This is a genomic window from Paenibacillus sp. 1-18, from assembly GCF_000520755.1.
GTDB classification, from domain to species: Bacteria; Bacillota; Bacilli; order Paenibacillales; family Paenibacillaceae; genus Paenibacillus; species Paenibacillus brasilensis.
This window is the reverse complement of the sequence record NZ_ASSB01000029.1, coordinates 1-54,374: the sequence shown is the minus strand read 5'-3', so window position 1 is coordinate 54,374 and position 54,374 is coordinate 1. Positions and strand designations below refer to the sequence as shown.

Sequence of the window (54,374 nt, the reverse complement as noted above, 5' to 3'; positions counted from 1 at the left end):
GGGGCTGGCTGCCGTGACAGGATACCGGGCGGTAAAGCTCGGAGGGAGCGATGCAGGCTATAAGGACTGGTTTATACAGCGGTTTGGTAAACCGGGTTTTACGGTTGAGGTCGGATTGGGCGTAAACCCGCTACCCATGCGTGATTACGACGACATTTCTGCAGAAGTGGGTATGTTAATGGCAGCAGTGCTGTCATGGTAAAAGACTAAGCCATCTGGAACGTAATGATTCATTCGTACGTATGTAGGGGGAACACGTTTTTTACAAGTGTTCCTCTTTATGTATCCCTTTAACGGGTAAATATACTTAGGAGCATTGGAAATGGAGTGAACAACCTATGAAGTGGAAAAGATTACTATCTCTCCGTCAATGGTCACATGTATTTCGGCGTATGCCCCGCTTAATTACCTCTTCAAGGATTCCTTGGAGTGAAAAATTACTTTTTGCCGTTCCTGTGTTGCTTTATTGGGTGCTGCCTGATGTTATGCCCTTTATGCCCGTCGATGACATTGGGGTGACGCTGCTGCTCATGAATTGGTTTGTAACCCGTGCCGAACGAAAGTATCCCGACGTGCTTGAAAAGCAGCATGCACGTGTTCGGTAGACGTAAACTTATGAATTTCGTGATTGCGATTTTACACGATTTTCTTTACAATAGGAATATTGACTTTTGTTATGCTGCCATTTATCTATTTTTTCTTTGAGATAGAGGCTAATCATCTGTAGTTGCTGATTTTACCTGCTAGGTTGTGTGGTGTGATTGGTATCCCAAAGACCACATTTCATTTGATGAATATGAAGGAGATGAAGTTACATGAATTGCAAAATTACTCGTAACGCAGCTAAAGTATTAAAGCTTGAACTGGATAAGACAGAAAACCAAGGAAAGAGCCTGCGCGTGGTCATTACGCATGCTCACGGAGATCATGCTCATTACGGGCTTGATTTGGACACGCCTAAAGAAACAGATACTGTAGTATCTACAGATAAAGGTATCGATGTTATTTTGGAAACAGGTCAGCCACTGCTGGATGGTGTGAAAATTGATTACTTGTACTTCCCCCAAGAAGGATTTGTCATTACTAACCCTTCCCAAGGCAATCACGGCGACCACTAAGCCGGAGCAAGGAGGGATGAAAGATGGCCAATGATATTCGCGTATGTGATGAATGTAATCATATTCGCTTGAAAACGATCTTGCCCAAATTGCAAAAGATGGCACCGGATGCCGAGATCAAAATCGGCTGCAAATCGTATTGCGGTCCTTGTGGAAAACGGGCGTTTGTGTATGTGAACGGACGTTACGTGAGTGCGGCCACAGAGGATGAGGTCTTGGAAAAGGCTGCGCGTTTTATAAAATAGCTCGGCGCACAGCATTCACAACTTTTTGCATAGTTCCCCTTCTTCTGATCCATGCTAATGGGTGTAGACCACTGCCCAGAAGGAGGAGTGACTCATGGCCCAGTATGATTCCAATCTCGACGATCACAGTGTCGAGGCCCAGACGCAAAACTCGGTGGACAAGCTCCACCATGCCGTGTCTCAGGCGTTGTCACATCCGGCTGAGCAATTGATTGAGCAGGCGGAGCAGTCTCGCACTCATGCAGAGCATGCCATACAGCAGGCGAAGGATAGTCTTGGTGACGATGCAGTAGAAGTTGCCGAGGAAATGCTGGATGAAGAGGTAGGGCGGCTTGAGCAGGCCAAAAAAACGTTGCGTCCCTAGACATTCGTCATTGTACATGAGTGCAGTCTAGCGACTGTGAATACAAAAATCCCGATCAACAGCACATCTAGGCTGATTGATCGGGATTTTTTGTTTCCCTCGTTACTTATTCGCTTGTGATTCCCACTGGCGAATGAGGTCGTACGTGATGACCTGATCGGAAATGTTCAATCGATTAAGAGCCTCGGTATACCCCGGTCCGCAGGCATTCACATCCGTAGGCTGGCCTGTAGACAGGTTGTAACAGGTCCCTTTGGAGAATGTACCATCCTCAGATGGAATGTAGTACACTTGACCATCCGTGAAAGCACCGCTGCGCAGCACGACCATACGCGGTTTCCCGCTAAACAGATCATTCCCCATAAAATGATAGGGTTTAGTAGAGATCCCGAGCAGATGCATTACAGAAGGCGTCAAATCCAGCTGTCCTGCCGGTTCCGTATAGGTCCCAGCATGACTTCCATCAGGAAGATGCACAAGCAGCGGCACCTGGTTCATGATCTTCTGCATGTCCAAGTCTGTTAGTGGCTTGCCCAGAAACTTTTCATATAGTGCTTTATCTTTAATAGAGTTGTCATGATCCCCGTAGAACATCAGGATCGTATTGTCCCACAAACCGTCTTTCTTCATCTGCTCTACCAGCTCGCCCAATGCTTCATCTACATAATGGACAGATTTCAGATAGTCTCCGAACATCGTGCCTTCAAACTCGCCAACGTCCAGATCTACTGCGTCAGGGGACAGGTTGTACGGATGATGGCTGGAAATGCCGACCATATAGGCATAGAACGGTTGTTTGACTTCGGTAGTGAGATCATTGAGCGTTTGACGGAAGAAGGATTTGTCTCCCAATGACCAGCCCAGTGGCTCATCTATTTCAAAATCTTTTTTACTGTAGAACTTGTCATAGTTCATCGCCTTGTACATCGTATAGCGGTTCCAGAAGCTGCTGTCGTATACGTGAAACGCATTTGGACTATAGCCAGTACCCTTTAAAATAGAAGGCAATGTATCGAATTTATGGTCTGCATAACGGATAAATACCGAACCCGTAGGTAGCGGATGCAATGAAGCATGTGTAGAAAAGTCCGCGTCCGAAGTGCGACCCTGTGCAGTTTGGTGAAAATAATTGTTGAAATACATACTTTCCTTCATCAGCTTGTCAAAGTTAGGCGTAATCGCTTGGCCGTTGATCTCTTTGCCGATAAAAAAGTTCATAAACGCTTCAGCCTGAATGACCATCACATTTTTGCCCTTATACTTACCGGACAGATCATTTTTCACCTGAAGCAGCTTCTGATGCTGATTAAACCATTGCTTGTCCTTGTCCGATTCGGCTTGAGCCAACGTAGGCTGAGTTCCAAGATGATCCTGACTATAGCGGTAGATATCATATCCGTGAAATCCGATCAATCCGGTTACGTTGTACAAGGCCATCGACCACCAACTACCGACAAATATGCCGGTTGCCCAGGTTGAGGTATAATATTTGATCGGTCCAAAGGTGAAAATATAGCCAATTACGAAGGCCAGTGCGCCTTTGGAGAAGCGGAGCAGGAATCTCTTGGCAAACGAGCTTCGGGACGTTTCCGCGTAAGGATCAGTTGTTGTATACCGACGCCGCAAGAAAGCCACGAATATCACATATGGAATGAACAGAATCCAGTCTGCAAAAAAGAAAATATCCCACCAGTACATCAGGGAAACGATGCTCCCCCCCAGGGAATCAACCTGTCCGGCTTGAAGCAAGACGGGAATCGTAATGAAATCCTGAAAATACCGGTAATAAACCATGTCGGAATAAATGAGCGCGGTGAGCAAAATATCGAGCACCACTAGCGCAACCAGACGTCCGCGACGTGGTAGCCACAAGGTCCAGAAGCTTACAAGCAAGAGTGAACCCATTGCGATGACATAATCCAACAGATTCATATCAATATTTTGGGCATGCAGGTTATAATGAATCAATACGAGCTTGCCAATCATAAGTACAAAAAATAGACCCAACCCGAAATATCGGGACAGTAGTAATCTGCTGAACATGTTTCCAGTGCGACTTGCACTGGCCGTGCGAATAACCAACACTTTACCCCCTCCGGCAGAAATGTTCGGCTAGTATAAACTATAGATTAACATCATGTTAAAACCGAAATGCCTTTAATTATTATAGCGCTCATCTGGCACATTTCAATGATTAAGTAAAGAAAATACAGCATTTCCCTTTCGATAATAGAATGCAGCGGTACAGTTTATTAGGCTGAGCAAGCACAAACCAGGCCAGGAGTCGAACAGAGAGTCCGTTTCCTGGCCTGAGTTTTATCTATTTAGGACTGCGATGGCAAAATATCTTTGCGACGGGGAGGAAGAGGGCCTAGATACTGATAGTATTGGCATTCAATCCGGCCATTAAACAGCTTGCGACGCTTATCTGCCTTGCGGCCCCAATAATGCTCAAATTGCTTGGTGGAGCTGATGGCAAAGAAGGACCAGGTCTTCATTTCGGCTGCTGTGCGTGCGAGTGTACGAATCAGCTTTTCCACTTCGGGTTGCTCGCTCAGTCTTTCGCCATAAGGTGGGTTTGTAATCATTACACCGTATTGGCCCTCGAGTCTGACCTTGCTTGCAGGCATCACCTTCAGTGAAATGTCATTAGCGAAGCCTGCCGCTTTCACAGCCGCCTCAGCAACTTCGATGGCACTTGGATCAATATCGCTGCCTGCGATCTCAAAAGGAATATCATCGCGGGTCAAATCCATTGCCTCGTCACGGGCTTGATTCCATAATTCTTTGCCAAGGACAGGCCAGTTTTCAGAATTAAAGGTGCGTCTCAGACCTGGCGCAATATTCCAGGCTTGCATGGCGGCTTCGACCAATAAAGTCCCGGAACCGCAGCACGGATCGTAGAAGGGGCGATCCGGGCTCCAGCGGCTAAGCTGAATCAGAGCAGAAGCCATCGTCTCTTTTAGAGGGGCCTCTGTAACAAGTTTGCGGTAGCCGCGTTTGTGCAGCCCTGGCCCGGTTGTATCCAGCGTCAGCAATGCACGGTCATTCAGTAGAATGACCTCAATGACATAACGAGGGCCGTCCTCGGCAAACCAATCTGTGTGGTAGGTTTCCTTGAGCTTTTCTACAATGGCTTTCTTGACGATTCCCTGACAGGCCGGTACGCTGCTAAGCTGTGATTTGTGAGAACGTCCCTCTACGGGAAACTCACCATCTACAGGAATCCAATCCTGCCATGGCAATGCCTTGGTACCCTCAAACAGCTCGTCGAAGGTGGTTGCGGCAAATTCACCCATTTTAATAAGAACGCGATCTGATGTGCGAAGCCACAGATTACATCGACATATATCCATATAATCTCCGGAAAAAACGACGCGGCCATTCTCGACGGTCAGATTCTCATACCCGAGTTCTCTGAGCTCCCGGGCCACGACGGCTTCAAGTCCCATCGGCGCAGTTGCAATTAGTTGCAGTTGAGTCATTAAACGTATTCACTCCGTCTCCATAATCATGTAAGCTTGGTTCAATCCCTATAGTATAGGTCATTGTACACAAAGAGACAAATTAATCAGGCAAATCATTCAGACAAATTATTTAACGAAGGACACCGTATTCAACCTGCGTTATGATAAAAGCAAGAAGGAGAGATGGAACATGGAAATTACACCGAATATGACGCCTGAACAATATGTAGACCAACTGGTACAGGAGGATGAAGCGCTGCGCGGCATCAGGGAGGCCATCATTGGAGAGGGAATGCCTGAGGTGTCGGTTGCTCATCCCTATGGCAAGCTACTGACTTTTTTAATTGAGGTGTCCGGCGCCCAGGAGGTATTGGAAATTGGCGCGTTGGGCGGGTACAGCGGGTTATGTCTGGCTCGTGGGCTGGGGAAAAAGGGACGTATTGTATCCTTGGAGCTAAAAGAAGCGTATGCGCGACTTGCGCATAAGCATATGAAAAATAACGGTTACGGTGATTGTGTTGAATATCGTATTGGACCTGCAGCGGACAGTTTGCAGGCACTTCAGGAAGAGGGACGAACCTTTGACTTTTTTTTCATTGACGCGGATAAGGAAAATTACCCGGTATATTTGGAATATGCGATTGCTCTGGCGAAGCCGGGTGCCATTATTGTCGGCGATAACTGCTTCCTTCGTGGACGTACGCTGAATACAGATAAAAATGGTCCTGCCGTACAGGCCGTGAGACGCTTTAATGAAACGATCGCTACAGACCCGCGTCTGGTAAGTACGCTTTTGCCAGCCTATGATGGTTTAGCACTAGCGAGAGTAAAATAACACGCAGCTCCTATCTCCATAGCTCCACAAAAAAGACCTCCGTGTCCACAACAACGTGGAGCGGAGGTTCTTCAATGTTTCCAAAATGCTAATCTCACAGTAGGTTGTCTTACCTGAAATCATGCGCGGTCTTATCACTATAGAGTTTCATACGTACCCAGAATATGTTGACGATCAACAGGACACCCGACATAATGAACAGTCCTTCGATGCCGATAAACCCGGACAGTACCCCACCAATAACTGCACCCAGCATATTCCCTAGCGCAAGCGAGCTAGTATTGAAGCCGAAAGAGCGGCTTTCCATGCCTTCTGGTGTATACGTGCGAATCAGTGCATTTACACTGGGCAACAGGCCGCCCATAAACACACCCATGAAAAAGCGGATAATGACAAGTTGCCAAACTTCATTGACAAAAGCCTGCGGAATGAGCATAACTGCTGTTCCGAGCAGGGAGATGGTCAAAATTTTGTGAGCTCCTATCTGGTCACTCAATCTTCCAAGCAGCGGTGCAGCCACCATATTGGATACGCCGGTAATGGCCGTAACAAACCCGGCAATCAGTGCAATTCCTTCTGTGGAGCCATATAGCTTCTGTACATACAAAGGTAGCAGTGATACCGTGCTAATCATGGCAAACTGGAGCAGGAAGGTCACGGTGAACAAAGCTGGAAGCTGAGGCGTATGGCTTAGCTCCTTTAGCCCGGCAAGTACCGAGATTTGCGGAGTACGTGCAGCTTCCGCTTTGCTGAAGTTTTCTTTAACCAGAAACATTGCAATTAAAGAGGCCAGGAAAATAAGAGATCCTGTAATGTAAAAGATTGGTCTGAATCCGACCAAGTCTGCCAAAAAACCACCTAGGAGAGGGCCAAGAATTGTGCCAGCCATCTGACCAGATTGTATAATGCCCATCGCGAATCCAGTTCGCTCCTTAGGTGTGGTACCCGACACCAGAGAAATGGAGGCCGGATTGAAGCCCGAAATCGTACCGTTCAGCAGACGGAGTGCTAACAGCTGCCAAGGATGGGTGACCAAGCCCATGCATCCGATCACTAGGGCCATACCGAAGCCTGAGCGAAGCAGCATGACCTTGCGCCCATATCGGTCCGCCAGCTTGCCCCACAAAGGCTGAAATATAAATGAGGTCAAAAAGTTTGCGGCAAAAATAACTCCGGCCCATAGACCGATATCGTGCTCTCCCTTTACATGGAGGTCATGAGCCAGATACAGGGCGAGGAACGGAGTTATCATTGTAATACCCGCATTGACCAGAAACTGACCGACCCATAGCACAATGAGGTTGATTTTCCATGTCTCCCACGATTTCAATGTGCGCTCACTTCCTTTCTGCCATTCTCATCCTGTTGTAATAAATGTTCATCCATATATAATTACCCGGAGCTTTAAAAAAGCCATTCCTTTAGTATAGCACACTTCATTGGAACTTTATCCAAATGTCATGGGTTTGTCATGGTTTGTTCGAGAGCGGCGGTTGTTACGACTCTTGAAAAAGGGCATAATAAAATATAGTATTTATGATTCGAACTGGAGGCTGAAGTCATGACCTACAATGATACCTTTATTCGCGCTTGCCGCAAGCAGGCTGTGGATCATATTCCCGTATGGTACATGCGGCAGGCCGGAAGGTATGACCCTGAGTATCGCAAAATTAAAGAAAAATATACGTTGCTAGAAATTTGCCGCCAGCCCGAGTTGGCCGCAGAAGTGACTTTAATGCCCGTGCGCAAGCTTGGGGTGGACGCTGCTATTTTATATTCTGATATTATGAATCCGGTAGCCTCGCTTGGGGTTGATTTTGATATTGTCAAAAATATTGGCCCGGTTATTGATAATCCGATCCGGTCAGCTGCGGATGTAGACAAACTGCGCCCGATTGATGTGGAACGCGATCTGGGTCATATCTTGGAAACGATTCGTATCCTGGACCGTGAATTGAAAGTGCCATTAATTACGTTCGCTGGGGCGCCTTTTACAATCGCCAGCTATTTAATAGAAGGAAGACCATCCAAAGGATATATTCGTACCAAAGCGATGATGTATGGAGAGCCTGAACTATGGCATCGTCTGATGGATAAGCTGGGGGATATGGTGATTACATATGTACGTGCCCATATCGCTAACGGCGGTAAGGCATTTCAATTGTTTGATAGCTGGGTAGGCGCGCTTACGCCTTATGATTTCCAAACTTTTGTCCTACCGACCATCACGCGTATTTTCCATGAGTTGTCCGATCTGAATGTACCTAAAATTTATTATCCAGGTGTAAGCTCCGGTGAGTTGCTCCCACATTTAAGTGAGGTAAAAGCCGACGTGATTGGGCTGGACTGGCGGGTAAGTATACCTGAAGGGCGCCGTCGTCTGGGGAACGGTTTTGGTGTGCAGGGAAACCTGGACCCTTATGTGCTCACGGCCCCAATAGATGTGATCAAGCAGTACGCAAAAAAAATCGTAGATGAAGGAATACTGGAGCCAGGATATATTTTTAATCTGGGTCACGGGTTATTTCCTGAGGCCTCGCTAGATAAGTTAAGAGAGCTTACGGAATATGTACATGAGTATTCACGCTCCGTTATATCAAAGAATTAATACATTTAGAAATATTCAAGGGGTGATCTGTTAATGAAAACCAAAGTGGGTGTTCTGGTTATGTCCTACGGGACGCCGGAGAGTCTGGATCAGGTCGAAGCCTATTATACACATATTCGTCGCGGTAATGCCCCCTCAACGGAGCAGTTAAAGGAATTGAAAGATCGCTATGAAGCTATTGTGGGCGGTGTTTTTCCACTGCGTCAGAATACGGATCGTCAGGTTCAAAATCTGCAAGAAACCTTAAATCGGGAGAATCGCAACCCGGGCATTGAATTTATTTGTTATCAGGGACTCAAACATGCCAAGCCGTTTATTGAGGATGGTGTGGAAGCAATGGTGCAGGATGGTATCCGTACAGCGGTGGGTGTCGTGCTGGCTCCGCATTATTCCGTTATGAGTGTAGGTACTTACATTAAGCGTGCACAGGCCAAGGCACAGGAACTGGATCTGTCTATAACTTTTGTAGAGAGCTATTATCTTCATCCAAAGCTGATTAAGACGCTCACAGAGCGTGTGAATGCCAAGTTGGCGCTTTTTGAAGAAGCAGGGGCCAAACGTGATGAGGTTCGTGTTCTGTTCAGTGCGCATAGCCTGCCTGAGCGGATTGTGGCTATGAGTGATCCTTATGTGGAGCAATTAATGGCTACATCGCAGGCTGTTGCGGACAAGGCGGGAATTACCAACTGGCAGTTTACGTGGCAAAGCGCGGGTCGCACGGCAGAGCCTTGGCTGGGGCCTGATATTTTGGATACCATGCATAGTCTCAAGGAAGAGCAGGTAGAGTATGTGCTCGCTGCGCCGGTCGGCTTCGTATCCGATCACTTAGAGGTGCTATACGATCTGGATATTGAAGCACAGGCTTTGGCGAAGGAGCTGGATATGCGTTTTCAGCGCATAGATTCGCTCAACAGTGATCCGCTATATATGGAGACGCTTAGTGATGTCATCATAGACCAATGGAAAAAGGGATGAGGACATAATGGAGCAAAAATTACGCAAAATTGTGATTGTAGGCGGCGGCTTGACCGGGCTTAGCGCAGCTTTTTACACACGGAAAATGTACAAGGAGGCTGGCTACACACCACGAATTACACTGGTGGAGAAGGCTCCTGTGCTGGGCGGCAAAATTGAAACGTTGCATAAAGACGGGTTTGTGATTGAAAAGGGGCCGGATTCCTTTCTGGCCCGTAAAACAGCCATGATAGACCTGGCAAAAGAGCTGGAACTGGATCATGAACTGGTGAGCACGAATCCCGACGCAAAAAAAACGTACATTTTGCATGAAGGACAGCTTCATCCGATGCCTCCCGGTCTGGTACTGGGCATTCCTACGGAACTGAAGCCATTTCTGCGCAGCGGATTAATCTCCTTGGGTGGGAAATTGCGGGCTATGATGGATTTTGTCATTCCCCCCCGCCGCGAACCTGGAGATGAGGCATTGGGTGATTTCATCGAACGTCGACTGGGTAAGGAAGTGCTGGAAAATGTAACCGAACCGCTGCTGGCCGGGATCTACGCCGCCAACATGAAGACGCTAAGTTTGCAGGCGACTTTTCCGCAATTTGCAGAGGTTGAGCAGCAATACGGAAGCCTCATTCACGGGATGATGACTGGGAGAAAACCAGCCGAGACACATACTGGTACGAAAAAAAGCGTCTTTATGACCTTCCGTCAAGGCCTGCAAAGTTTGGTGCATGCGTTACTGAATGATTTGTATGACTGTGATTTGCGCACGGGAATTGCTGTTACCGAATTCACAAAGACAGCAGAAAGTGAAGAAAGCGCCTATCGTGTTACTCTGGACAATGGAGAGACGCTGGAGGCAGACGATATTTTTGTAACGACTCCAACCTTTGCTGCTGCACCGCTCTTGCGAGAGCATGTGAATGTGGCTGCACTGGAGGCTGTAAATTATGTATCTGTGGCCAACGTGGTTATGGCCTTCGATAAGAAAGATATTGAGAATGTCTTTGACGGTTCCGGTTTTCTCGTTCCCCGTAAAGAGGGGCGCAGTGTGACGGCTTGTACGTGGACGTCTGCCAAGTGGCTGCATACCAGCCCGGATGATAAGGTGCTCCTGCGTTGCTATGTAGGGCGAGCAGGAGCGGAGGAAACCGTAGAATTGCCGGATGATGATCTGATTGCGCTGGTACGGCAGGATTTGAAAGAGATGATGGGAGTTACGGCGACTCCGTTGTTTACCGAAATTACACGTCTTCGCAATTCCATGCCGCAATATCCCGTAGGGCATCCGCAGGCTATAGCCGATCTGCGGGAAGAGCTGGGAACTGCCATGCCGGGAGTGTATGTTCTGGGCGCTGGCTATGATGCGATCGGCTTACCGGATTGCATCCGTCAGGCCAAGGAGTGGGCCGCTAATGCCGTCCAAGCAGCACAGCAGGAAGCGGTTAAGGTACAGTTGTAAAAGTTCGATGATGAACCCTTCGTGTTCTAGGCGAGGGGTTCTATTTATATTGAAATTTGATATATAATGGAGAAGGTGAAAAATTCGCCGAATAAAAGGAATTCATGCATATGCTATGGCATAGAAGGAGTGAAGAATGTACCCTCCCAGATCACAGCGAAATGAAGGTAGGAAGAAAACGAGAAAAACCAAAATAGGCAAGGCTTGGATCTTAACGAATCTTGTCCTGCTGCTAATGATTATAGGTCTTTTCGGTTATTATTACATATTTGAACGTGACAACAGTAGCTCACTTGCGGACAACGGAGAGCTTTCGCAATCAGAGAAGAAAATCCAAACGGGATCTACTGGGGAAGGAGGGGCTTCTGCCCCGGTGAGCAAGAATGTTACAGCCTTGTCCAGTAAACAACTGGACGAAGGTTCTGATGTAGATAAGCAGGCTACTGACGATGGAGCAAAGCAAGCTGCTGATGCTACGGCAAATACGGGCAACCGTTCGGAAAAACCGTTGGATACCAAAGATTCCGAAAATGATTTATTGGTATCGGATTCATCCTCAGAAAAAGCTGGGTATGCATGGGGCGATTCTACAAACAAGAATACCTCAGGTAGCGAGCCATCTGCCCATAGGAGCGAAACGGCTGCTACAAATAAAGCTGAAACGGACGGTAACCCTTCATCCACAGTCACGCTTCACTTTGTAGGGGATGTGCAGTTTTCCGGTAAAGTTGAGCAGCGGCTGGAGAAAAACGGATTTGATTTCCCATATCAATATCTTGGCAACTTGTTTCGTAAAGACGACCTGACGGTCGCCAATCTGGAAACGCCGGTGACAACCGGTGGTGTTGGTGCGTTAAATAAAACGTATGTGTATAAATCTTCTCCCAAGGCGTTAACTGCGTTGGCCACCGCAGGGATAGATGCTGTAAATTTGGCTAACAATCATATTTTGGATCAGGGTACAGATGGCCTATTGGATACACTTAAATATTTGGATGAAAAGGGTATAGCTCATGCTGGAGCCGGACGTAATGCAAAAGAAGCGTATGCTCCGCACTATTTTGAACGTAAAGGCATTAAAATTGCTTTGTTAGGGGCTACACGTGTCATGCCAGAAGCCAATTGGAATGCAGGCGTCAAGCAGCCCGGTGTTGCTGGAGCGTATGATTCGACTGCCATCGTGGAATCCATCCATGAGGCCCGCAGGCAGGCAGATCTGGTGATTGTCATTGCCCATTGGGGGAAAGAGCGCGCCACTGCCCTGGAGCCGCATCAAACTGAGCTTTCACACGCTTTTATTGATGCCGGGGCCGATCTTGTCATCGGGGGTCACCCGCATGTGCTTCAAGGGATGGAGCAATACAAAGGCAAATGGATTGCATACAGCACAGGCAATTTTATTTTTTCCAAATCTATGGTCCCAGCCACTTGGGACACAGCGATATTTCAGGCAACCTGTACCCGAAGCGGGACTTGCGCTATGAAGCTGACTCCCTACCGGGCGGAGCTGGGTCAACCAATCCCATTGAAGGATGCGGAGGCCAACAAAATTTTGCAGAGAGTAGCAGCATTGTCGCCGGGAAATGTCTCAATAGGTGCGGATGGTACAGTAAGTGCTCACTAAAGTTTGGAAAAAAACCTCAATTGAGAATTATGGAACAATTATATGAAGAACTCCTTTGTGGATGGAGGTCATAATTGGGATGAATCATTTGTGCGTGGCTCACCGCGGCTTTTCAGGTATTGCTCCCGAGAACACGTTGGCGGCCTTTAGGCTTGCGCTGGAGCAGCCGTTTGTACACTGGATTGAGCTGGATGTACAGCTATCGAAGGACGATGTTCCGGTGGTCATTCATGATTTTACGCTGGAGCGAACAACAAATGGGACGGGACGGGTAAAGGACCTGAACTGGAAAGAGCTGCAACAACTTGATGCAGGTAGCTGGAAAGATGCAGAATATTGCGGCGAAAAAATCCCTTCTCTCGCGCAGGTCCTGGATATGTGTCGCGGCCGTGTATCACTCAATATTGAACTTAAAACAGCGGGCGATATGTATCCCGGCCTCGAGAAAGCTGTACTTCGTGAAATTGTGATGAGGCAGATGGAGGGTGAAGTGGTATTGACCTCCTTTGAGCGTACCGCTTTACGCCGCACCAAAGAGCTGGCACCTGAGATCCGTACCGGACTGATTATCGACGCGCGTCCAGACGATTTGGCAAAGCAACTGGAGAAGCTGCAATGCTCTTTTCTATCCATGGGCTATCCGCGTCTGGATCGAAACCTGATGAAGGACCTGACGGGACGTGGTATTACGGTTATGGCATGGACGGTGGATGACCGCCGCATCATGCGGAAATTGTCCGCACTGCATCCTGAATTGATGATTTGTACCAATTGGCCGGATCGCTGGGAGCAAGTTTTTTTGCTTTCCAAGCACCGATTGTGGCACTATATACGTAATCTTATTCGTTAAATCAACGTATTACACATGGGGGAAGGGTGGTTGGTCGTAATGAACGCGGAAATTCGTAATGTTTACTGTGTCGGGCGTAATTATAAGCTGCATGCAGAGGAATTGGGGAATGATGTTCCTGCTGAACCGATGATTTTTTTAAAGCCTTCCCATGCGGTTTTACCGCTGGATGGTGCTATGCTGGAGCTTCCCCGGGATAAAGGTGAGGTTCATTTTGAAGCTGAGCTGGTTGTGGCTGTCGGGCGTAATTACGAGCCGGGGATGTCTGCGGATACGTGTTTGAGTGCTTTTGCATTTGGGATTGATTTTACCCTGCGTGATGTACAAAGCGCTCTTAAGAAAAAAGGCCATCCCTGGACTGCCGCCAAGGGCTTTAAGTCGGCTGCTCCCCTAACTCCCTTCCTGCCCTTGGAGCGCTTGGACATGCTGGAACAGCACGAGTTTAGCCTGCTCAAAAACGGACAGGAAGTACAACGCGGCCATATCAGGGACATGATTTTTTCTATTCAGCACATCGTTGACTACATAGCGACTCATTATGGGTTGGGTGAGGGTGATATCATTTTTACAGGCACGCCAGCGGGCGTTGGCCCTGTCACAAGCGGGGATCGCTTCGAGCTTTTCTGGGGAAGTGATCGTCAGGGAAGCTGCACCATCGCCTAACAGTCAGCGAAATACTACTAAGTAAAGCGGGGGTTTCTTGGTAATTGCCCTATGGTTGGGCTAAGTGCTTGAACCTGGTTTGGTTGGTAATGAGTGAACTAAGCAAATAAGAATTGTGAAGGCCGTGTCCTCTGCCAAAGCATGGGGCACGGCTTTTATATCAGCGCAGAGCGAGGTACAATAATAGAAAGAACTGAAAAACGAAATCGGGAATTCCATTTAAAAGCGGGGGGATTGGATGGACTGGATTATCGGAATGCTTTGCGCTGCTGTAGTAGCGGGGGCTGCTTTTTATAAAAAATCTTTAACCTTATCGGGCTTTCTCGCAGCTGTATTGATGGGAACCGTGTATTATGGGGCGGGCAATCTGTTCTGGTTCGGCACCTTGCTCCTGTTCTTCATTACATCAACTCTCCTGTCTAGGTTCAAAAAGGACCGCAAGGCAGAGCTTGAAAAATCGTATGCCAAAACCGGTAATCGGGATGCAGGTCAGGTGTGGGCCAACGGGGGATTAGGCATGCTGCTATGCCTGGGGGATGCAGTATGGCCTCATCTGACCTGGCAGCTAGCATTTGTTGGTGTCATGGCTACGGTCACATCTGATACGTGGGCAACAGAATTCGGCAGTCTAAGTCGTAAGCCGCCACGTTCGGTGCTTAACGGAAAGGTGCTGGCGCCCGGAACCTCGGGAGGCGTATCTGTAATGGGAACGACTGCGGCCTTGGCTGGGGGCGTATTGATCGGAATAGGTGCATGGTTTTTCGGATACGCCATAGGAACGCCGGGCTTGCCGCTAACGCTGTGGGTATTGATTGGAGGCATATCGGGGAGTGCGGGGGCCTTTGCTGATTCCTATCTTGGTGCGACGGTGCAGCGGATGCGTTCCTGCACGGTTTGTGGACGGGAAGTAGAAGTAGACTCACATTGCGGACAAGCAACGGTGTATGAGCGTGGCTGGCATTGGATGAGTAATGATCGGGTGAATAGCATTAGTTCTATTTTCGGAGGCTTGGTTGCTCTTATAGGTATTTTCTTTATACTCTGAACACCGTGATGGAGATCGATACAACAAAATATCTGTTTTATAAATTAACTGTGCTTTAATCATTGTATAAGGAGGTGCGAAGATGAGCGGTATACACGGAGATAAATATGAAGCCATTTTGGATGCCGCTTACACAGTCTTCGGCGCCAAAGGCTTTTATGAGAGTAAAATTTCCGAGATTGCAGAGGATGCAGGTGTTGCCAAAGGCACGGTTTACTTGTACTTTAAAAGCAAGGAGCAGCTATTTACAGCAGTCACACGCAGAGATTGCGAGCAATATCTGGCCGAAATGCAGGGGGCACTGGTCCAACACAATTTGGCAGAGGGACTGCTGCGGATGGCCAACTTGCATTTGCATTACTATTACAAGCGCAAGCAGCATACCCAATTATTTTTTATGACTCCGAACAATAACCCTGATTTAATGGAATTTATGCGGGGGTTTATTCGGGACTATACAGATATGGTCACAAATAAATTGGCGTCAGAGGGTGTGCAGCAGCCCGAGTTCCATGCGAAGGCCTTTATCGGTATGCTGGAACGTATGAAAATGGATATTTTATGGAATCAGGATTTCCACGAATGTGACGTGGATCAGACGGCTGAATGGGCGGCACATTTATTTATGCACGGATGTAAAGCCAGGGTGCAGTAATTCTGACATTTTGTAGCTAAAAACCGTACTGATCTTGTTCAGGTAACGGTTTTTTTTAATCATTAGCTGTGTCTGTGTTAAAATAAAAAGGATGCAGCACAAAACTGGGGAAGAGTAGGGAATCCGTATGAATATTATGACCGTTGAACATATAACGAAAAGCTATGGTGAAAAAGTGTTGTTCCAGGATGCTTCCTTTGGTATGGATGAACGTGACAAAATAGGAGTCGTCGGTGTGAACGGTACTGGTAAATCAACGTTTTTACGAGTGATTTCCGGACTGGAGCCACCAGATGATGGAAATATTGCAGTGAACAATGATGTACGTATTCAGTATTTGGCGCAAAATCCGGAGTTTGATCCTGAGATGAAGGTACTCCAGCATATTTTTCACGGCAACCAGCCAGAAATGAAAGCGGTGCGTGAATACACGGAAACCATGGAGCTTTTGGAGCTGAATCCGGGCAGCGAGGAGCTTCAGAACCGTCTGTTGCGAGCAAGCCAGCAAATGGATACGCTTCAGGCATGGCAGTTGGAGAGCGAGGCCAAAAGTATACTTACTCGGCTGGGAATTACTCAGTTTGAGGCGCGAATGGGCGTTCTTTCCGGCGGCCAGCGCAAGCGGGTAGCTTTAGCGGCGGCTTTGATTCAACCCTGCGAGCTGCTTATTTTGGACGAGCCTACCAACCATATTGATAATGATTCCGTGGAATGGCTGGAGCAATATTTACAAAAAAGGCGCGGTGCGCTATTAATGATCACGCATGATCGTTATTTTCTGGATCGAGTTGCGAATGTCATGCTGGAGCTGGATCATGGCCGGCTTTTCCGCTATGAGGCTAACTACACCCGTTTTCTGGAGTTAAAGGCAGAGCGCGAGGAGCGAGAAGCGTCTTCGGAACAAAAAAGGAAAAACCTGCTGCGTAATGAGCTGGCCTGGATTCGCCGGGGAGCCAAGGCTCGTTCGACCAAGCAGAAAGCGCGCATTGAGCGCTATGAGCAGCTCAGGGATCAACAGCCGGAAGCTCGCTCAGGATCGGTAGAAATGTCCGTAGCCTCTACGCGTCTCGGTAAAAAGATACTGGAGCTGGAGCATCTGTCCAAATCGGTAGATTCTCGCAAGCTGATACAGGATTTGAGCTATATCGCCGTTCCAGGGGATCGTGTTGGTGTCCTGGGCCCCAATGGCAGCGGGAAATCTACCCTGCTCCAAATGATTGCCCAGCGTGTAGAACCGGATTCTGGCAGTGTTGTGCTGGGACCGACTGTGAAACTCGGCTATTTTACGCAGGAACATCAGGAAATGAACGAATCACTGCGTGTCATAGAGTACATTAAGGAAGAAGCTGAGGTGATTCGTACGGCAGACGGATCAACGATTACAGCCGCGCAAATGCTGGAGCGTTTCCTGTTTGCGCCAAACGCCCAATGGACGATGATTTCGCGATTGTCGGGGGGAGAAAAACGGCGCTTGTATCTGCTGCGTGTCCTCATGTCCGCACCGAATGTGCTTCTGCTGGATGAGCCTACAAATGATCTGGACATTCAGACCCTTTCCGTGCTGGAAGACTATTTGGATGACTTCCCAGGTGTGATTTTTATCGTCTCTCATGATCGGTACTTTCTGGATCGGACGGTGGATAAAATACTCGCATTTGAAGGCGAAGGACAGGTACGAGTGCATGTGGGCGACTATAGCGAGTATGCAGAATGGATGAGCAAAAATGCTCAATCATATGCGGCTATGTCTGTTTTGCCGGGCACAGCTTCTTCGGCTCGGTCTTCTGCGCCAAAGTCAGAAGGTGCTTCGAATTCGGTCAAGGAGACAAGCAAAGTCAAGCTTAAATTCACCTTTAAGGAACAGCGAGAATATGAGCAAATTGATGAGCTGATTGAACAAGCCGAAGAGAAGTTGGCCGACATCCAGCGACAGATGGAGGAGGCTTTCAGTGATTCTGCACGGCTACAGGAGCTTATGGCTGAGCAAACGAAGGCCGAAGAGCATCTGGAGTATCAAATGGAGCGCTGGACCTACCTGAACGAGCTGGCCGAGCAAATTGAACAAAGCAAGTCATAAGCTTTCAGATAGCACGTAACCAACATGGTGCAGAAGCGATTTTTTCTTGTTGCTCAGACTAAAAAAGCAAGTCTCCGTAAAGCCGGACGACTTGCTTTTTTATTTACTGATCTGTTTAACCGATCTATTTTACTGACCTATTCTCCAGGGTAACAGGCCGGTTGTCATCATCCAGATTAAGCCGTCACATAAGCTGCAAGCAGGCGAGCCGTGTTCACCACGGCCTGCTTGTGCGTACGCTCCATCGCGTGGGAAGCGTGTACACCTGGGCCGATCAGTGCTGCCCGGATGTTGTTGCCTGCCTTCAGCGCAGCCGAGGCATCTGAACCGTAGTGCGGATAAATATCAACCGCGTACGGAATATGGAGCTCTTTGGCCAAATCAATCAGCCGAGTCGTCATATGATAATCATAGGGCCCGGAGGAATCCTTGGCACAGATAGAAACATCTGTTTCCTTGCAGCTTAGATCTTCACCTATACAGCCCATATCGACAGCTATCATCTCAGTGATTCCTTCGGGTATGTATGCCGCTCCGTGTCCCATTTCCTCATAGTTGGAAATGAGCAGTTTAACAGTATGCCGAGGCTTCCAGCCTTCGTGTATGGCGGATTCCAGTAAACCAAATAGTGCAGCTACACTGGCTTTATCGTCCAAATGCCTCGATTTGATGAAGCCGCTCGGTGTTACGACTGGGCGGGCATCAAATGAAATAAAATCGCCCACCGCAATGCCAAGCTGAAGCACGTCTTCCTTGGATTCAACTAACTCGTCAATTCGTATCTCCATATGACTTTCTGTGCGCTCAAAGCTGCGTGCATCGTCATAGACATGCACGGATGGATGACTGGACAGAATGGTACCTGTATACGTATGTCCGCTTCTGGTATGAATCAGACAGTATTCGTTCTCAATGCTGTTCATCATAAAGCCGCCAACGGATGTCAGACGCAAGGTGCCTTGACTTGTAATCGAGCGTACCATCGCGCCCAATGTATCCACATGCGCGCTCAGTGCCACCGTATAGCCTGTTTCCTGACCTTCCAAAGTCAAGATGGCGCCGCCTTTAGCGTTCCATTCGATATGTACCCCAAGGCTTTCAGCTTCCTTGCGGATCAGTTCCATCACCTGATAGGTATAGCCACTGGGACTGGGCGTATTCAGCAGCCGATTTAGAAAGGTCATGATATAATTCTCATTCAATTGAATCGTCATTTTGTTGCTCCTCCTCATTTGGACAACCGATCAGGGTTAGAGGGCGGTTGCTCTGTATCTTTGTCGGATGTAGATAGCGTACTCGATGAATCAAGCATGTCATAGGTCATGCCATCGTCGTATGCTTCCATCGCGGAGTTGTGCTCTTCTTGAAGTGTATGAAGCTGAGCAGTCAAACGTTTAATCTCTCGCTGAAGCTTATATTGGCGGAAGATACCAAATGAACCGACGATAAGTCCGCCTAAAAGAGTACAGCCAAGAATAAGCAGGATCAAGGGGATACTCACCCTACTAAACAGAAGGTTCACTTGAACCGAGTTCACATTAATGACGGCAAATACAGCCGTTAACAAGGCGATAACAAGAGCGGCGATTAAAGACCATTGTGTTTTCAAAATGCCACCTCCTCCCGTTCCAATCTTACGGTACATTATAAAATCCCTTGCCCGTCATGGACAAGGGATTTATCCGTGCATCATTTTAATGCTGGATTTGATGCGTACACGGTTCTACTTTCCTTCAGTTAGCTTTTCCATTTCCGTAATGACTTCCTCGAATACGCTCATCGCCTCACGAATCGGCTGCGGAGAGGACATATCAACGCCAGCTTTCTTCAAAATATTGATCGAATAATCGCTGCCGCCGCTCTTCAAGAAGCCTAAGTAACGGTCAACGGCTGGCTGGCCTTCTTCGAGAATTTGTTTCGAGAAACTAGTTGCTGCTGAGAAGCCGGTGGCATATTTGTAGACATAAAAACTGTTATAAAAATGAGGGATACGTGCCCATTCCATTTCAATGTCTTTGTCTACCTTCATGCCTGGCCCGTGATATTTCACATTCAGATCATAATAGATCTCTGATAAAAGCTGCGGTGTAAGGGACTCTCCCTGTTCTGCGCGTTCATGTACAATCTTCTCGAATTCTGCAAACATCGTTTGACGGAAAACAGTTGTACGGAATTGGTCCGCATAGTAAGTGAGAAGATACATTTTCTCTTTTGGATCGGTAGATTTCTTCAGCAGATAATCCATCAGTAATGCTTCATTGGTCGTAGAAGCCACTTCAGCTAGGAAAATGGTGTACTGTGCATCCCGATATTTCAAGGCGTTGTCAGAATAATACGAATGCAACGCGTGTCCCATTTCATGAGCAAGTGTAAACATGCTGTTCAGATTATCTTTATGATTCAGGAGTACATAAGGATGGGTGCCATAAGCACCCCAGCTGTAAGCGCCTGTCCGTTTATTTTCATTTTCGTAAACGTCAATCCAGCGCTCATCATAGCCTTTTTGCAGAGAAGCCAGATAGTCCTCGCCCAGTGGCTTAAGCCCTTCCTTCGTTTGCTTTTTGGCATCTTCATACGTTATGTCCATCTTATATTCGTCCACAAGCGGAGCAAACAAATCATACATATGAAGCTCATCCACACCTAACAATTTTTTGCGCAGCTTGATATAACGATGGAGCAGAGGGAGGCTTTCATGAATGGTATTAATGAGATTTGTGTACACTTCCTTCGGGATGTTGTCACCGTATAGTGACATTTCCAATACGGAGGGGTATTTGCGAACACGAGAATAAAAAATATTTTTATTCACATTGGCATTCAGTGTGGAAGCAATCGTATTTTTATTTCTGGCATATGTGTCATAGACCGCTTTAAAAGCACGCTCGCGTACTTCACGGTGCGGACTTTCGAGGAATTGAATATAGCTGCCATGGGTCAGCTCAACCTCTTTGCCGTTTTCATCCTTGATTTTAGGAAACTTCAAATCGGCATTGTTCAGCATACCGAAAATCGTTTGCGGAGCCTGAGCCAGATTGCCAACCTGAGCGAGCAGGGCTTCTTCTGCTTTGCCCAAAACATGCGCCTTTTCCCGCTTCATTTCTTGAAGGGTAAATTTGTAATCCGCCAGCTTCGGATCTTTAATGAAAGCATCAAGCTGTTGATCCGGCAGTGCCAAAATTTCCGGCGTCACGAAAGAAAGAGACTCGCCAACCTCAACGCCTAGTTTCTTGGCTTTTTGCGAAAGCCCTTGATATGTAGGTTCAGCCGTATCCTCATCATGATGCAGATGGGCGTACACATAGACTCGCTCGGTTTTGAGCGACAGTTCATCTTCCAGTTTAAAGCATTTGCCAATCTCTTCGGCTGAATTAAGCTTGCCTTGGAATTGTGCAGCCTTTTTGGCTAATTGTTTGACTTCTTCGTATTCTTGATCCCATGCTTTGCGGTCAGGAAACAGGTCTTCCAGTTTCCATGTATTTTCTACCGGTGCATCGGCGCGTTTTACAATTTTACTCATGGGGAGCCTCCTCTGATCGAACATAATGTGGGGTAGGGCTGCGGCGGTAAGGGACGGATGCCAAAACGAAGAAACCGCCACGCTTACCGTAAGCAGCAAGGCAAGAGGTTTTACGGGATGCATATAACGGCATATCCTCCTTATACCATGGCTTGTCATGCCATTAGTATGACCTCTTACCCCCGAAAGTATAATTTTTCTTACTGTGGGTTGGAACCTATATTTAATAAGCTGTATACAATAAGATAAAAGGCAAGGCAAACCATGATTACGGCAGTGAGGGCCATCCACTTTTTGAGAGGAGTCGGTATCGTATCACGTTTCATGATCAGCACTCCGCCCAGCGTGAAGGCCAAAATAATGAAGATGAGATAGCTGTTGGACACCATGAATCAGCTATACCTGTTTGAAAGCGTTCATGATCCGCTGCCACTCTTCCTCGTTATCTTGAAAGGACTGCTTGGGAAACCGATTTTGAGCCCAGTGCATCAGCGCCGGACGGCTCAAAAAGGTGTGGGCTTCCTCGCCCCAATCATCGGATATTTCCCGTAGAACGATGTAACGGCCCTGCACCTCGACAGTCATCATGTTCCAATTGTCTTTTTTGTATATTTCGTGTTTTTTCATCATATGCATGTCTCCGATAATAGATGTTTTGGTTCATGATACCGCAGTTTCCGCAGCAAAAGCAAATCATTCCAGCCTGAAAATTCATCAAAAACATCAATTGCATTGTGAAAAAGCATGAAGTATAATATGGATATTCGCCATAGATGGCGGTATTTTTAGGAGGTTGTTCACTTGAAAGGTACAGTTAAATGGTTTAACGCAGAAAAAGGTTATGGCTTCATCCAAGTGGATGGTGGCGAGGACGTATTCGTACATTTCTCCGCAATCCAAGGCGACGGCTTCAAAACTTTGGAAGAAGGTCAAGCGGTTGAATTCGAAATTACTGAAGGTAACCGTGGACCACAAGCAGCTAACGTTATCAAACTGTAAGTGTAACTGAATTGTAAGAATTGTTCCGTTACTACGGATGTCTTATATATTACGGTTAAACGATGAATTGAAAGCGCAGTTCCTTAAAATTTAAGGGGCTGCGCTTTTTTGCGCAAAAACGTTTATGATATGAAGAGGTTAAATTGGAATAGGGTATTATACGTATAAAGCCAAGCAAAAGTCACTTTAAATGAAGGAGCTGATTAAATGAGTGCAGCAGAGGCTAGGTCTAAGCCTTCCTTAATTGAAGGTCCCATTGCAAAAACGCTGTTTATGTTCTCTTTGCCGATGCTGTTCGGAAATATTCTGCAATCCCTGAATGGAACCATCAATTCGATCTGGGTCGGGAAGTTTCTCGGAGAGGCTGCATTGACTGCTGCTTCCAACGGAAATATTATTATGTTTTTTCTGATCAGTTCGATCTTTGGCGTCACGATGGCTGCTACCATTATGATCGGACAAAATATCGGAGCAGGAGACATTGCCGAAACCAAGCGTGTAGTAGGCACTAGCGCAGTTTTTTTTCTAGTACTTGCTTTGGCTATAGGTATTATCGGTTTTGTGGGTGTTCCGTGGATTCTTCATGTGCTTAATACACCTGTCGAATCCGTGGATATGGCAATCACGTATACACGCATTATTTTCGCGGGTATGCCCTTTTTGTACGGATATAACTACATTATGACCGTCATGAGAGGGGCTGGAGATTCTAAAACACCGTTTTATTTTCTGATCGTTTCCGTCGTGCTGGATGTACTACTCAACCCGCTATTGATATTCGGATGGGGACCGATACCTGCAATGGGTATTGGAGGTTCCGCAGCTGCTACCCTGATCGCTCAAGGGATCAGCTTCGTACTGATTCTCATTTACCTTTATCGTGTAAAATACTTTTTGCGCATTACATCTTCAGAGCTTCACTTGTTAAGAATCGACTGGAAGATTATTTGGACCCTGATCCGTAAGGGAGTGCCAATGGGTTTGCAAATGATTGCTGTCTCTACCAGTGCAATTGCGTTAATGAACCTGATTAACGGCTACGGGACTGTGGCAGCAGCAGCTTATACGGCAGCGAATAATTTGTCAAGCTATGTGCAAATGCCGGCAATGGCTTTAGGTGCGGCTGTGTCTTCGTTTGCTGCTCAAAATATCGGGGCCGGACGTTGGGATCGAGTGAGCAGGACAACCTGGATTGGAATTGTGTACAATTTTGTGTTGACTGGCGGAGTGGTGGTATTAATTTACGTGTTTGACCGTCAGGCCTTGCTGATGTTTCTTCCTTCTACGGGAGGGGCAATGGAATTGGGGATGCGGATTAATCTGATTACCCTGTGGTCCTTTGTTATATTCGGCATTACCAATGTCATTACAGGCGTTGTTCGCTCTACGGGTTCCGTAATGATACCACTTTTAATTACCATTGTTTCATTATGGGGCATTCGTATACCTTTGGCCTATGCATTTGTCGATAAGTATGGTCTGGATGCTGTATGGTGGAGCTTTCCGGTTGGTTTTTCTATCTCTGCAGTGGCTGTGGTTGTCTATTATGCTTCTGGCAAATGGAAGCAAGCAAGTATGGGAGAGATTCCCCAGGATATGAAGCCAGTAAAAAATGAGGGATAAGTAGGACGTTTATGCTATTTTTGACTAACTAAACATTACAGGAGTAAGCTTTTTTGAAAATAGCCCATTTTCCTTGGATAACAAAGAAAAAAGTGAGGTTGTTCATTTGTGCTAAAAGGACGATCATATTATAATGAATATGGTTTGGATAGGTATAATTACGTAGACAACAATGTGGAGGCACCGTCATTTGAGTTATGTTGAGCAAGGACGTTATCAAGTACCGAGAGGCCCCATAGGTTTAATGAGCCGAATGTACAAGCATATTCTCCCTGAAACAAAACAACAATTGAGCAACTGGAAGAGCAAGGCGGAGCAGATCCCGGACCCCGAGTTGAGAAGTCAGGCACTTGCGAGTATAGCGGAAAAGACGTTTCACTGTGTAGGAGGTGCGGTTTATGCCGCAGCCAATATGTCTGCACGACAGACGCTAATTCCGCTGATCGTGGCGTACCAGACCATTAGCGATTATCTGGACAACCTGTGTGATCGCAGTACGTCTATGGACCCTGATGATTTCAGGCTGCTCCATCAGTCTATGCTGGACGCGATTAATCCGGCGGCTAAACCAGTGAACTATTATGAATTGCGTCGGGAGCAGGAGGATGACGGTTATTTGACCGGGCTGGTGACAACCTGTCAGTCTTGTGTAAGCAGACTTCCGGGCTATGAGGCGGCAATGCCTTACGTTCAGGATTTAGCGGGATTATACACGGATTTGCAAGTATACAAGCATATTAAACCCGAGCTGCGGGAACAAGCGCTTTTGGACTGGTGGTCGTTACATAAAGACCGTACACCGGAGCTTCGCTGGAATGAATTTGCTGCGGCTACGGGTTCAACCCTGGGGGTCTTTATGCTGTTTCTTGCTGCCAGCGACCAGCATCTCACAGATGCGGGGGCTGCCTCAATACATGCATCGTATTTTCCACATGTGTGCAGTCTTCATATTTTGCTGGATTATCTAATCGATCAAGACGAAGACCGGAAGGGCGGAGATCTTAACTTTTGCAATTATTATAAAGATGCCGACATGATGCTGGACCGGATCGCCTACGTTGTGAATCGGGCGCGGGCTGATATTGCAGATGTCCCTGCCAGCTCCTTTCACCGGATGATTATCGAGGGATTGCTGGCTTTATATTTATCCGACCCCAAAGTTAGCGAGCAGCAGGATGTGCGCGCTGTTTCGAGACGTTTAATGAAAAACAGTCCGCTCATGCGTTTGTTTTTCTTATTGAACAGTCGATGGATAAGAAGGCTTATATGATTATTTTGAGGAGGTCATAAATCATGACAGCAGTTAAGAAAATTGCAGTATTAACAAGTGGTGGAGATTCACAGGGGATGAACGCCGCAGTTCGCGCCGTTGTGCGTAGCGGCTTGTATTTTGGACTGGAAGTGTTCGGGATTCAACGCGGCTACCAAGGTCTTTTGAACGATGATATTTTCCCGATGGATCTGAGAAGTGTTGGAGATATTATCCAACGTGGGGGTACGGTACTCCAATCTGCCCGTTGCCTTGAGTTTACGACTGAGGAAGGACAAAAGAAAGGCGCACAAATTTTACGTGACCATGGAATTGACGGCGTAGTCGTGATCGGTGGCGACGGTTCCTACCAAGGGGCCAACAAACTGACCAAGCAAGGCATTAAAACCATGTGTCTTCCAGGTACGATTGACAATGATATTTCCTTCACAGACTACACCATTGGTTTTGATACGGCGGTTAGTATCGTAGTGGATGCGATCAATAAGCTGCGTGATACGATGTCATCGCACGAACGTTCTTCCATTGTGGAAGTTATGGGACGTCATTGCGGCGATATTGCTTTGCATGCTGGGCTGGCTTCCGGCGCGGAAACGATTTTGGTGCCTGAGGTAGAGTTTGACCTGAACGAAGTATCGGATCGGATGAAGCAAAACTTTAAGCATGGCAAACGCCATAGTATCATTATCGTTGCAGAAGGCGTAGGAAAAGGCGAAGATGTAGCCAAGGTTATCCAAGAAAACTGTCCGGATTATGAACCACGTGTTACGGTGCTGGGTCACATCCAACGTGGAGGTACACCAACCGCGTTTGACCGCAATCTGGCCAGCCGTTTGGGTGATTTTGCTGTTCGCCAATTGATCGAGGGCGTATCTGACAAAGCTTGCGGAATGATTGATGGCAAACTGGTAGCTACAGATATTGGCAAGGTAGTAAGCACGAAAAAAGAATTCAATATGGAACTTTACGAGCTGGCATTGCGTTTGTCCCAATAATAAGAGCCTTTATTTGTAGTAGATCGGTTCTAATTTTGAAGAAACGTAAAATCATGCGGATGACCCGAGTCATCCGCTATTTTTTTAGCTTTAAATACTGTGAGGAGGCTATAACGCATGTATTTGTTTAAAATCGAAGTGGACAGCTCAGAAGGAGCTTTAACGGTCATTCTCGCTGCTGAAAATGAAGAACAGGCATTTAAGGAGATGGATCAGCATGTAGAGAGACACTTTCTGTATCCTCCCAAGCTGAATGAGGTAGCTATTGTGGAGAAGAAAAGAATAACTGCAGGCGCAGCATATGTTATCGAGACACGCAAAGGCTAGACAGCCTCTGCGTGTTGTTTTTTATCGGTAAAACGACGTTGTACCAGCATTAGACGCCCGAGAAGTAAAATGGCGCCTATAGCCAAACCTGTAATCAAACCGATCCAGTAGCCGTAGGGGCCCCAGGATGTCCAGCGTGCGAGTATATACCCCACGGGAAGCCCAATGACCCAATAGGACAGGAATGTGAGCAGAAAGGCCGGATTGACATCTTTATACCCGCGTAGTGCCCCTTGAGTAGGCGTAGCGATGGCATCCGAGATTTGAAAGAAAATCGCATAGATAAGAAAATGCTGAGTCAACTGAATCACTTGCGGATCGGTTGAATAAAGTCGAGCCACTTGTTCACCCCAGATGAGCAGAACAATAGCTGTGATCAGCGACAGACCCACTGCGGTGCTGATGCCCAGTACACTATAGGTTTTGGCATCCCGCGAGCGATTAGCTCCTGTTTCATAACCGACGAGAATCGTAAGTGCCATACATATGCTAAGCGGAAGCATATACAGCGTGCTCGCAAAGTTCATGGCGGCCTGGTGAGCGGCGATGGTGGCCGTATTATAACTGCTCATCAAGAGAGTGACAGCAGAGAAAATGGCAGTTTCGAAAAATATAGCAAAGCCAATCGGTACACCAATATGGATAAGCTCTTTCCAGGCACTGGAGGCAATTCCGTATATTTTGCGGAAGATTCGGTATTCGGCAAATTTCTTTCCTCGGTGCGCGGTGATGCCAGCGATCAGCATAATGATCCAGTAGGTGGTGGCGGTTGCAACCCCAGATCCCACACCGCCCAGACGTGGAAAGCCCCAATTTCCGTAAATAAACAAATAGTTTAACAGAATATTGATGGGAAGTGACATCAATGTGATCGCCATTGTAAATCGAGTTTGTCCTAGAGCATCCATAAAGCTTCGGAGCACCGTGTAGGCGAATAATGGAATAACACCAAATGCCATCGCACAAAGATAGTACACTGCAACGCTTTGAACCCTCGGCTCCAATTTCATGCTATTCAAAATAGGATTGACGAGAAAAAGGCCTGCGATCAGAACAATGATGGATAAGGCAATAGATAGCCATAGCGCCTGAATGACATAATAGGAAACTTTATCTTTTCGCTGTGCCCCAACCAATTGGGACACAATCGGCGTAATCGCCATAAGTATGCCGTTGAGGCCTGTTTGCACGGGGATCCATAAACTGACTCCGATTGCTACACCGGCCAGGTCGGCAGGAGAAAAGTGCCCGGACATATTGGTATCAAAAAAAGTCATCGCGGATAATGCGAGCTGGGTAATCAGGATGGGTAGCAAAATATAAAAGAACTGTTTCCATTTCTGACTCATTGTATTTGTTAATTGCATTTTGTTTCCTCATTTACTAAAAAATTGTCACTCTGATATACCATAAGATATATCATAACATGTCAAGGATCATTGTAAGGGATGCAGTAACATTTGAACAGCAACAAAAAGGACTGCCCCCGTTATTTCAAAAGAGAAGGCAGCCTTTTAGTTCGGGATTCAATACATTATTTGTATGTTACTCCGCTCGTATAGCGGTTGGTTGCATTCCAGAGTAAATATTCATCCACCTTCATATCCTTAAGCGCTCGAATTTGATCCTCGACTTGGATTTTCCCATACTTGGCATAATGGCCGCTGCCTAACCAGCTTGCGGTAAAATCCTGAATCCACGGACGAATAATCGGCTTCAGCTTGCCTGTTGGATCAAGCTTTTTATGTGTATCGACCATGGAGCCTTTTATCGTCTGATAAGGATTTTTATCCGGGTCCTTGACACCAAACCAGCCTGTGGTGTAATGGCTTGGATAGACCATTGGCGAAATGACGTCAACGTTTTCAGAAATTTTAGTAAAATCCTGTCCGATTCCCTCCGCAGCAGCAACGGATGCGGCATACCCGAAAATATGTACCGATACCCGCACACCCAATGGAGCAAGCTGTTTGCGGGCATATTGCACGAACTCAGCTACGGCATCCGAGCGTGATTGTTCCGATTTGGTATATTTCAGCTTATCAGCTCTTTTCTCAAACCCTTCAGGAAAACGTACATAGTCAAACTGAATTTCCTTAAAACCGAGCTGTGCTGCTTCCTTGGCGATGGCGATATTATAATCCCATACCTCCTTGTTATAAGGATTGACGAAACCGTCTCCCTTGCCGTTTTTCCAAACCGACCCGTCGGGATTGCGGAACGACATTTGGGGATTTTTGTTAGCTAGCACGGTATCTTTAAATACCACGATCCGGGCGATTGGATAAACCTTATGCTGTTTCAAACGATCCATCAGACCGGCAATATCGCGAATAAATTTTTGGGGCTTGCCCAATTTTAGCAGCTCATGGTTGGTCGTTGGATAAGTTATGTAACCTGCATCATCTTTAATGTCAATGACCATTGCATTGAGCTCCGTTTTGTCGATTAAATCCAGCAGCTGATTCATACGCGAACCGCCTGCACTGTAAGCCGTCACATAGATGCCTTTGATGGCAGGGGTGGTCGGCTGCGGGGCTAATTTGACCGGAGGATTGGATGCATCTACCTTCATGCTATTATGCTGGGCCTGAATCATGGCGCTGCCAAGCGTTGTTGCTACCGTGTCTTTGACACTTGGTGTATTGGCTGTTTGGTCCCCATTACCACTCATCCCCATGGCGATTAACATAATTGCCCAAATCATATTCATTTCCCCGTTCTCTCCCCTATGTCTGTCGCTTACCTGATTATACGTAAAGTCATGTATCTAAAAAATAACACCTTTGTAACCAAATCTGGTGTAGCAATCGTAGTCATCAGGTATAGTCTTACATGATTAACCCAACGATCGTTCGATGAATCCATATCATGGCATAAATAATGCCGCTCTTCACGGCTGTAAGTACAACCGGAAGAAGCGGCACGGGGTAGTTCGGATTTATTGAAGATAATTATCGTTCTGGTGCTCACAAATACTGTACTGAATAATTTCTAGCGCATCCGTTGGCTTGAGTATGGACATCCCGTCCCGAAGAACAATCATCGAGTTCAGCTCATTCTTTTTGAGAGAAGGGAGCATTTCCGGATACCATCTTAGGACGATGTCGGACAGTTTTACCGTTTCCATTTCCACAAAAATCACCCTTTCCTGCTCGGAATCATTCCAATAGAATCATTCATTACGAATCGGAAAAGCAAAGTGCCTGTGAAATAGTAGGTAAAGCGGTCTTTTAAAGACTATGGGAACAGCGCACGTATAGTGTACCACATAAACTGCATTTTGACACTCGGGTACATGCTTATCTTCGGCGGAAGGAACCCATTACTCCGACGGTTTCCACAATATTAACAAAAGCGGACGGGTCCACTTCCTTAATGATACGCTTTAACTCAACCAGCTCATAGCGTGTCGTAACCGTCATTAGCATATCCTTTTCCTTATGTGAGAAAGCACCTTCAATTTTGATTTTGCTGACACCGCGTGGCGTGGCCAACATTCTGTTCAACAGTTTTTCCGTGTGCTCTGTAATGATGTAGACGGTGATTTTTGTATGGCTCACATAAATTTGATCCAATACTTTACCCGTCACGAAAATGGATAACATTGACGCCAGCGCAATATTCCAATCCCCGTTCAAATATCCTGCCGCGAGAATGACCAGCCCATTCAACCCGACAAGTACAGTTCCTACGGGAAAGTCACGATAACGGGTAACAATGGAGCCGATAATGTCAAAACCGCCAGTAGACCCTCCCACCCGGAAGGAAATCCCTGCTCCAACGCCAATCAGTACCCCGCCAAAGACGGAGGCCAGCAGCGTATCCGATACGACAGCATGTACCGGGACCCAGGCCAAAATCCACGTTGTAACAACAACAGATAAAATGCTCAGACTAATAAATCGCTTGCCCAAGATAAACCAGCCTGCAATAAGCATCGGGATATTGATGGCAAAATACATTGTGCTGATATTAAATTTTGTGAAATAGCCAATTAGCATGGAAAGCCCGGCTACTCCCCCGCTCAGCAGATGGTGGGGCACGAGAAACAAATTAAAACCGCATGCTATGGCAGCGGCCCCAAAGATGACAACGAAGCAGTTTAACACTATTTTTAACAACTTTTTTTCACCTCATTTAAATTATGCGGGAAGCAACTTGCTGGTATTCATGAATTGTTCTGTGCTATAATGCGATGTGGATATTCTTGAGTAGGGACCTATGTCCAGAGAAACACTTAAAATTTAAACTGTTTTAAAAAGGGTAAATTCGTTTAAGATGTATCGGATAGGGTTCCCTGATTCATTACAGAAGTTTGCAGTTGTAAGCCCAAATAAACTCACTGTATTGGGGAAAACTTATACAATAATATCGCTACTTAAGAATACAGACAAGATTGTGGATTGTCCACCACATCCACCATTATGAAGGAGTATGAATAAATTTGACGACATTTGCAGAATTTGATCTTGAACCGAAAGTAATTCAGGCCATTACGGAGCTGGGCTTTGAAGAAGCCACACCAATCCAATCCCAATCCATCCCAATTGCACTGCAAGGCAAAGACATGATTGGCCAAGCCCAAACAGGTACTGGTAAAACCGCAGCCTTTGGTATTCCACTGATCAACAAAATTTCTAAAAACGATGAAAAAATTAGAGCTCTGATTATGGCTCCAACACGCGAGCTTGCTATTCAGGTGGCTGAAGAAATCGAAAAACTGTCCCGCTTTAAAGGTCTTCGCACTTTGCCAATCTATGGCGGTCAAGATATTGTGCGCCAGATTCGCGCTTTGAAAAAGAAACCTCAAATTATTATCGGTACACCAGGTCGCCTGCTCGATCATATTAACCGCAAAACCATCAAGCTGGAAGACGTAAATACAGTTGTTTTGGATGAAGCAGATGAAATGTTGGATATGGGTTTCATGGAAGATATCCAATCCATCTTGAAGCAAGTTCCAGACGAGCGTCAAACGATGCTTTTCTCGGCTACAATGCCTCCTAATATTAAAAGATTGGCTGAGCAATTCCTCAAAGACCCTGAGCATGTTTCAGTTATTCCTAAACAAGTCAGTGCTCCACTGATTGAACAGGCCTATATTGAAGTCCCTGAACGTCAAAAATTCGAAGCATTGAGCCGTCTGATTGATATGGAGTCTCCAGAACTTGCCATCGTATTTGGTCGCACCAAGCGTCGGGTAGACGAGCTGGCTGAAGCGCTGCAAAAGCGTGGATACTCTGCAGACGGTTTGCATGGTGACTTATCTCAAAATCAGCGCGATGCTGTTATGCGTAAATTCCGCGATGGAAGCATTGACGTGCTCGTAGCAACTGACGTAGCTGCTCGTGGTTTGGACGTTTCCGGCGTAACTCACGTTGTGAACTTTGACCTTCCGCAAGACCCGGAAAGCTATGTACACCGTATTGGCCGTACTGGACGTGCAGGTAAAGAAGGGGAAGCATGGTCTTTCGTAACGCCTCGTGAAATTGATCATTTACATTTCATCGAACGTGTAACCCGTCACCGTATTCCACGTAAGCCGCTTCCAACACTGGCTGAGGCTCTGGAAGGCAAACAACGCATCATCGCAGAACGCCTCTTGGAAGCTGTAGAAAAAGGCGAGTTGAACGAGTACAAAGGTTTGGCTATCCAAATGCTGGAGCAATATGATTCTGTACAACTTCTCTCCGCAGCTCTGAAGCTGATGACGGGTGAGAAGAGAGAAGCATCAATTGAGCTGACTCCTGAAGATCCAATCCGTGCAAAACGTCGTAAACCAGACATTCGTTCTGGCGGTCGCAAGCCGTCCAACTATAGCGGTCGCAGCAACGGAGGATATAATTCCAACCGTTCTGGCGGCAGTGGCGGTAAAGGTGGATATGGCGGTTACAACCGTGGTAAAGAAGGCGGTGGCTACAACCGTGATTCCGGAAGTCGCTACAGCGGAGATCGCAAGCCACGCACGAGCAACAATGGAGAAACACGTCGTCCTGCAAGACGTGAAGATTCCTCTTCCGAATAAGTAATAATATGTTTGAAAAGCCGAAGTGAATACCTGCTTCGGCTTTTTTATTATGTGTTAGTACATACTTAACAACTTTGTAGAACCCGCTTTGACGAACTACCTGTTGATTTCACTGGCGCATTGGGGATGAAATACGTTATGATATAGTCAACAGCCGGAATTTACAGGCATAGCAACATGGGTCTTGGAACTGTCAAGGCTCGCGGAGGGAGAGACTAGCATTGGAGTTTAAAGGAGCTATGGGTGGTATTTACCGCTTGACGGAATGGATTACCCGACTGGCAGCTACCAATTTATTATGGGTGTTATGTTCGTCGCCTTTTATGTTCTGCCTCATACTCAAATTAATTGCGGTGAATATGAATTTGGCTAATGAATCTCTAGTAATGAACTGGACGATGGCTATTTTGGCACCGCTTACCTTATTCCCGGCTACATCGGCTATGTTTACCGTTGTTCGCAAATGGGTGATGGGTGACACAGATATCGGTGTGTTTCGTACTTTTTTTAAAGGATACAAGGAAAACTATAAGCAGAGCCTGATCGGGGGCATTTTTTACACGTTACTGTTTGTTATCATGTATGTGGATTATACCGTATATATGACACAGTTTAGCAACCTGCAAATTGTGGGCGTTATCATGCTTATTCTTATTATTATTTTACTGGTGTCTATGTTTAATTTCTTTTCGATGGTAGCTCATTACCATATGTCTATTGGACAAATTATGAAAAATGCGATTTTACTGACGCTGATTCGACCATTCCGTGTATTTTCCACCATGCTCGGCAGCGCTGTTATTATATTTATCGGGGTCAAATATCCCGTGCTTTTCTTATTCTTTATCGGCAGTATTGTTGCCTGGTTCGCTTTCTTTAATTTTTACGGAACATTCCTCAAAATGCAGGATCAAATGGAAAAGATGAAGCAGAAGGATGAGGAACAGGAAAGCGTTGAAGACAAGAAAAGTGATAGCCTCTAAAAATAAAACATATTTCTCCTAGCATTTACTTTCTGAGTGAGAAGCGCTATAATAAGGTCACATCCTGCGATGCGCGTTACGGTCATTTGTTGTTTTGAACCAATGACAATGTCTAGGGAGATCTATACGAATGAATAGCTGAAAAGCCCTGTCAATTTCTGACAAGGGGACTTCAAAAGTTTGTTCTGCGATCACCCACCTGCTAAAGCAGGTTCAGAAGACGCTATGGTCGGACGGCATTTGCGGGTACTCTATAGCGTAATGAACACACTCTGGTACTGCCTCGTGCAGAAACAGGGTGTTTTTTGTATGTAACAATGTTAGACTAAGACATGAGGTACTAAGGTCGCATACCACAGGTATGATCGGGCTCACTTTTGGTTGTTTATCGTATTTTATAAAGCGCTTGCAGCAAAAGAAGACCGATGTGCCATATGATGGCAACGATTATCGTGAAGGAGGAAATGTCTTGTCGTTGAAGAGGACTCTGGTAGGGATTGTGCGCAGCCAAGAAAGTACAAGCGACCGGGTCAAGGACCCCCAAATGAAGACACGCTATTATAACTTATCGAGAGACAAGGCTTGGGAAGAAATAACATCTATCTTAAAAAAGATTCCTGGCTATAAGGTACTCCATGAGGTAGCATCCGTAGGTGAGATTACGTTAGAGAAGCGAACGGCGTTCGGTAGAACCGTCGATATTACTGTTTCTATATTATCTGTTTCGCCAGTTCGGAGTGCAGTGGATATTTATTCTGCGTCACGCGGATCGCTGGGGGACTTAGGTGCAAATTATCGCATTATTTTGCAGCTGTTTACTATGATTGACAAGAAGCTGTCCACTTATAAGGTCGTACAGTAATTGAAATAAGTGTGCAGTGGTGAAACAGACCCGTGTAAAAAAGCGAGGAAGGCAACCTTCACTCGCTTTTTTAATATTTGGTCTTGATTTAGACGAGCTTTTTCACCGCTGCAATCGCTTGATCATAGTCAGGATGCTCAGACATTTCGCTCAAGTATTCCACATAAGTGATTTTGTCATTTTGATCAATAACAAAAATAGCCCGATGATCCAAATGGAATTCCTTGATGAACACGCCGTAAGCTTCACCGAAGGAATGATCCTTGTAGTCGGACAATGTCAGTACGCGGTCAATGCCCGCAGCTCCGCACCAACGAGCCTGAGCGAACGGAAGGTCCACGCTGACAGTCAGTACTACGACTTGATCTCCAAGGGAATCGGCTTCCTGGTTAAAACGTCGAGTCTGTGCGTCACATACGCCTGTATCCAAAGAAGGAACAACACTGATTAGTTTGACTTTGCCTGCAAAGTCTTGAAGCGTAGCCGTCTCCAACAGGTTTTTCTGTAATTTGAAATCAGGTGCCTGATCTCCAATTTTCAATTCAGGACCTAAGAGAGTTAAAGGATTGCCTTTAAAAGTGGCAGCCGCTGTACGTTCTTGTGTCATATGTAATAGCCTCCTTGGTTTTTAGCATTGGTTATCGTTGCTGAAATCTATTATAATCTTTTATAAAAGACATTGTCCAATTTGAATAAGGTGGAGACACCCCATGAAGGAAGGATTGCCTTGATTTTTTTACGTTATGAGAACTGGAAAAGCTATTTGCGTTTTTACCCGGTAACCTGTCTGATTTTGCTCATCAATATTGTAATGTTTATTGTGCTCACCGTGCAGGGTGGATCGCAGAATAGCTTAACGCTGATCCGGTATGGCGCCCTAATTAATGAGGCCCCTTTCACTGACCAGCTATGGCGTTATGTGTCCGCCATGTTTTTACACGCGGGGTTTGATCATCTTTTGTTTAATTCCTTCGCAATCCTCGTGTTTGCTCCACCGCTGGAGCGCTTGCTGGGCTCCTTTCGCTATGTGCTGCTGTATCTGGTCACAGGTATAGTAGGGAACGTAATGTCCATTGCACATTACAACATGGTAGCAGAAACGACGATTTCTGTAGGAGCCTCAGGAGCGATATATGGCATCTATGGTGCGTTTCTGTACGTTGCCCTGTTCCAGCGGTCGCTTATGGATGATGCTTCACGTAAAACATTGTACACACTGCTTGGGTTTGGTATCCTGTTTTCTTTCGCTGTGGCGAACATTAACTGGACTGCTCACTTTGGTGGCTTGCTTAGTGGGTTTTTCCTTTATGGATTGATGATTAGATTGACTGGCCAACGTAAACGTCACTAAAGACAGCTTTATCGTAAGTAAGCAGGGGAATAATGAGGAAGGTGTTCGATAACATCTTCCTCCGGATGTTGAAAAACAGATTGGAGCGAATATCGGAGTGGAATTACGACAGTTGCAATACTTCATGAAAGTAGCGCAAAAGGAACATGTTACTCAGGCAGCCGAGGAGCTACATGTGGCGCAGTCTGCGGTTAGTCGGCAAATTCATCAGCTTGAAGAGGAGCTGGGGGTTAACCTTTTTATGCAAAAGGGCCGCAATTTGCAGCTTACGCCGGTTGGACAGCTATTTTGCAAACGGGTTGAAACGATTATAAAGGACTTGGAACGAGCTGTTTTGGAAGTGCATGAGTTTTTGGACCCTGAAAGGGGCGAAATCCGCATCGGTTTTCCACACAGTTTGGGGATTCATCTTATTCCTACGGTGGTGGCTGAATTCCGTAAGCGGTATCCCAATGTTAAATTCAGATTTAAACAGGGGATGTATCCGAGTTTGATCCGTGATGTGTCAGCAGGTGAGGTGGATTTGGCTTTTGTATCTCCATTTCCAGATCGTCATGATCATGTTGAGGGGGACGTGGTATTGACAGAGGAGTTGTTTGCAGTCCTGCCACCTAATCATCCTTTGGCTACAGCCAAACATATCACGCTCAGCCAGCTTAAAGGTGAGAAGTTTATCCTGTTCAGAGACGGATATTCGCTGCGTCCGATTGTTTGGCAGGCTTGTCTGGAGGCTGGATTTACGCCAGATATCGCTTTTGAAGGCGAGGAGACGGATACGATACGCGGATTAGTTGCAGCCGGTATGGGGGTCAGTCTTTTGCCTGAAATGGCATTGTTTCAGACCAACCCGCTTCGGCCTGCAAGAGTGTCGATTGTTGATCCGGAGGTGACGCGAACCATTGGCTTGATTCATCGCAGAGATGACAAGCTTCCGTTGGTTGCCAAATCGTTTCGTACTTTTTTGTTGGACTATTTTGGTCTTCAGGCCAGTGCGGCTGCTCCGAATGGGAGTATAAAGCGGATTGAACGCAAGTGAGTACAGCGCATTGGCATAGATAGAAAAAAGGTTGTTCCTCTACCATCACATGGCGGAGGAACAACCTTTCTTTTGTAGTACAAGCGATTAGTCGCGACTGTTAAAAATACCGATCAAGCGGATCAGCTCCAGCAAAGAAACGAGAGCTGCGGCCACGTACGTCAATGCAGCGGCATTCAATACCTTGGCGATACCCCGTTCTTCATCACTGCGGATAAAGCCTTCAGAAACCATAATTTCACGAGCGCGGTTGGAAGCATTAAATTCGACCGGCAATGTAATTAATTGAAAAGCAACCGTAGCCGAGAAAAAGATAATGCCCAAGCCGATCAGGTTCGTGAAGCTGAACAGGAAACCAGCAATCAGCAGAAACGGTGCGATACCGGATGCAAAGTTAACGATCGGAAAGATGCGGTGACGCAGTGCCAGCATCGGATAATGCTCTTTATGCTGAATCGCATGACCGACCTCGTGACAAGCCACGGCAACTGCGGAAATGGATTTTTCATAATATACTGGCTCGGACAGGCGTACCACACGATGTATCGGGTCATAGTGGTCAGATAACGCACCGGGTACAGGTTCGATAGGAACATCGTGCAAACCATTGCGATCCAGCATGTGCCGGGCGGCATCATAACCTGTTAGCCCATTTTCATTAGGAACGTCAGCCCACTTGTTAAAAGTACCTTTTACACGAAATTGCGCCCATAAGGATAAGCCGAACGCAAGAATAATCAATATATACATACCCATCATAAAGCAACCCTCCATTATTGTTTCATTACAGCCCGGGAAAACTACATCATAGAGCTATGCTCCAGCAAATACTTCAGAGCTTCGATACAAGCGGCACTTTGCGGGAGTAGACCAGTAAGCAGCTTACGTGCTTGAACGGGCTTAAGTTGCCCTAGGAGAGGCTGTAGCTCGTTGACTTCACGCTCCAGACGCTGCATGTGCATCTCCAGACTCGTCAGCTTGTCAGTGACGTGATCTTCCCCTGCAACCGAGCTCCATTTAATCAGTGTTTGTTTGATTTCCTCGAGGCTATATTTCTCTTGTTTCATTTGGTTAATACGTTCAAGCCTGTTTAAGGTTTCATCATTATAAAGCCGATAATTTTTCAATGATCGTTCTTCAGGTGTGATCAAACCGAGCTTTGTGTAATAATCAATGGTTCGTTCGCTGACACCAGCCGCCTTGGCTAGTTCGCCAATTCGATACAGCTTCATATCCCCATCTGTCCTCACCTCGCGCTCTTCATTCAACCTTCAAAATCATGATCTGCAAACCGAGTGCTTAATAAGAATATTTTACATGATTCTCAACCATACAGTCAAACGTTATACTTTTTTCAGGACTAAAACAAGCTACTTTTATAGTTAGTAAATATGACATAGGAGGTTCGCCCCTTCATTTTTTCAACATAACAAAAAAAATCTTGTCAACTTTCATGTATTCTGCTTATAATGACAATAAGAATTTCACGAAATGTAAAGAAACATAACATTCAAGGGAGTGGGCTTCATGAGAAAAAAGTGGTTAGTTGCATTATTGGCCATGGTGACAGTACTGGCTTTTCCGGTAGGTGCATTCGCTGCTGACGGTCCGACAAATATTCAGCTCCAAGCAGGTTTAAACACGGCATTTACCTTCTTGGCATTTATACTTGTGTTCTTCATGCAGGCGGGATTTGCGTTGCTGGAGGCTGGCTCGACACGAATGAAGAATGCGGGTCATGTCGCTGGTAAAACGATCCTTACCACAGGGGTTGCGGCTTTGTCCTTCTGGGCTCTTGGATTTGGTCTCGGCTTTGGTAACGATGGCGGCAACGGATTTATGGGACTGACGGGTTTCTTCATGAGTGGTACCGATGCTGCTGCATCGTTTGATTCTCTTTCCGCTCTGGACGTTCCGATTACCATTATGTTTTTGTTCCACTTTGCTTTTGCTGCGGTATCTCTTTCCATCGCTTGTGGAGGGATGGCAGAGCGTGCAAAATTAAGTGTATACATTATTTTCGGTATTTTGTTCTCCATCGTGATCTATCCGGTTGTAGCTCACTGGGTATGGGGCGGTGGCTGGCTTGGCAAACTGGGTATGCAGGATTATGCCGGTTCAACGGTAGTCCATCTGACAGGCGCTACGGCGGCACTCGTCGCTACGCTGCTGCTCAAGCCGCGTCTGGGCAAGTTTAATAAGGATGGCAAGCCGAACATTATTCCTGGTCACAATCAGGTGTACTCTATTTTGGGTGTAATTATTCTCTGGTTTGGCTGGTTTGGATTTAACCCGGGTAGTGCGGTATCGGCTATGAACGACGGATTTTTTGGATATGTGGCATTGACTACAAATATTGCGGCGGCGGCAGGCGGGGTTTTCGCTTTGCTCGTATCCTGGATGGTATACGGAAAAGCTGATATTCCTTCGATGCTGAATGGTGTGCTGGCGGCTTTGGTTGCTATTACTGGTTCTTGTGCTTTTGTAGCTCCTTGGGCAGCTCTGGTCATCGGTGCAGTAGCAGGGATTGTGACCTTCTTCACAGCACAATGGTTTGAGCGTGCAAGAGTAGATGATCCGGTATATGCTTTTTCCGTGCATGGTATTGCAGGGATGTGGGGTGCAGTATCGACAGGGTTGTTCGCTACGCCCGAGCTTGTAAAAGTAACAGGTGTAGGTCAAGCGGGATTGTTCTATGGCGGCGGATTTACGCAATTAGGAGTACAGCTGCTTGGACTGGTTGGTACTTTTGCCTTCGTGTTCGTCATTTCCTTCATTATTCTGGGGGCAATGAAAGCCATTATGGGCATTCGCGTTACAGAAGAGGAAGAAACGATGGGGCTGGATATTAGTGAACACGGTACGTACGGCTATCCAGAACAAATGAAGTTGGTTGCCGAGGCTGAAAAGCGTTCTGGAATTGTGAGCTAATATGTAAAATATAAAGAGCCAGTATGGAGAGCGGAGGAGATGGTAGTATGGAACTGCAAAATACGGCCCCTTGGGTGAGTTCCGCTGAAGCGATTGATCAAGCTGACACGCCTGAATCGCTAAGGCAGGCCAGGGTCGATTCTCAAAAATGGCTACTGGCTTCCCAAGCCTCCGCTCCGTTATCAGACTGGTTACAAACGGCGAATGAAATGCATGACCGCATCGCGGCCAGAGCTGTACAAATGTGCGAAAAAGGGATGGTTGAGGATGGCTTCGGCCCTCCTCCCGTCCCTTACGCATTTATAGCCTTTGGAAGCATGGGGCGCTCGGAATCAACGCTATGGAGTGACCAGGATAACGGTATGATTATCAGTGATACTGTATCTGCTGATAAAGAAGTGTATTTTAGAGAATTTGGTCGCAGAGTCTCTGCGATGCTGGAGTATTTGGGCTATCCCAAATGTGAGGGGAAAGTGATGTGTTCGGAGCCGTTGTGGTGTCGCACATTGTCTGAATGGCAGGAGCAGCTCGCAACATGGTCGGATGATTTCGCCTGGGAGCCGATTCGTTATCTGATCATCTCATCTGATATGAGGTATATTGCTGGAGATGAGCAATTGTCATGCGAATGGAAACGAAGCTTCTATAAGCTGTTCCGAAAACATCCCGATTTGCCTTCAGCGGTACTCAGGAACACAGTCAGGCATAAAGCGACACTTAATATTTTAGGTCAGATCGTCACCGAACGCTTCGGAGAGCATGCGGGCGATTTTGATGTGAAATACGGGTTGTATATTCCGCTCGTCAATGCAGTGCGCTTTCTGGCGTTGCAGCACGGAGTGGAGGAAACCTCTACGCTGAAAAGACTGAGGCGTCTGGCGCAATTGGAGGCTGCACCGCTTCCTTTGCTGGATGCTTGCGAGCGGGCCTTTCGGATTGCGCTTCAGCTTCGAACGGCTACTCCGGCGCAGGAGAAGGATGGATTGCTGATCAGCAACGGCTATCTGGCCGTCAAGCCGCTGAAGCAAGGCAAGGGCTGGCATGAGCTGCGCGAGGCTCTGTCGACGGTTCGACGGTTCCATCGTGCGTTGCAAAGACAGCTGCGATTTATGGAAGGGAGAAGGTCATGAAGGAGCCAGCGCAGGGAGGCGGCTTTTGGAGCGCTCTTCGCAGAGGAGGAGTACCGTCTGCCATCGCTTCTGTCATGGGGGCTCCTACGGCTCAGCAGATGGCGTTTATTCGTTCCTTAACCCGGGAGCAACGTCGCTCTGAAGTATTGCGGACCCCGCTGGAGCGTTTGGAGACAGTTGTTTTTGATCTGGAGACGACGGGATTTTCTGCGCAGCATGGTGATGAGATTTTATCGTTCGGGGCGATTCGTGTAGTTGGAGATACGATTATGGAAAAAGAGCAGTTTTACACGCTTGTCAATCCACGTACAATGATTCCTGAGCATATTACGGAGTTAACCGGGATTACCCGGGAAATGACGGATGAGGCTCCCCCGCTTATGAATGGGCTGCATGACTTTATGTCCTTTGTAGGTGGGCGTGTACTTGTAGCGCATGCCAGTGCACATGACAAGGCTTTTTTGAATGCCGCCTTATGGAAAACATCTAAAGTTCAGCTGACTCACCGTGTGCTGGATACGATGATGCTGGCCAAGTGGCTTGAGCCACAACAACACCAAACGTACAGCTTGGATGAATTGCTGACCTACCAAAGCATTCCGATTGAGGGGCGGCATCATGCGCTAGAGGATGCAAAAATGACAGCTAAGCTGTGGGTGGCGTATGTTCAGGAAATGCTTAACCGTAACGTGACTAATTTGGCAGATGTTTATGCACATTTAAGTCATGCCTGATTTCGTATACAGCGTGAGCACTCAAATTACACAAAAAAACAGTAAGCCCGCGATCATTCGTAGGTTTGCTGTTTTTTTGTGCATATATGTGCGAAGAAATGCTATATAAAATAAGGGCAACTCAACTTATAGCTGTAATGATGAATTGAAGTTCCTGGAAATTGCGGTGGTATTAATTTTTCGGTCTAATACTTATTTTCTTTTGACAATATATACAGATCACAGGGTTAGAGGTGGCAGCAGGCTGGGTATCCTATGGAGAAGTTTAAGGTGAGCCCAACGAAAGCCAGGTGATTGGATTGTGATAAGAGTTGGTTTTATTCGATTAGGGATGGCTATGCTGGTTGCGGGAGCGGCTTCAGGGTTAGTTATTGCAAATACGGCTTATGCAACAAGCTTGCCCAATAAAAATGTACTTTCACAGGAGGAGCATAAAGATGAGGAGGGGCTTGGGATAGAGCTAGCTGTAGAGGCTGATTCAGATGCAATAGAAGTGATAAAAAAGCTGAAACCCGGTCAACGGCTTCCTTCCATGATTTTAAAGGATTTAAAAGGCAATTCCTACGATGTAGCGGCTCCACGCAACAAACCACTGGTTATTAGTTTCTGGGCTTCATGGTGCGATCCGTGCCGTTTGGAAGCGCCTATGCTGAATGAGCTGTATCGCCAGTACAAACATGATGTAGATGTGTATGGGATCAATGTAACTCGTTATGATCGATTGGAGGATGTGCGGAAATTTTCCCGCTCTTTGGGTCTGCAATTTCCGATTTTGCTTGATGAGCAAGGGACATTGTTTGAACGGTTTGGAGGAGCAGCTTTTCCGACTCATGTATTGGTTGATCATCATGGACTGGTGCACGAAATTATAATCGGCATGTTAAGTGAGCAGGAATTGAAACGTAAAATACAGATGCTTCAAAAAAAGAAGGTGTCTTTGAGGTTCTGATAGACCCTAAAGACACCTTTGATCACTCCATTATCTGATTAGTGGTTAACTAACCCCTGATGAGTAAGATCTGCCTGCTCATTTTTGGGAGTCGGCGCTTCCAGCAACGCATAACGGAAGCTGTCCAGGAGAGCTTCCCAACTGGCTTCAATGACATTTTCGGATACGCCTACGTTACTCCAGACGTCTTCGTAATTTTTGGATTCTATGAGCACTCGTACTTTGGCGGCGGTGGCATCTTTTTCGTCAAGCACACGTACCTTGTAATCAGCCAGGTGCATGTCCCGTAGCGCAGGGAAATATTGGGAAAGGGCCTTGCGTAGTGCGTTATCGAGTGCATTGACAGGACCATTTCCTTCAGCAGCGGTATAAACACTCGTCCCAGCGACATTTAGCTTCAAGAACGCCTCGGATACGACCGGTTTGCCTGCTGTTTTTTCTACGAGCACCTTGAAGGACTCGAATGAAAACATTTCCTTCACTTCGCCGCCTGCTTCCCGAATGAGCAATTCCAGCGAAGCATCTGCTCCTTCAAACTGATAGCCCTGATGCTCCAGCTCCTTGATGCGGCTAATGACGCCACGCGCTTCATCACTGGAAGGATCAAGGGTGATGCCCAGCTCCTGCGCCTTGGAAACAACGTTGCTTTGTCCAGCCAGTTCAGAGACCAGTACTCGCTGTTTGTTACCTACCAACTCAGGGGAAATGTGCTCGTAAGTTCGCGAATCGCGCAAAATTGCTGACACATGGATGCCGCCCTTATGGGCAAAAGCTGCATTACCGACATAAGGCTGGTTCACAGGCATATTGACGTTAGCCACCTCGCTAACAAAGCGGGCTGTATTGCTGAGTTGTTTCAGCTTGTCATCACCCAGACAATCATAGCCAAATTTGAGTTGCAAATTTGGAATGACAGAGCATAGATTAGCGTTACCACATCGTTCGCCGTATCCGTTAATAGTACCTTGAACCTGCCTTGCGCCTGCTTGAACCGCGCTCAGCGTGTTAGCTACTGCCAATTCACAGTCATTGTGTGTATGAATACCTAATTGTGATCTTGACAATTGACTATGCAGGGTAGTGACAATTTCCTTTATCTCATGCGGCATGGTGCCACCGTTTGTATCGCACATTACAAGCCAGTCCGCGCCTGCTTCTTCTGCTTTTTTCAAAACGGCGAGTGCGTATTCTGGGTTGTTTTTGTAGCCGTCAAAAAAATGCTCGGCATCAAAAATCACCTCCATGCCTCCTTGTTTCAAAAAGGCAATGGAATCATAAATCATGGACAGATTTTCCTCCAGTGTCGTCTGTAAAGCGGTGTGCACATGAAAATCCCATGATTTACCTACCAGTGTGGCCGCCTGGGCGCCGGATTCCAGAATTCGCTGCAGATTGACATCCTCTGCTGCAATACTATTCTTGCGACGCGTGCTGCCGAAGGCGACAATTTTGGCTTGAAGTCCTAGCTCTTGCACCCGTTTGAAAAATTCGATATCCTTGCTGTTGCTCCCGGGAATCCCGCCTTCAATATAATGAACACCGAGATCATCAAGTTTTTTGGCGATTTTCAGTTTGTCGTCAGCAGACAAGCTAATTCCTTCTCCTTGAGTACCGTCTCGCAGCGTTGTATCAAAGATAGAAATAGCGGTGGACATGAGGGACTCCTCCTTCGCGATTGCTCAGATTAATGTACTTTGCTTTTTTAGCAGATTTATTTAACTAATTAACGCTTAAAAACAGGAAAGCGTCAGCTCGCCTTGCTCATATGATACTCGATTATATCAACTAATGACTTCAAATGTAATATATAATTATCATTTTGTGGCCGCAAAACCTTTATTCTCATGTAAAATCTCATGTAAAATAGAAGGAGAATTCAGATCTAAACTTAAGCCAAGAGACATATTCCCGTAAGAGCGGGTGAATTTAAAGTTAAAAGAAGGGTTGAGCATGAAAGATGTCAGTGCTTATTATCCGGTCGGTGGGCGAGTTATTTTGCATGTGGATATGAATGCATTTTATTGTTCCGTTCATGCAGCGGAGGAACCGGAGAAATATAAGGGAGTGCCTACCGCCGTAGCTGGCAGTAGTGAGCTGCGCAAAGGTGTAATTGTAACCTGCTCCTACGAAGCTCGACGTTTGGGCATTTCAACAGGGATGGTCGTTCAGCAGGCACGCCGGATTTGTCCGCAGCTTATCGTAATACAGCCTGATTTTCACTTGTACCGTCGTTATTCCAAAGCATTTATGAGCATTGCCTATTCGTATACCCCTATGCTGGAAGCCACTTCAATTGATGAATGTTATCTGGACATTACTGGTTCCAAGCAGTTTGGAACACCTCTGGAAATTGCAGGGGAAATTCAGCGCAGAGTAGAGGATGAGCTTGGCTTGCCCTGCTCGATCGGAATAGCACCCAACAAGCTGTTGGCGAAAATGGCTTCTGATCTAAAAAAGCCACGTGGGATATCCGTTTTACGTCTGCGTGATGTGCCCAGCATTTTATGGAAGCTTCCTTGCAGTCAATTGTTTGGTGTGGGTCGCAAAACGGCAGACAAGCTTTTGCAAATGAACATTCGCACCATCGGGCAATTGGCTAAGGCGGATGAACATATGCTAATTGGTGCATTTGGCGTGACAGGATCGTGGCTCAAATTGGCGGCTAACGGGATTAATCATTCTCCAGTCAGCACTGAACGTGAGCCTAACAAATCCATCGGTCATACGACGACCCTGCCTATGGATGTGATGAAGCTGGAAGAGGCTCAGCGGGTACTTCTTAACATTAGCGACCAGGTAGCCCGGAGGCTACGACGACACGGTATGCTGGCAGGAGGTATTCAACTCACGATTCGGACGCCAGATATGAAGACCTTTACGCGTTCTCAGATGAGAAGTACTCCTACGGAAAGTGCTGAAGACATATATAAGGAAGCTTGTGCGCTGTATCGTCGTCATTGGGGAGAGGACAAGCCTGTGCGCTTACTGGGGATTACACTACAGCAGCTCATTCCGAAGGAGGAAGCGGCTGTTCAGCTGGATCTTTTTGAATATCAGGACCAGCCCAAGAAAGAAAGTCTATTGAAAACGATGGATGCGCTGCGCGACAAATTTGGTGAAAATGCAATTTTGACCGCCGGGATGCTGGGAGATGATCCTTCAGTGCTGCTTCGCAATTCCAAGCTGCGCGGAACTTCGCTGCAAAAAGACAATCTTCCGACTCCTGAGTGAATTTCCGCTTCATTTATGTAAAGCAGCGGAAGCTTGCAATATAAGCGTTTTTTACATGAGGGATAAAGGAAAATAATTTGTAATAATTTTTCGTTTGTATTAATATGTGAATAGAATGCAAAAGCTGGTTTGTTTGATTGTATAGGAGGAAGAGAACAGTTATGGCTAAATACACTTGGGTAGAAAAAGATACATGCATTGCTTGCGGAGCCTGTGGCGCCACAGCACCAGACATTTATGATTATGATGATGAAGGTTTGGCTGAAGTTATCTTTGAGGGAGATGCAAACCAAGGCATCAAGGCGATCTCAGAAGACCTGTATGATGATATGCAGGATGCTTGTGATGGTTGCCCTACAGATTCCATCAAAGTAGCAGACGAGCCCTTCAACAAAGAAGGTTAAGTGTAGGCTTCTTGGATGGTGACAGCACCGACAGCTTCCTTCACCGTATTACGGTTAAGGAAGCTGTCGGTGCTGTTTTTTTTATGTGCTGTCCATCTGGTCCATTCCGACCGATATACATATTAGGAAGTACGCAAGATTACACGATCAGGAGGATCCGATGGACCATTCGCCTCATCTTAAATCGTATGTAAAAAAGCATCCTGATAATAAAATGGCTTGGTATCTACTCGGTAAAGAGTATGAGAGCAGCGGTCAGGAGGGCAAAGCAAATTATTGCTTTAATCGCGCGGGAGAAGTGTTCGAGGCCTTCGAGCATAAACAGATTCCGGCAGACGTATGGATGGAATATCAGGATAAACTCGTTCAGATGTCGAAGGAGAAGGAGCGGCGAACAGCCCGAGCACGCCATCTGCTAACTGCGCTCATGGTCCTCTTGCTCATATGGGTGCCTTCAGCCAATTCACCGAAGCGTTCAAATGAGAATGCAGCCGTATCACCCGTAACCGAGCGTGCAGCCGCCGATAATGTGAAAACTGCGGAAGTACCGATTGTTGATCCAACAGGGACAGCTAAGATCGGTGGGACTAATGTTGGCGGTGTGTTTACGGCCCAAGGTCGAAAAGGAAGCGGAGCTGAGACGACGCTTGCTGATATGCTAACAAAGACGGATCGTTTGCCCCCCAAAACCACCGTGCTGGGCATGGAGCAGAGCGGCTCATGGCTACTTTGGAGGAATGGAATGCAGCCATTACTGAGTGTGCAAAACCAAGGGAATGGTGGATTAGCTGTTCAGTCTTACGATGCCGCTGCGTGTGCTTGCAAGCCGCCCGACAGGGAGAGTCTTCGCCAAGCAGGTCTGGAATGGGCAGCCGGTCAGGAGGAGCTGGCTGTGCTGAATAGCTCCATGCTTGCTTTTCGTTCGCAGCATCAACGTCTTCCCCAGAGTCTTGATGAGCTGACCCGCAACTTTCCCGATAACACGATGTATGGTACGACAGAGGGGATGAAGAAAGCTTTTATACCGATGCGCAGTTTACTTGCTTCACCGGGACAGGGAGCAGATCAACAGGCTGGCTCGTCGGCTGAAAGCAGTCCTTTACTGGCATCGTCACTGCATGGATGGCCTTTTCTGGGGCAGCCGTTGCGGATTGTGGTAGACAAATCCAAGCACAGGCTCGGATTGTTGAGTGGCAATGTGCTAATCCGAAATTATCCTGTTGGATTGGGTGGAGAAAAGACGCCGGAAGGGAAATTTGTAATTAGCGATAAAGTCGTCAATCCGAACGGCAAATCCAATGGTGAGTTTGGTAGCCGTGGAATGCAGCTGTCTGCAACGAATTATGCCATCCATGGTACGAACAAGCCAGACAGCATTGGGAAAAATGAATCGCTGGGCTGCGTCCGCATGGGCAAGACGGATGTGGAGGAATTGTTTGCTCTCGTGCCTTCAGGTACGGAGGTGGTTATTGGTACTGGGGGATTGCCTGAACAAGTACTTGTGCCTGGTTCGCGATTTATGAGTGAGCCGAAGCACGATCAGACGAATCCCCGCAAAACCTATCACTGGCTAAATTAACCTTTTCGCTGCATAAGCTGCTTGTTGTTTAACGATTTCCCGCTTGTGCTAAAACAATGACCAGAACAATCACAACGATGAGGAGAACAAAGCTGACGGCGGTCCATACAATCGCCTTCTTGTTCACCTCGTCCTTTTTCTTTTGCAGACTGGGCGGCTTGCGCTTGGTCTTCATATCAGCAATCCCTCTTTTCTGACGGGCTAAGGAACCTGTCTTACTATGTCCATTGTAAATGGTTTGATTATACATTTTCAATGACATCTCCATGACAACTGAATTGTTCTGTTGTCGCACCTCGCAAATTACTTTCTTTTTGGTATGGAAAAAGCTAAACTATTTTGTAGAGATGTTTTTTAGGATTGTGCAAGGGCATAGAACGGAGTGGATGAGAACGTGTTGTATCGAAGAATTGTAAAACCTGTTTTTTTCAAAATGAGTCCGGAGACGGCCCATCATGTAGTCATTGATGGCTTAAAGTATGCGGGGGCGCTTCCAGGTGGAGCAGCAACGCTGCGGGGGATGTACGGAGTCAAGGAAACGGAGGATCTTGCCGTTGATCTGTTCGGACTTCATTTTCCCAACCCGATTGGACTGGCTGCGGGGTTGGATAAAAATGCGGAAGCGGTTGCCGGCTTTTCCTCCATCGGGTTTGGTTTTATGGAAGTAGGCACGGTGACACCTGTCGGACAGCCCGGCAATGATCGGCCCCGCTTGTTCCGCTTGCCTCCCGATGAGGCATTAGTCAATCGGATGGGCTTTAACAATCTGGGTGCGGAGAGTATGGCTGAACGATTGGCTGCACTCAAACATCGGCCTGTTCCGGTTGCTGTTAATATTGGCAAAAACAAAATCACGCCCAATGAGGATGCACATAAGGATTATGAAAAGTGTATTTCCGCGCTATATCCGTACGCGGACTTCTTTGTGGTGAATATTAGCTCGCCGAATACACCGGATTTGCGAAAGCTCCAGCATGGCAGTGAACTGAAGTCATTACTTGAAGCGGTTCGGGCAGAGATGGGTGTGCAGGCAGCCAAGTATGGCGAATCCAAATCTGTGCTGGTTAAAATTGCCCCGGACGTATCGGATGAGGAACTGGAATATATGACGGATGCGATCGCTGCCAGTGGAGTGGACGGTATTATTGCGACAAATACAACGATATCCAGGGCTGGCCTGACACATCGAAATGCGAGTGAAACGGGAGGCTTGAGCGGCAAGCCGCTGCGTGATCGTTCTACAGAGGTCATTGGGCGGGTATACCGTCAGACGGAGGGGAAGCTGCCTATCATCGGATCGGGAGGCATTTTCACCAGCCGTGATGCCTATGACAAAATTAAAGCAGGCGCGAGCCTGATTGAAATTTATACAGCATTGATCTACGAGGGACCGGAAGTGAATCGGGCTTTGCACGCCGGTCTGCGTGAGCTGCTTCGAAAGGACGGCTTTAGACACATTACCGAGGCTGTTGGTGCAGATCACAGATAAAAAATGTGGTGTCGGAAGAGACAGGAGGTACGGGGATGGACGGAAGAGACTGGGGAACATTTTTGCTGCCATACGATCAGGCGGTGGAGGAGCTTAAGGTCAAGTTCAAAACAATGCGTGCGGAGCTGAAGAAGCGCGAGGAATACGCTCCTATCGAATTCGTAACCGGACGTGTTAAAAAAATATCAAGCATCCTCGATAAAGCGAAAAGATTGCAGGTTTCTCCTGATCAGCTAGAGACGGGAATTGAGGACATTGCAGGCATCCGTATTATGTGTCAATTCGTTGAGGATATTCGGCGGGTAGCCGAGTACATTCGAAGACGCAAGGATTTGACCGTACTGTATGAAAAGGACTATATCACCAACTATAAAGATAGCGGTTATCGCAGCTTTCATATGATTGTGGAATATCCTGTGCAGACGGCGCTGGGATTAAAAATTGTGCTGGCGGAAATTCAGATCCGTACCTTGGCTATGAATTTCTGGGCCACCATCGAGCATTCGCTCAGTTATAAGTATCGTGAAAGCTTGCCGGGTGAAATGCGGGCAAGGTTGAAAAAGGCCGCTGAGGCAGCCTTTGTATTAGATAATGAGATGTCTTCCATTCGTCTTGAAATATTGGAAGCACAGAAAAAATTTGAGGATGAAGCGAATATCGTTTCCAAAGTGCTAACAGGTATGCATCGCTTGTATTTTTACCATAAGATCAGCGAAACGATTGATGCACAGCGCAGGTTTAATGAGCTGTGGGAGCAACATGATATGGAAGGAATCAAGCAGCTTCACGATGAAGTTAAGGAGATGCTGGAATCCTCCACCAAGGAAGAAGACAGGGATGAACAATAAATGGTGAACCTTTCCTATGAACCGTTGTACGTGACTTACCTGGTATACTTCAATCGGGATCGGGATTATTTTGAATGTCATGAGGTACTGGAAGAGCTGTGGCTTAGGCTGGACCGTGACCCTGTATATAAAGGTTTGCTGCAAATCGCTGTAGGGCTGTTTCATTTTCGTAACGGCAACTATCGTGGTGGGCATATGATGCTGGATAGTGCGGTGCATAGACTGGAGCATACTCCACCGCAGGCGCTGGGCATTAATATGGCGAAGCTGGTGAACGAGGCGCGCGCTTGTGCCCGCCAGCTTGCCGAGTTTGTTGCCGCTGGTAAGGAACAACTTCTGCACCAGCCGCCGGTTTATCGGGATTTGACAATTGAAATCGTCGACCCCGGGCTGCGCCGGGCCGTGAATAATGTATCACCGTCCATTCCAGCCAATGTCCCGCAGCAACGAAGACCTCAGCGTGGGGAGAAGCATGAGCAGCGTCAGCAGGCGCTGGAAGCCTCAATCAGGCGCAGACAGGCAGTCTGCGATTCCTGCATCGCCTTGCCTGAAACGAAGGGCGCGACGTAACTCGAAGCGCGCATAATAAGCAAGCAGCCCGATCCATTTTGAGGGGATCGGGCTGTTTTATCGTTCCAGAATGTGCGAACATCTTTTAGGAGGTTACGTTCTTTTTATATTTCTCAAAAAAGGCTTTAAAATCGTCCAGCGTATAGCCGTTGTCAGATGGGCTTTCCTTCAAGCCACCAACCATGCGATCCTTTTCCACGCCTTTTTCGTAATAGACGAGCGTAGGGGTATATTCAATGTTGTACTTGTCCCAGCCGTCTTCATACTCACGCAGGTTAAACTCATGCATTGTGATGTTCTCCTGCTTGCTCAAAGGCATCAGCTTGGGAGTCGTGGCGCGGCAATGAACACAATCGGATGCGAAATGATAAACGAAAAAGCTTTCCTTTTTGTTAATTTTGCTTTGCAGATCTGCTGGTTTAATAATCTGCTGATAATTAGGATCATTCAATAATTCTTGAGTGGCTGGCTTCAAAGACGCTGTGGACACGCCGTATAACTCGTTTTTAGTACCAGAATTTAAAGCGAGCAGTACTCCAAGCAAGATGACCAGCACAACAAAAAAGCCGATGACAGGTATAAGCTTTTTTTTGTTGGATTTTTGGGCGTTCAATATAATCTCTCCTATCAAAATTCAAAATATGTAGCTAAGAATCTCATTATTATACAACATTACAGATTGTAGTGAAAGTTTGTAAATCACAGAGATATTGCGGCATAACGGGTTGATTATGGTACAATAAATTTTATTTTAACAGGACAGGATGATTACGATTATGGGTGTACAGCTTCCTACAGCATTTGTGAAGCGCATGGAGCAACTGCTCGGTGACGAATTTGAAGCTTTTATGGCTGCTTATGATCATACGCCACATGCAGGAATACGCGTCAATACGTTAAAAATTCCGGTGGAGGCGTTTAAGGCGATTTCGCCATTTGAGCTGCGGCCGATTCCGTGGTGCAGTACAGGCTTTTACATTCCGCACGGTACGAAGCCTGGGTTACATTCCTACTACCATGCGGGGCTGTATTATGTGCAGGAACCCAGTGCAATGTCTCCGGTAGAGCTGCTAGATGTAGCTGTGGATGAAGCTGTACTGGACTTGTGTGCTGCACCAGGGGGGAAATCGACTCAAATCGCTGCCAAGCTGCAAGGAAGCGGCGTATTGGTAACGAATGATATTAGCGCGGAACGAACCAAGGCGTTGGCCAAAAATGTGGAATTATACGGTGTTCGTAATGCTGTGGTACTGAATGAAAGCCCGGACCGAATCGCGGAGGCCTTTCCTCATTTTTTTGACAAGATTTTAATTGATGCACCTTGCTCGGGAGAAGGCATGTTCCGCAAGGATGAGGACATGGCGAAGCAATGGGAAACGCACTCCGTGGAAAAGTGTTTGGTCATGCAACGAGACATTTTGCGCGTAGCGGCTTCGATGTTGAGCGACGGAGGACGGATCGTTTATTCGACCTGTACCTTTGCACCCGAGGAAAATGAGGGGATGATCGCGGAGTTTCTGGAGGCTCACCCTGATTTTGAGGTTATTCCTGTTCCTTCAGGTGCAGGCTTTGCACTAGGTCACCCTGAATGGGTGAGTGAAGCGGTTGCCTCAGCCCACCCTGAGCTGCGCGGAACGGCGCGTCTATGGCCGCATCTTGTAGAGGGCGAAGGTCATTTTATCGCTGTATTGCAGCATCAGGGCAGTCGGGCCGTTGCGGCAGAAGATCGTTGGGGGAAAGCAGATTCAATCCAATCCGGTGGTACGGCTGAAAAGGCTTTAAACATGGATGCGCAGCGGCCGCGTGGGAAACAGCATTTGTCTGTCGTGGAACCGCTGACTCGAAGCGGACAGAGCAGACATGCTGTTGGCGAGTCCAAACGAAATAAAAAAGATGGGAAGCCAGGAAAAGGAGCGACTGCGCGCGGGTTTGAGGGCAGCAGGTCCCGTTCCGGCAAAGAGGGTTTAAAATCGGCTGCACGTGCATCGCATGATGTGATGGAATCCTATCGCCAGTTTGTACAAGAGCATCTGGAGGTGTCGTTTGCTGGCTATACAGTTGTCTATGGAGATCGCATCTATCAGTCGCCGCTGTCCTCACATCGTCTGGACGGCCTTAAAGTGGTGCGTCCGGGCTGGTTTATAGGCACTGACAAGAAGGGTCGATTTGTCCCTTCGCACCCGCTGGCGGTAGCTTTGCGGCCGTCTGAGGCGGTTAGAAGCATAAACCTCTCTAGTTCAGATGCTGAAGCCATTCGTTATTTAAAGGGTGAGACCTTATCCATCCCGGTTCAGCGAATCACATTGAAGAACGACGCACAGCCCAAAGGCTACGTTCTCATATGTATTGATGGATATACTGCCGGATGGGGAAAGTGGCAGGATGGCATGCTCAAAAATGAATATCCTACAGGTTGGAGGTGGACATCGGTATGAGTGGAAAGGGCAGGCAAACACAACGTTTGGACAAAATTTTAACCCACATGGGATATGGTTCACGCAGTGATATCAAGCGACAGGTGAAGCAAGGGATCATTACGGTGAATGGTCGAGCCATTAAGGATAGCGGCTTGCAGGGTCATCCATACAACGATCAGATTGAAGTGAACGGGGAACGTGTTGTTTTTCGGGAGTATATTTATATTATGCTTCACAAGCCGCCCGGTGTAATTTCTGCAACCGAGGATACGCGCGAACGAACGGTGCTGGATTTGTTGAGTGCGGAGGAACGGCATTTTGAGCCATTTCCCGTAGGGCGACTGGATAAAGATACAGAAGGGCTATTGTTGTTGACCAACGACGGCAAGCTGGCGCATGAACTATTGTCTCCACGACGTCATGTCCCTAAAACGTATGAGGCTACCGTATCGGGTCATGTTACGGAAGAGGATATTCAGCAATTTGCAGCAGGAGTGGAGCTGGATGACGGTTATGTTACGCTTCCCGCTCAATTGACCATTCTTCGGCATGAATATCCGCAGCAGACGGATGAAGAAGTCATTTCCTATATTTCGCTAGTGATCCATGAAGGGAAGTTTCATCAGGTCAAGCGCATGTTCGAGGCAGTTGGTAAAAAGGTGACCTATCTGAAAAGAACGGCCATGGGCCCGTTATCGCTGGATGAACAGCTGCCGCTGGGCAGCTATCGTGAGCTAACCCACGAGGAGTTGGCATGGATTGGGCGGGAGCTGACGTCTGCAACGGCAGAGACTTAATGAGGATACACAATAAAATGACGCACAGGCTCTTATTAGAGTTCACTGTGCGTCATTTTAAATTTACATATAACGGATGGCGGATATGAATTATTGTGCCTGTGCTGTCCGGCTTTTTTTCACTTCCGCTGCCTTATAGGCTGTAACCTTGTTTTTACCTGTTGTTTTGGATATGTACATCGCCTGATCCGCCTGCTTGACCAGTTCATCCGGGTTTATTTCCCTTTTGACTGTACTATGACCGACACTGATGGTGACAATGCTTTCCTCGGCCACCCGTTCGCGAATGCGTTCAGCGACATGTTCGACCTTGGCTCGT

General features: G+C 46.9%; 55 protein-coding genes, 1 other RNA gene and 1 pseudogene. 38 read left to right on the top strand and 19 right to left on the bottom strand.

Features of this window, described 5'->3' with window-relative positions:
- The 5 genes and pseudogenes from L693_RS27570 to L693_RS0102060 all read left to right on the top strand — a co-directional run.
- Nucleotides 1-202 (top strand): annotated as a pseudogene (locus L693_RS27570) (peptidase M14); the annotation flags it as partial.
- A gap of 136 nt (nucleotides 203-338) precedes the next feature.
- Nucleotides 339-605: a hypothetical protein gene (locus tag L693_RS0102075; protein WP_025715845.1), complete on the top strand. Its 267-nt coding sequence runs from the start codon at nucleotides 339-341 to the stop codon at nucleotides 603-605.
- Between the two features lie 210 nt (nucleotides 606-815).
- Nucleotides 816-1,118 (top strand): heme biosynthesis protein HemY, encoded by a 303-nt coding sequence (locus L693_RS0102070; RefSeq protein ID WP_025715844.1) that lies wholly within the window; start codon nucleotides 816-818, stop codon nucleotides 1,116-1,118.
- Nucleotides 1,119-1,141: 23 nt separating this feature from the next.
- Nucleotides 1,142-1,363, top strand: coding sequence for a DUF1450 domain-containing protein (locus L693_RS0102065; RefSeq protein ID WP_007429791.1), 222 nt, complete (start codon nucleotides 1,142-1,144; stop codon nucleotides 1,361-1,363).
- A 94-nt stretch (nucleotides 1,364-1,457) separates the two neighbouring features.
- Nucleotides 1,458-1,727 carry a hypothetical protein gene (locus L693_RS0102060; protein WP_025715843.1) on the top strand — a complete coding sequence of 90 codons (270 nt, stop codon included), beginning with the start codon at nucleotides 1,458-1,460 and terminating at the stop codon, nucleotides 1,725-1,727.
- A gap of 102 nt (nucleotides 1,728-1,829) precedes the next feature.
- Here the strand turns inward: L693_RS0102060 and L693_RS0102055 are convergent, their stop codons facing one another.
- Together L693_RS0102055 and L693_RS0102050 are read right to left on the bottom strand one after the other, a co-directional pair.
- Nucleotides 1,830-3,812 carry an LTA synthase family protein gene (locus L693_RS0102055; RefSeq protein WP_025715842.1) on the bottom strand — a complete coding sequence of 661 codons (1,983 nt, stop codon included), beginning with the start codon at nucleotides 3,810-3,812 and terminating at the stop codon, nucleotides 1,830-1,832.
- 239 nt (nucleotides 3,813-4,051) lie between these two features.
- A complete protein-coding gene (locus L693_RS0102050; protein ID WP_025715841.1) occupies nucleotides 4,052-5,212 on the bottom strand; it encodes a THUMP domain-containing class I SAM-dependent RNA methyltransferase in 1,161 nt (386 codons plus the stop codon).
- A gap of 172 nt (nucleotides 5,213-5,384) precedes the next feature.
- Here L693_RS0102050 and L693_RS0102045 point away from each other — a divergent pair, with 172 nt between their 5' ends.
- A complete protein-coding gene (locus L693_RS0102045) occupies nucleotides 5,385-6,029 on the top strand; it encodes an O-methyltransferase (protein WP_025715840.1) in 645 nt (214 codons plus the stop codon).
- A gap of 109 nt (nucleotides 6,030-6,138) precedes the next feature.
- On the opposite strand, the gene L693_RS0102040 is transcribed toward L693_RS0102045, so the two are convergent.
- Nucleotides 6,139-7,359, bottom strand: coding sequence for an MFS transporter (locus tag L693_RS0102040; protein WP_025715839.1), 1,221 nt, complete (start codon nucleotides 7,357-7,359; stop codon nucleotides 6,139-6,141).
- 231 nt (nucleotides 7,360-7,590) lie between these two features.
- Between L693_RS0102040 and hemE the strand changes: the two genes are divergently transcribed.
- The 9 genes from hemE (at nucleotide 7,591) to L693_RS0101995 (ending at nucleotide 17,979) form a co-directional block, all read left to right on the top strand.
- A complete protein-coding gene (gene hemE, locus L693_RS0102035; protein WP_025715838.1) occupies nucleotides 7,591-8,637 on the top strand; it encodes a uroporphyrinogen decarboxylase in 1,047 nt (348 codons plus the stop codon).
- 33 nt (nucleotides 8,638-8,670) lie between these two features.
- On the top strand, nucleotides 8,671-9,612 hold the full coding sequence (hemH, locus tag L693_RS0102030) for a ferrochelatase (RefSeq protein WP_025715837.1): 942 nt from the start codon (nucleotides 8,671-8,673) through the stop codon (nucleotides 9,610-9,612).
- A 7-nt stretch (nucleotides 9,613-9,619) separates the two neighbouring features.
- Nucleotides 9,620-11,065, top strand: a complete 1,446-nt coding sequence (gene hemY, locus L693_RS0102025; RefSeq protein ID WP_025715836.1) for a protoporphyrinogen oxidase — start codon at nucleotides 9,620-9,622, stop codon at nucleotides 11,063-11,065.
- Nucleotides 11,066-11,201: 136 nt separating this feature from the next.
- Nucleotides 11,202-12,689, top strand: a complete 1,488-nt coding sequence (locus tag L693_RS0102020; RefSeq protein ID WP_025715835.1) for a CapA family protein — start codon at nucleotides 11,202-11,204, stop codon at nucleotides 12,687-12,689.
- Between the two features lie 79 nt (nucleotides 12,690-12,768).
- Nucleotides 12,769-13,539, top strand: coding sequence for a glycerophosphodiester phosphodiesterase (locus L693_RS0102015; protein ID WP_025715834.1), 771 nt, complete (start codon nucleotides 12,769-12,771; stop codon nucleotides 13,537-13,539).
- 39 nt (nucleotides 13,540-13,578) lie between these two features.
- Nucleotides 13,579-14,202 (top strand): fumarylacetoacetate hydrolase family protein, encoded by a 624-nt coding sequence (locus L693_RS0102010; protein ID WP_025715833.1) that lies wholly within the window; start codon nucleotides 13,579-13,581, stop codon nucleotides 14,200-14,202.
- A 238-nt stretch (nucleotides 14,203-14,440) separates the two neighbouring features.
- Nucleotides 14,441-15,247, top strand: coding sequence for a DUF92 domain-containing protein (locus tag L693_RS0102005; protein ID WP_025715832.1), 807 nt, complete (start codon nucleotides 14,441-14,443; stop codon nucleotides 15,245-15,247).
- An 82-nt stretch (nucleotides 15,248-15,329) separates the two neighbouring features.
- A complete protein-coding gene (locus tag L693_RS0102000) occupies nucleotides 15,330-15,902 on the top strand; it encodes a TetR/AcrR family transcriptional regulator (protein WP_025715831.1) in 573 nt (190 codons plus the stop codon).
- A 127-nt stretch (nucleotides 15,903-16,029) separates the two neighbouring features.
- On the top strand, nucleotides 16,030-17,979 hold the full coding sequence (locus tag L693_RS0101995) for an ABC-F family ATP-binding cassette domain-containing protein (RefSeq protein WP_025715830.1): 1,950 nt from the start codon (nucleotides 16,030-16,032) through the stop codon (nucleotides 17,977-17,979).
- 176 nt (nucleotides 17,980-18,155) lie between these two features.
- On the opposite strand, the gene L693_RS0101990 is transcribed toward L693_RS0101995, so the two are convergent.
- The 5 genes from L693_RS0101990 to L693_RS0101970 form a co-directional block, all read right to left on the bottom strand.
- Nucleotides 18,156-19,193: a M42 family metallopeptidase gene (locus L693_RS0101990; protein WP_025715829.1), complete on the bottom strand. Its 1,038-nt coding sequence runs from the start codon at nucleotides 19,191-19,193 to the stop codon at nucleotides 18,156-18,158.
- Nucleotides 19,194-19,207: 14 nt separating this feature from the next.
- Entirely contained in the window at nucleotides 19,208-19,588 is a 381-nt protein-coding gene (locus tag L693_RS0101985) for a LapA family protein (RefSeq protein ID WP_049825025.1), read from the bottom strand.
- A 114-nt stretch (nucleotides 19,589-19,702) separates the two neighbouring features.
- Nucleotides 19,703-21,499 (bottom strand): oligoendopeptidase F, encoded by a 1,797-nt coding sequence (gene pepF, locus L693_RS0101980; RefSeq protein ID WP_025715828.1) that lies wholly within the window; start codon nucleotides 21,497-21,499, stop codon nucleotides 19,703-19,705.
- Between the two features lie 200 nt (nucleotides 21,500-21,699).
- Nucleotides 21,700-21,888, bottom strand: a complete 189-nt coding sequence (locus L693_RS30945; RefSeq protein ID WP_025715827.1) for a hypothetical protein — start codon at nucleotides 21,886-21,888, stop codon at nucleotides 21,700-21,702.
- Nucleotides 21,889-21,895: 7 nt separating this feature from the next.
- On the bottom strand, nucleotides 21,896-22,129 hold the full coding sequence (locus L693_RS0101970) for a hypothetical protein (RefSeq protein WP_013309704.1): 234 nt from the start codon (nucleotides 22,127-22,129) through the stop codon (nucleotides 21,896-21,898).
- A gap of 171 nt (nucleotides 22,130-22,300) precedes the next feature.
- Between L693_RS0101970 and L693_RS0101965 the strand changes: the two genes are divergently transcribed.
- The 5 genes from L693_RS0101965 (at nucleotide 22,301) to L693_RS0101945 (ending at nucleotide 26,713) form a co-directional block, all read left to right on the top strand.
- Nucleotides 22,301-22,498: a cold shock domain-containing protein gene (locus L693_RS0101965; RefSeq protein WP_007429810.1), complete on the top strand. Its 198-nt coding sequence runs from the start codon at nucleotides 22,301-22,303 to the stop codon at nucleotides 22,496-22,498.
- Nucleotides 22,499-22,705: 207 nt separating this feature from the next.
- On the top strand, nucleotides 22,706-24,121 hold the full coding sequence (locus tag L693_RS0101960; RefSeq protein ID WP_025715826.1) for an MATE family efflux transporter: 1,416 nt from the start codon (nucleotides 22,706-22,708) through the stop codon (nucleotides 24,119-24,121).
- Nucleotides 24,122-24,311: 190 nt separating this feature from the next.
- Nucleotides 24,312-25,391 carry a tetraprenyl-beta-curcumene synthase family protein gene (locus L693_RS0101955; RefSeq protein ID WP_025715825.1) on the top strand — a complete coding sequence of 360 codons (1,080 nt, stop codon included), beginning with the start codon at nucleotides 24,312-24,314 and terminating at the stop codon, nucleotides 25,389-25,391.
- Nucleotides 25,392-25,414: 23 nt separating this feature from the next.
- On the top strand, nucleotides 25,415-26,386 hold the full coding sequence (gene pfkA / locus L693_RS0101950; RefSeq protein ID WP_025715824.1) for a 6-phosphofructokinase: 972 nt from the start codon (nucleotides 25,415-25,417) through the stop codon (nucleotides 26,384-26,386).
- Between the two features lie 117 nt (nucleotides 26,387-26,503).
- Nucleotides 26,504-26,713 (top strand): DUF3906 family protein, encoded by a 210-nt coding sequence (locus L693_RS0101945; protein ID WP_025715823.1) that lies wholly within the window; start codon nucleotides 26,504-26,506, stop codon nucleotides 26,711-26,713.
- Here the strand turns inward: L693_RS0101945 and L693_RS0101940 are convergent.
- The 4 genes from L693_RS0101940 to L693_RS0101925 all read right to left on the bottom strand — a co-directional run bounded on the left by L693_RS0101940 (nucleotide 26,710) and on the right by L693_RS0101925 (nucleotide 30,837).
- Nucleotides 26,710-28,080, bottom strand: a complete 1,371-nt coding sequence (locus tag L693_RS0101940) for an MATE family efflux transporter (protein WP_025715822.1) — start codon at nucleotides 28,078-28,080, stop codon at nucleotides 26,710-26,712. The genes L693_RS0101945 and L693_RS0101940 overlap by 4 nt on opposite strands.
- Before the next feature lie 167 nt (nucleotides 28,081-28,247).
- On the bottom strand, nucleotides 28,248-29,426 hold the full coding sequence (locus L693_RS0101935) for a putative glycoside hydrolase (RefSeq protein ID WP_025715821.1): 1,179 nt from the start codon (nucleotides 29,424-29,426) through the stop codon (nucleotides 28,248-28,250).
- Nucleotides 29,427-29,654: 228 nt separating this feature from the next.
- Nucleotides 29,655-29,843 carry a hypothetical protein gene (locus L693_RS0101930; protein ID WP_007429817.1) on the bottom strand — a complete coding sequence of 63 codons (189 nt, stop codon included), beginning with the start codon at nucleotides 29,841-29,843 and terminating at the stop codon, nucleotides 29,655-29,657.
- 172 nt (nucleotides 29,844-30,015) lie between these two features.
- Nucleotides 30,016-30,837 carry a YitT family protein gene (locus tag L693_RS0101925; protein WP_025715819.1) on the bottom strand — a complete coding sequence of 274 codons (822 nt, stop codon included), beginning with the start codon at nucleotides 30,835-30,837 and terminating at the stop codon, nucleotides 30,016-30,018.
- 323 nt (nucleotides 30,838-31,160) lie between these two features.
- Here L693_RS0101925 and L693_RS0101920 point away from each other — a divergent pair, with 323 nt between their 5' ends.
- From L693_RS0101920 to L693_RS0101910, 4 genes are all read left to right on the top strand, one after another.
- Nucleotides 31,161-32,741, top strand: a complete 1,581-nt coding sequence (locus tag L693_RS0101920) for a DEAD/DEAH box helicase (protein ID WP_025715818.1) — start codon at nucleotides 31,161-31,163, stop codon at nucleotides 32,739-32,741.
- Nucleotides 32,742-32,965: 224 nt separating this feature from the next.
- Complete coding sequence (locus L693_RS0101915) at nucleotides 32,966-33,727, top strand: YesL family protein (RefSeq protein ID WP_025715817.1); 762 nt, start codon at nucleotides 32,966-32,968, stop codon at nucleotides 33,725-33,727.
- A 58-nt stretch (nucleotides 33,728-33,785) separates the two neighbouring features.
- A non-coding RNA gene (gene ssrS, locus L693_RS28730) (6S RNA) lies at nucleotides 33,786-33,980 on the top strand.
- Nucleotides 33,981-34,196: 216 nt separating this feature from the next.
- Nucleotides 34,197-34,589, top strand: coding sequence for a DUF1499 domain-containing protein (locus L693_RS0101910; protein WP_025715816.1), 393 nt, complete (start codon nucleotides 34,197-34,199; stop codon nucleotides 34,587-34,589).
- An 88-nt stretch (nucleotides 34,590-34,677) separates the two neighbouring features.
- Here the strand turns inward: L693_RS0101910 and tpx are convergent, their stop codons facing one another.
- Complete coding sequence (gene tpx, locus L693_RS0101905; RefSeq protein ID WP_025715815.1) at nucleotides 34,678-35,196, bottom strand: thiol peroxidase; 519 nt, start codon at nucleotides 35,194-35,196, stop codon at nucleotides 34,678-34,680.
- Between the two features lie 120 nt (nucleotides 35,197-35,316).
- On the opposite strand from tpx, the gene L693_RS0101900 reads away from it, so the two are divergent.
- On the top strand, nucleotides 35,317-35,940 hold the full coding sequence (locus tag L693_RS0101900) for a rhomboid family intramembrane serine protease (RefSeq protein WP_025715814.1): 624 nt from the start codon (nucleotides 35,317-35,319) through the stop codon (nucleotides 35,938-35,940).
- A 97-nt stretch (nucleotides 35,941-36,037) separates the two neighbouring features.
- Entirely contained in the window at nucleotides 36,038-36,976 is a 939-nt protein-coding gene (locus tag L693_RS0101895; protein WP_025715813.1) for a LysR family transcriptional regulator, read from the top strand.
- 87 nt (nucleotides 36,977-37,063) lie between these two features.
- Here L693_RS0101895 and L693_RS0101890 read toward each other — a convergent pair whose 3' ends face one another.
- Together L693_RS0101890 and L693_RS0101885 are read right to left on the bottom strand one after the other, a co-directional pair.
- A complete protein-coding gene (locus L693_RS0101890) occupies nucleotides 37,064-37,735 on the bottom strand; it encodes a zinc metallopeptidase (protein WP_010348918.1) in 672 nt (223 codons plus the stop codon).
- A 41-nt stretch (nucleotides 37,736-37,776) separates the two neighbouring features.
- Nucleotides 37,777-38,208, bottom strand: coding sequence for a MerR family transcriptional regulator (locus tag L693_RS0101885; protein ID WP_049825024.1), 432 nt, complete (start codon nucleotides 38,206-38,208; stop codon nucleotides 37,777-37,779).
- Between the two features lie 295 nt (nucleotides 38,209-38,503).
- Here L693_RS0101885 and L693_RS0101880 point away from each other — a divergent pair, with 295 nt between their 5' ends.
- The 4 genes from L693_RS0101880 to L693_RS0101865 all read left to right on the top strand — a co-directional run bounded on the left by L693_RS0101880 (nucleotide 38,504) and on the right by L693_RS0101865 (nucleotide 42,720).
- Nucleotides 38,504-39,907, top strand: a complete 1,404-nt coding sequence (locus L693_RS0101880) for an ammonium transporter (RefSeq protein WP_025715811.1) — start codon at nucleotides 38,504-38,506, stop codon at nucleotides 39,905-39,907.
- Between the two features lie 47 nt (nucleotides 39,908-39,954).
- The gene (locus L693_RS0101875) at nucleotides 39,955-41,037 is read left to right on the top strand and encodes a DUF294 nucleotidyltransferase-like domain-containing protein (protein WP_025715810.1); all 1,083 of its coding nucleotides are present in this window, start codon (nucleotides 39,955-39,957) and stop codon (nucleotides 41,035-41,037) included.
- A complete protein-coding gene (locus L693_RS0101870; protein ID WP_025715809.1) occupies nucleotides 41,034-41,771 on the top strand; it encodes an exonuclease domain-containing protein in 738 nt (245 codons plus the stop codon). The genes L693_RS0101875 and L693_RS0101870 overlap by 4 nt, the downstream gene beginning before the upstream one ends.
- Nucleotides 41,772-42,072: 301 nt before the next feature.
- On the top strand, nucleotides 42,073-42,720 hold the full coding sequence (locus L693_RS0101865) for a TlpA family protein disulfide reductase (RefSeq protein ID WP_025715808.1): 648 nt from the start codon (nucleotides 42,073-42,075) through the stop codon (nucleotides 42,718-42,720).
- A 38-nt stretch (nucleotides 42,721-42,758) separates the two neighbouring features.
- On the opposite strand, the gene cimA is transcribed toward L693_RS0101865, so the two are convergent.
- Nucleotides 42,759-44,375: a citramalate synthase gene (gene cimA / locus L693_RS0101860; protein ID WP_025715807.1), complete on the bottom strand. Its 1,617-nt coding sequence runs from the start codon at nucleotides 44,373-44,375 to the stop codon at nucleotides 42,759-42,761.
- A gap of 295 nt (nucleotides 44,376-44,670) precedes the next feature.
- Between cimA and L693_RS0101855 the strand changes: the two genes are divergently transcribed.
- From L693_RS0101855 to L693_RS0101845, 3 genes are all read left to right on the top strand, one after another.
- The gene (locus tag L693_RS0101855; protein ID WP_025715806.1) at nucleotides 44,671-45,951 is read left to right on the top strand and encodes a DNA polymerase IV; all 1,281 of its coding nucleotides are present in this window, start codon (nucleotides 44,671-44,673) and stop codon (nucleotides 45,949-45,951) included.
- A gap of 161 nt (nucleotides 45,952-46,112) precedes the next feature.
- The gene (locus L693_RS0101850) at nucleotides 46,113-46,355 is read left to right on the top strand and encodes a ferredoxin (protein ID WP_007429833.1); all 243 of its coding nucleotides are present in this window, start codon (nucleotides 46,113-46,115) and stop codon (nucleotides 46,353-46,355) included.
- 160 nt (nucleotides 46,356-46,515) lie between these two features.
- Entirely contained in the window at nucleotides 46,516-47,934 is a 1,419-nt protein-coding gene (locus L693_RS0101845) for a L,D-transpeptidase (RefSeq protein WP_025715805.1), read from the top strand.
- A gap of 28 nt (nucleotides 47,935-47,962) precedes the next feature.
- Here the strand turns inward: L693_RS0101845 and L693_RS27565 are convergent, their stop codons facing one another.
- Nucleotides 47,963-48,184 carry a hypothetical protein gene (locus tag L693_RS27565; protein WP_049825023.1) on the bottom strand — a complete coding sequence of 74 codons (222 nt, stop codon included), beginning with the start codon at nucleotides 48,182-48,184 and terminating at the stop codon, nucleotides 47,963-47,965.
- A gap of 144 nt (nucleotides 48,185-48,328) precedes the next feature.
- On the opposite strand from L693_RS27565, the gene L693_RS0101835 reads away from it, so the two are divergent.
- The 3 genes from L693_RS0101835 to L693_RS0101825 are packed head-to-tail and all read left to right on the top strand — an operon-like array spanning nucleotide 48,329 to nucleotide 50,841.
- A complete protein-coding gene (locus L693_RS0101835) occupies nucleotides 48,329-49,423 on the top strand; it encodes a quinone-dependent dihydroorotate dehydrogenase (protein ID WP_025715804.1) in 1,095 nt (364 codons plus the stop codon).
- A 35-nt stretch (nucleotides 49,424-49,458) separates the two neighbouring features.
- Entirely contained in the window at nucleotides 49,459-50,271 is an 813-nt protein-coding gene (locus L693_RS0101830) for a GTP pyrophosphokinase (protein ID WP_025715803.1), read from the top strand.
- Nucleotides 50,272-50,841 carry a DUF309 domain-containing protein gene (locus L693_RS0101825; RefSeq protein WP_025715802.1) on the top strand — a complete coding sequence of 190 codons (570 nt, stop codon included), beginning with the start codon at nucleotides 50,272-50,274 and terminating at the stop codon, nucleotides 50,839-50,841.
- Nucleotides 50,842-50,926: 85 nt separating this feature from the next.
- On the opposite strand, the gene L693_RS0101820 is transcribed toward L693_RS0101825, so the two are convergent.
- Nucleotides 50,927-51,454: a thioredoxin family protein gene (locus L693_RS0101820; protein ID WP_025715801.1), complete on the bottom strand. Its 528-nt coding sequence runs from the start codon at nucleotides 51,452-51,454 to the stop codon at nucleotides 50,927-50,929.
- Between the two features lie 163 nt (nucleotides 51,455-51,617).
- On the opposite strand from L693_RS0101820, the gene L693_RS0101815 reads away from it, so the two are divergent.
- Nucleotides 51,618-53,276 (top strand): RsmB/NOP family class I SAM-dependent RNA methyltransferase, encoded by a 1,659-nt coding sequence (locus L693_RS0101815; RefSeq protein ID WP_025715800.1) that lies wholly within the window; start codon nucleotides 51,618-51,620, stop codon nucleotides 53,274-53,276.
- Entirely contained in the window at nucleotides 53,273-54,055 is a 783-nt protein-coding gene (locus L693_RS0101810; RefSeq protein ID WP_025715799.1) for a pseudouridine synthase, read from the top strand. The genes L693_RS0101815 and L693_RS0101810 overlap by 4 nt, the downstream gene beginning before the upstream one ends.
- Nucleotides 54,056-54,145: 90 nt before the next feature.
- On the opposite strand, the gene L693_RS27560 is transcribed toward L693_RS0101810, so the two are convergent.
- Nucleotides 54,146-54,374, bottom strand: a 229-nt coding sequence (locus L693_RS27560) for a GGDEF domain-containing protein (protein WP_155983745.1), incomplete at its 5' end; no start/stop codon positions are given.

Bases quoted from the DNA above. Each gene is read 5' to 3' on its own strand.
- L693_RS0101960 (WP_025715826.1), top strand. From the start codon at position 22,706: ATGAGTGCAGCAGAGGCTAGGTCTAAGCCTTCCTTAATTGAAGGTCCC.
- L693_RS0101825 (WP_025715802.1), top strand. From the start codon at position 50,272: ATGGTGAACCTTTCCTATGAACCGTTGTACGTGACTTACCTGGTATAC.
- L693_RS0101850 (WP_007429833.1), top strand. From the start codon at position 46,113: ATGGCTAAATACACTTGGGTAGAAAAAGATACATGCATTGCTTGCGGA.
- L693_RS0101930 (WP_007429817.1), bottom strand. From the start codon at position 29,843: ATGGAAACGGTAAAACTGTCCGACATCGTCCTAAGATGGTATCCGGAA.
- L693_RS0101935 (WP_025715821.1), bottom strand. From the start codon at position 29,426: ATGAATATGATTTGGGCAATTATGTTAATCGCCATGGGGATGAGTGGT.
- L693_RS0101990 (WP_025715829.1), bottom strand. From the start codon at position 19,193: ATGACGATTCAATTGAATGAGAATTATATCATGACCTTTCTAAATCGG.
- L693_RS0101810 (WP_025715799.1), top strand. From the start codon at position 53,273: ATGAGTGGAAAGGGCAGGCAAACACAACGTTTGGACAAAATTTTAACC.
- hemH (WP_025715837.1), top strand. From the start codon at position 8,671: ATGAAAACCAAAGTGGGTGTTCTGGTTATGTCCTACGGGACGCCGGAG.
- L693_RS0101870 (WP_025715809.1), top strand. From the start codon at position 41,034: ATGAAGGAGCCAGCGCAGGGAGGCGGCTTTTGGAGCGCTCTTCGCAGA.
- L693_RS27565 (WP_049825023.1), bottom strand. From the start codon at position 48,184: ATGTATAATCAAACCATTTACAATGGACATAGTAAGACAGGTTCCTTA.
- L693_RS0101855 (WP_025715806.1), top strand. From the start codon at position 44,671: ATGAAAGATGTCAGTGCTTATTATCCGGTCGGTGGGCGAGTTATTTTG.
- L693_RS0101970 (WP_013309704.1), bottom strand. From the start codon at position 22,129: ATGATGAAAAAACACGAAATATACAAAAAAGACAATTGGAACATGATG.
- cimA (WP_025715807.1), bottom strand. From the start codon at position 44,375: ATGTCCACCGCTATTTCTATCTTTGATACAACGCTGCGAGACGGTACT.
- hemE (WP_025715838.1), top strand. From the start codon at position 7,591: ATGACCTACAATGATACCTTTATTCGCGCTTGCCGCAAGCAGGCTGTG.
- L693_RS0101995 (WP_025715830.1), top strand. From the start codon at position 16,030: ATGAATATTATGACCGTTGAACATATAACGAAAAGCTATGGTGAAAAA.
- L693_RS0101815 (WP_025715800.1), top strand. From the start codon at position 51,618: ATGGGTGTACAGCTTCCTACAGCATTTGTGAAGCGCATGGAGCAACTG.
- pepF (WP_025715828.1), bottom strand. From the start codon at position 21,499: ATGAGTAAAATTGTAAAACGCGCCGATGCACCGGTAGAAAATACATGG.
- L693_RS0101890 (WP_010348918.1), bottom strand. From the start codon at position 37,735: ATGATGGGTATGTATATATTGATTATTCTTGCGTTCGGCTTATCCTTA.
- L693_RS0101885 (WP_049825024.1), bottom strand. From the start codon at position 38,208: ATGAAGCTGTATCGAATTGGCGAACTAGCCAAGGCGGCTGGTGTCAGC.
- L693_RS0102060 (WP_025715843.1), top strand. From the start codon at position 1,458: ATGGCCCAGTATGATTCCAATCTCGACGATCACAGTGTCGAGGCCCAG.
- L693_RS30945 (WP_025715827.1), bottom strand. From the start codon at position 21,888: ATGGTGTCCAACAGCTATCTCATCTTCATTATTTTGGCCTTCACGCTG.
- L693_RS0101880 (WP_025715811.1), top strand. From the start codon at position 38,504: ATGAGAAAAAAGTGGTTAGTTGCATTATTGGCCATGGTGACAGTACTG.
- L693_RS0102010 (WP_025715833.1), top strand. From the start codon at position 13,579: ATGAACGCGGAAATTCGTAATGTTTACTGTGTCGGGCGTAATTATAAG.
- L693_RS0102015 (WP_025715834.1), top strand. From the start codon at position 12,769: ATGAATCATTTGTGCGTGGCTCACCGCGGCTTTTCAGGTATTGCTCCC.
- L693_RS0102065 (WP_007429791.1), top strand. From the start codon at position 1,142: ATGGCCAATGATATTCGCGTATGTGATGAATGTAATCATATTCGCTTG.
- L693_RS0101875 (WP_025715810.1), top strand. From the start codon at position 39,955: ATGGAACTGCAAAATACGGCCCCTTGGGTGAGTTCCGCTGAAGCGATT.
- pfkA (WP_025715824.1), top strand. From the start codon at position 25,415: ATGACAGCAGTTAAGAAAATTGCAGTATTAACAAGTGGTGGAGATTCA.
- hemY (WP_025715836.1), top strand. From the start codon at position 9,620: ATGGAGCAAAAATTACGCAAAATTGTGATTGTAGGCGGCGGCTTGACC.
- L693_RS0101845 (WP_025715805.1), top strand. From the start codon at position 46,516: ATGGACCATTCGCCTCATCTTAAATCGTATGTAAAAAAGCATCCTGAT.
- L693_RS0102075 (WP_025715845.1), top strand. From the start codon at position 339: ATGAAGTGGAAAAGATTACTATCTCTCCGTCAATGGTCACATGTATTT.
- L693_RS0102000 (WP_025715831.1), top strand. From the start codon at position 15,330: ATGAGCGGTATACACGGAGATAAATATGAAGCCATTTTGGATGCCGCT.
- L693_RS0101945 (WP_025715823.1), top strand. From the start codon at position 26,504: ATGTATTTGTTTAAAATCGAAGTGGACAGCTCAGAAGGAGCTTTAACG.
- L693_RS0102005 (WP_025715832.1), top strand. From the start codon at position 14,441: ATGGACTGGATTATCGGAATGCTTTGCGCTGCTGTAGTAGCGGGGGCT.
- tpx (WP_025715815.1), bottom strand. From the start codon at position 35,196: ATGACACAAGAACGTACAGCGGCTGCCACTTTTAAAGGCAATCCTTTA.
- L693_RS0102070 (WP_025715844.1), top strand. From the start codon at position 816: ATGAATTGCAAAATTACTCGTAACGCAGCTAAAGTATTAAAGCTTGAA.
- L693_RS0102045 (WP_025715840.1), top strand. From the start codon at position 5,385: ATGGAAATTACACCGAATATGACGCCTGAACAATATGTAGACCAACTG.
- L693_RS0101830 (WP_025715803.1), top strand. From the start codon at position 49,459: ATGGACGGAAGAGACTGGGGAACATTTTTGCTGCCATACGATCAGGCG.
- L693_RS0102050 (WP_025715841.1), bottom strand. From the start codon at position 5,212: ATGACTCAACTGCAACTAATTGCAACTGCGCCGATGGGACTTGAAGCC.
- L693_RS0102020 (WP_025715835.1), top strand. From the start codon at position 11,202: ATGTACCCTCCCAGATCACAGCGAAATGAAGGTAGGAAGAAAACGAGA.
- L693_RS0101940 (WP_025715822.1), bottom strand. From the start codon at position 28,080: ATGCAATTAACAAATACAATGAGTCAGAAATGGAAACAGTTCTTTTAT.